This is a genomic window from Paraburkholderia gardini, from assembly GCF_907164545.1.
GTDB lineage: Bacteria > Pseudomonadota > Gammaproteobacteria > Burkholderiales > Burkholderiaceae > Paraburkholderia > Paraburkholderia gardini.
The window spans coordinates 1-57,340 of the sequence record NZ_CAJQZB010000038.1; the positions used below are offsets into that span (position 1 = coordinate 1).

The following is a 57,340-nucleotide window of genomic DNA, read 5'->3' on the forward strand; positions in this document are numbered from 1 at the left end:
CCGCGCCGCCGTCGCGCACCGTCTTGCGGCCGATCAGGTCGTTCGCCTGGATCGCGGTCGTGCCTTCGTAAATCGGCAGGATGCGCGCGTCGCGGTAATACTGCGCGGCGCCCGTCTCCTCGATGAAGCCCATGCCCCCGTGTACCTGCACCCCCAGGCTCGTCACGTCGATGGGGGGGCCGTAGCCGTAGCTGTAGCTGTAGCGCACAAGATTGCGCCCATTGAGGCAGGCCACCCCCGCGACCGGATCACCTCGCGGCTGACATCTTCTGCCATGCCCCGGGGCCGACGGAGCATGCGTCGCCGCTCAGGTCATCGTGCGGTACGTCTTCGGCGTGCTGCCGGTCCACTGCCGGAACGCCCGGTGAAACGCGGTCGTATTGCCGAAGCCGATGTCGTATGCAATCGACGCGATCGCGTCCGTCGATCCGGTCAGGCGTTGAATGGCGATATCGCGACGGACTTCGTCCTTGACCGCCTGGAACGTCGTGCCTTCCGCAACGAGCCGCCGGCACAGCGTGCGGACAGAAAAATGCAGATGTCGCGCGACGACTTCGATGGTGGGAATCGCCGGCAGACACGCTGCAAGGTATTGGCGCGTGCGGTTGCACACCAGTTGCTCGGCGAGCGAAACGAAGATCCAGTCCTCAGGCGCACGCGCGAGGAATTTTTTCAGATCGGGTTTGCGCTGTCTGATCGCCATATCGAGGTACGTCGCATCGAACGACATGAGTGTGCGCGCGCAACCATACTGGACAGGTCCAGGGAAGAGATAGAGGTAGTCGCCGGCACGCGCCGGGCGCGGGCAATCGAACGCCACGCTGGAGAGCGGAATCTTCTCGCCGATCAGCCACGATGCCACCCCGTGCGCGAGCTTCAGCATCAACTCGCGGCCGAGCGTGCCGAAGCCCGGACCTTCGGGATCCGGGACAAGCTCGATGTGACAGAGCGCGCCTTCGCGCCGCGATTCGAGCCTGAAGTCATCGACAATCAGATGGAAGAACTGGCCGAACCGGTGCATCGCGATTTCGAGCCGGGGCGCATCGAGCAGGCTCAGGCAGAGATACTTCAGCGTGCCGTTGCGAAGCGGCCGGCTGAAGATGCCAGGCATTTCGTCGTCGAGTTCGATCGCCAGCCGGCGATACAGCGTCGAAAACTGCTCCCGCGTCACGCGAGCCGCAGGTTCACGCAGCAGCTCGCACGGGATGCCGGATTGCCCGGCCATCCGCTCGATCGCGACCGGATCGGCGCCCGCCAGAAATCCGTTGACGAGCGATATGGGGACGGTGCCTGAGAACTGATTCAATTGGTGAACGCCGGATCAAAACGCATTGCCCTCTCCGGACGGCATCGTTTCTGCCGACGCCTTCCGCTTCCCGTGCCTGTCCCAGCCCGCCGGCCCTGTCGCCCGAACGGCTGGAACGCGACGTTGTCGCCGCCCTTGAACTGGAGCATCGCACACGCTTCGTCAGGCGTGGCAATCCGCAGGTTGAGCGCAAACGAAAATCATACCAGGGTATGGGCATGCCCGGTGCACGAGAACGCCTGAAGCGGACGGATCGCGGTGCCCCCGGCGTCCCGATTCATGGCAACCGTTGCCGCTTCAGCGGATGGACGACGGATGACGTGCGAGCGCAGTCACCTTCACGGTCATAAAAGGAAACAACGGCAGACCTGAAAGGATCGTATGCAATTCGTCGTGCGAGTCGACATCGAAAACGCTGTAGTTCGCATACTCACCGACAACGCGATGTAGCTGTTGCCACTTGCCCTGGCGCTGGAGCTCCTGTGAGTACGCCTTTTCTCTTGCCTTGATTTCGTCGGCCTGAGCCACCGGCATATCGTGGGGCAGGTGCACATCCATTCTTACGAGATAGAGCATGGGTTTCTCAACAGAAAAAGTGGAGATCTCTCAGATCCAGCTGAACAACAACCGGAACGGGCCCAAGTGGTTGCCGCCGGTTTGTCCGAGCGCTCAGCTACTTTTGTCGCGACGATAGAAAGCGAGCTTTTCTTCATCGATATGCAGGCCCAGACCCGGCCCTTCTGGCAGATGAAGATCGAAGTCCCGGTATTGCGGGCGCGCGGTGACGATGTCGTCTTTCAACAGGAGTGGCCCAAACAACTCAGTACCCCACGCAAGTTGCGGGAGAGCAGCGAACCCGTGTGCCGATGCAATCGACCCAATACTGCCCTCGAGCATCGTGCCGCCATACAGCGAAACGCCCGCTGCATCCGCAATGGCAGCGGTACGCATCATTCCATAGATGCCACCGGATTTCGCAATCTTCAAGGCAAAGACATCCGCACATGCTCCGCGCACGAGTTCAAGGGCATCCTCCGGGCCTGTCACTGCTTCGTCGGCCATGATGGGCACGATGAAACGCGCGGCAAGTCTGGCGAGTGCTCCGCGCTGTTCTCTCGGAGTGGGTTGCTCGATGAGGTCAATACCGGCCGCTTCGAGCGCTTCGATCCCGAGCGCTGCGTCAGCCTCGTTCCAGGCCTGATTCACGTCTACGGTCACTCTGGCGCGGTCGCCGAGCGCGGCCTTGATTTTCGATACGTGCGCTACGTCATCACGAACGCTGCGACGGCCGATCTTCAGCTTGAAAGTGTTGTGGCGACGTTCCGCAAGCAGCATTTCTGCTTCATCGATGTCGCGCTGGGTATCGCCGCTTGCGAGCGTCCAGAGGACCGGAAGGGTCTTGCGGACCACGCCGCCAAGCAGCGTTGAAACTGGAACGCCCAGGCGCTTGCCCTGAGCGTCTAGCAGAGCGGTTTCCATTGCGCACTTGGCAAACCGGTTTCCCCGGGCAACCTTGTTCAGCCGGAGCATTGCGTCGTTGATGTTGGTCGCATCCTGCCCAACGATTGCAGGCGCAAGATAAGTGTCGATGGTCAGCTTGATGCCTTCGGGACTCTCGTCACCGTAAGACAGACCGCCAATCGTGGTGGCTTCGCCAATACCCTCGATGCCATCGCTTGAGCGCAGACGGACGATGACGAGGGTCTGTTGCTGCATCGTCGCCATTGCGAGCTGGTGCGCGCGAATGGTTGGGAGATCAACCAGAATCGCTTCGACGGATGTGATTTGGACGTTCATACCTGGAATGTTGGAGTTGGTGAGTGACTGAAGTATTGCGCGCCCAATAATCGACTGTCCAACACCATCGACGTCTGGTATCATACCCCCGAGGTATGGCGACCATCACCGCCCGAATTCGTTGCGAGGCGCATGGGGTGTCCGTTCCTCTTCATATAGCCGATAGATAAGTTCAAGCAGCTCCCGAATGTCCCGCGACTCGTCGAGCATGCGCATGCTCATGATGACGGGTGATACCAGAGTGGGATCGTCGAGTGCCTTGTAGCTCACATCATCTCGCTTCAGGCCGTATACGCTACTCGGAACGACAGAAATTCCTTCCCCCGCTGCGACGAGCCCTAGCGCAATCTGCAACTCTCGTACTTCATATATCCGGCGCGGCTTGAGCGCACGGTCTTCGAATGCCGAAAGCACCTGGTCTGCATAACTGGGACGCGGCGCCTTCGGGAAGATGATCAGCGTCTCGTTGACCAGGTCGCCAAGAGCGAGAACGGCCTTGACGAGTGAGAGCGGATGACCCTCCGGGAGAGCAACAATCATCTTCTCCTCGCGAAGAATCACCCGGCGGATGTGCGCGTCCTCAAGTCGGATACGGCCAAACCCGACATCAATCTGCCCGTCCTTCAGCGCCCGGATCTGGTCCATCGTCGACATCTCGTGGAGGCTGAGTTCGACGGTAGGGTTTTCGTCGCGGAAGCGCCGGATGATCTTGGGCAGCATTCCGTACAACGTGGAACCCACGAAACCGACCGAGAGACTGCGCTCGATATTACCCACGCGCCTCGTCATCGATTCGAGTTCGGATGTCTGAGCCAGCAACTGGACGGCGTGTGCGTAGAAGAACTTACCCGTTTCCGTCAACTTCAGCGGGCGCGAGTCGCGCTGAAAAAGCTGCACCTCAAGAATCTCTTCGAGTTGCTGAATCTGACGGCTCAAGGGCGGTTGAGCCATGTGCAGTCGCTGTGCCGCGCGCGTGAAATTGCGTTCCTCGGCTACCGCGACGAAATAGCGAAGATGCCGCAGCTCCATCTCAATACCTCGTGGATATAGACCGATACTAAATCAGTGTTGGACGAGGCATTCTGGCGTCCATTATTCTGCTTTCACACTCTGTTTCAGCACTCGATTATACCTCTCAAGCATATTTAAACGGGCGCTAAACCAAGGGTTAACCCCACGAGAAAATAGAGATTCAGGAGCAGACATGAGCGTAAAAGTGTTCGATTCGAAGGAAGCGCAGGACCTGCTGAAGGCCGCTGCCAATCTCGGAAGCCAGGATGGCGATGCTCGCGCAAAGCAGATCGTCCATCGCCTGCTGGGCGACCTGTTTAAGGCCATTGACGACCTCGACATGACGCCCGACGAAATCTGGGCCGGCGTTCGCTACTTCAACAAGCTCGGTCAGGACGGCGAAGCCGCGCTGCTTGCCGCTGGTCTCGGTCTGGAGAAATATCTCGACATTCGCATGGACGCAGAGGACAAGGCGGCCGACATCACCGGCGGCACGCCGCGCACAATCGAAGGTCCGCTGTATGTCGCCGGTGCACCCGTGCGTGATGGCGTATCGAAGATTGACATCAATCCGGACCAGGATGCAGGTCCGCTGGTCATCCGCGGCACGGTAACCGGCCCCGACGGCAAGCCTGTCGCAGGCGCGGTAGTCGAATGCTGGCACGCCAACTCAAAAGGCTTCTATTCGCACTTCGACCCGACCGGCGCGCAGAACGAGTTCAACCTGCGCGGTGCGGTCAGCACGGGTGTCGACGGCAAGTACGAATTCCATACGTTGATGCCGGTCGGCTACGGCTGTCCGCCGCATGGCGCCACCCAGCAGCTGTTGAACGTGCTTGCCCGTCATGGCAACCGTCCCGCGCATGTGCACTTCTTCGCCACCACCGACAAGTACCGCAAGCTGACGACGCAAATCAACATCGAGGGCGACCCGTTGATCTGGGACGACTTCGCCTACGCCACGCGTGAAGACCTGATTCCCCACGTGGTCGAAAAGACCGGCGGCGTCGCGCTGGGCATGAAGGCCGACGCGTACAGGGAAATCGAATTCAACATCGAGTTGACCCCGCTGGTTCAGGGCAAGGATAACCAGGTGGTCCATCGCCTGCGTGCATCAGCCACGGCGTAACCGCCCGACGCGGCGGCCACGTCGTACCCCTGCTGCCGCTCAATTCTCCGCAAGATTCCTTCGACACCGATGCGCGTGTTCCACAACCTGGAGCACGCGTGGGGAGAACACCCATGTCCGCCATTATCGACAAAGCCAGGCAGCTGGATGAACTGCTGCACACCGCCGTTCAGGACGACAGGCAAAACGGCGTATTCCGTTGCCGCCGTGACATCTTCACGAACGCCGATCTGTTCGAGCTCGAGATGAAACATATCTTCGAGAGCAACTGGGTATATCTCGCCCATGAAAGCCAGATTCCGGACAACAACGACTACTACACCACCTGGATTGGCCGCCAGCCCGTGGTTGTTACGCGCGACAGGAACGGTGAACTGCACGCGGTCATTAACGCCTGTGCGCACAAGGGCGCGATGCTGTGCCGGAAAAAGCATGGCAACAAGGGCACCTTCACCTGCCCGTTCCACGGCTGGAGCTTCGCCAACACCGGCAAGCTGCTGAAAGTGAAGGATGTGAAGACCACTGAATACCCGGTGCAATTCAATACCAGCGGCTCGCACGACCTGAAGAAAGTGGCTCGCTTCCAGAGCTATCGCGGTTTCCTGTTCGGCAGCCTCAATGCAGACGCGCAGCCGCTGGAAGACTACCTCGGCGAGACCAGGGTCATCATCGACCAGATCGTCGACCAGGCTGCAAACGGGCTGGAAGTGTTACGTGGCAACTCCTCGTACATCTACGACGGCAACTGGAAGATGCAGATGGAGAACGGTTGCGACGGCTACCACGTCAGCACCGTGCACTGGAACTATGCCGCGACAATGGATCGTCGCAAGGTCGACGGCACCAGGGCGGTGGACGCAAACAGCTGGAGCAGATCGGTGGCCGGCGTGTACGGATTCGATCATGGCCACATTCTCTTGTGGACCAGGACGATGAACCCGGAAGTGCGCCCGGTCTATCAATACCGCGACGAAATCAAGGCACGCGTGGGCGAAATCAAGGCGGACTTTATCGTCAACCAGACGCGAAACCTGTGCCTCTATCCGAACGTGTTTCTGATGGACCAGTTCAGCACCCAGATTCGTGTGGTGCGCCCAATCAGCGTGGACAAAACCGAAGTCAGCATCTTCTGCTTTGCCCCAAAGAGTGAGAGCACAACCGACCGCGCTAACCGCATCCGCCAATACGAGGATTTCTTCAACGTCTCGGGCATGGGCACCGCGGACGACCTTGAAGAGTTCCGCGCGTGCCAGGCAGGTTACGCCGGCACTACCGCGTTGTGGAACGACCTGTCGCGCGGGGCGCCGCTGTGGGTCGAAGGCGCCGATGCAAATGCGAAGAGCATGGGTCTCAAGCCGCGCATTTCAGGCGAGCGCAGCGAAGACGAAGGACTGTTTGTTTGCCAGCATGAATATTGGGTCGACGTGATGCGCGATGCACTGCAAAAGGAACACGGGGAGCCACTGGCATGAGCTTCGACTACCAGACAATCTGCGCTGCTCTGTTCCGCGAAGCGCGCCTGCTCGATGATCGTCAATGGGACGACTGGCTTGCCTGCTATACCGCGGACGTCATTTACTGGATGCCGGCATGGGACGACGACGACCAGCTCACCGACGACCACGAGAGCCAGATTTCGCTGATGTATTACCCGGACCGTGGCGGCCTGGAAGACCGGGTATTCCGCATCAAGACCGAACGCAGCGGCGCTTCGATGCCTGAACCGCGTACCAGTCACAACGTCACCAATGTGGAAGTGCTGGACGGGCGCGAGAACGAAGTGGATGTGCGCTACAACTTCAACACGCTCAGCCACCGCTACAAAACCACCGATCAATTTTTCGGCACGATGTTCGTCACGCTGCGAAAGGTCAACGATCAACTGTTGATCTCGTACAAGCGAATTGTGCTGAAGGACGACTACATCCGCCAGGTGCTCGACGTTTATCACGTTTGATGTCGCGCATCGGAGGACATGAGCAGTACAGGAGGCAAGATGTCCAGCTATAACATTGCACTGAATTTCGAGGATGGCGTAACCCGCTTCGTGACATGCAAGGCGGGCGAAAAGGTGCTTGATGCCGCCTTTCGCGCAAGGATCAACCTGCCGATGGATTGCTCCGATGGCGTGTGCGGCACCTGCAAGTGCCGCGCCGAAAGCGGACGCTACGACCTGGGCGACGATTACATCGACGATGCACTAAACGAGGATGAAAAGGAAAGTGGCCTCGTACTGACTTGCCAGATGGTGCCGGAAAGCGACTGTGTGATTGCAGTGCCGGCATCTTCCACTGCGTGCAAAACCGGGCAGGACAAGTTTGCCGCGACGGTATCGAAGGTCGAACCGCACAACGATGCGGCTGTCGTGCTCGAACTGAATGTGGATGCGACCGCGCCGGCATTCCTGCCGGGTCAGTATGTGAACATTGATGTGCCTGGCAGCGGTCAGCACCGTTCGTATTCTTTTTCGTCGGCACCGGGTGAAGCGAAAGTCAGCTTTCTGATCAAGAGAATCACCGGGGGCGTGATGAGCACCTGGCTCGATTCCGCGCAGCCCGGCGACAAGCTGGAGCTGACAGGACCGCTCGGCAGTTTCTATCTGCGCGCGGTGGAGCGTCCCTTGCTGTTCCTTGCTGGCGGTACAGGCCTCGCTCCGTTCCTGTCGATGCTCGAAGTGCTGGCGCGCACCCATTCGCAACAGAAGGTCCACCTCATTTACGGCGTGACCCGGGATCTCGATCTGGTACAGGTCGGTGAGATCGAAGGCTACGTGGCGAAGTTGCCGAATTTCACCTATAGCACGGTCGTGGCCGACACGGAGTCGGCCCATCCACGCAAGGGCTGGGTGACGCAGCACATGCCGGCCGAGGCCGTCAACGATGGTGATGTCGACGTTTACCTTTGCGGGCCGCCCCCGATGGTCGACGCGGTGCGTAAGCATTTCGACGACAACGGGGTGAAGCCCAACAGCTTCCACTACGAGAAGTTCACTCCCAACGCAGCAGCGAGGACCGCATGAACAGGCAACGATTTGCTGGCAAGGTCATGGTCGTCACCGGCGCTGCACAGGGGATTGGTCGCGGCGTAGCGCTCCGCGCAGCCGCCGAAGGCGGCAAGGTGCTCTTCGTCGACCGCGCCGGCTTCGTCTCCGAAGTTGCCGCTGAAGCAGGTGGCGCGGACACGGCCGGCTTCGTCGCCGATCTCGAGACATATGAAGGCGCGGCATCGGCGATGGCTTTTGCAGTGCGCCAGTTTGGCGGCATCGACATACTGGTCAATGGTGTCGGTGGCGCGATTCGCATGCGTCCCTTCGCTGAGTTCGAACCTGGGCAGATCGACGCGGAAATTCGCCGCTCACTCATGCCCACGCTGTACGCCTGCCATGCTGTGCTGCCCCATCTGCTTGAGCGCGGCGGCGGGACCATCGTCAATATTTCCTCGAATGCCACGCGCGGTATCCGTCGCGTACCGTATTCGGCGGCCAAGGGCGGAGTCAACGCGATGACGCAGTCACTGGCGATGGAATACGCAGAGCACAACATTCGTGTGGTCGCCACGGCGCCGGGCGGAACCGATGCGCCTCCGAGACGCGTCCAGCGCAATACCGCTGGCGACAGCGAGCAGGAAAAAGTCTGGATGGGCGATGCGGTAAAGCAGGTTACCGAATCAACTTTTTTCAAGCGCTACGGCAGCATCGACGAACAGGTCGCACCGATTCTGTTCCTCGCCTCGGACGAAGCGAGCTATATCACTGGTACCGTGTTGCCAGTAGCCGGCGGTGATACCGGCTGACCCAGAAATGCCGTGAGCCAACCCGGCAGACGCTCCAGACTGCCCGCTATCCGGTTCCAGGAACACAACCGGTCCGTGCCCATGCCCGTGACGCTCACTTGCATGCTCAATCGTCTCAATCTGGATCGATGCACGTGCGACACATTGATGCTGCATTTCAGGTACGCTCACAGAAGTTTAGCTTCACAGGTCTCCCATGCCGCTTCATGTTCAAACACCACTCCTGACATCCCAGCCTCTTGGCCTTGCTGCCGGCGCCACTGTTCTTCTCAAGCTCGACGCAATGCAGCCACCCGGATCGTTCAAGATTCGCGGAATCGGTTACGCGTGCGAAGAGCACGCACGCCTCGGCAAGCAACGCTTCATTTCTTCTTCGGGCGGTAACGCGGGCATCGCGGTCGCGTACGCCGCGCGGCAGCTTGGCCTGCCTGCCATTGTGGTCGTTCCGCAAACCACCACCCAGCGTGCCAGAGACCTGATCGCGATGGAAGGCGCGGAGGTGATCGTGCACGGCGCGACGTGGCAGGAAGCGAACGGCATGGCACTTTCGCTGGTCGGCGCAACGGACGCCTTCATCCATCCGTTCGACGACCCGCTGCTATGGACCGGTCACGCAACGATCATCGACGAAGTCGCCGCCGCAGGCGAACAGCCCGACGCGGTTGTGCTGTCGGTGGGCGGTGGCGGTTTGCTCTGCGGCGTCCACGAAGGTCTGCGCCGCAACGGGCTCGGGCACGTGCCCATCATCGCGGTAGAGACGGAAGGTGCCGATTCGTTCGCCCAATCGGTCAAGGCAGGCAAGCGGATCGAACTCGACGCCATTCGCAGCATTGCGACTTCGCTGGGCGCGAAACAGGTTTCGGAGCAGGCGTTCAATCTCGCACAAAGCGCGGACATCCGGCCCGTCACCGTGACCGACGCGGCTGCCGTCACGGCCTGCAGGCGCTTTCTGGACGATCACCGCGTGCTCGTCGAACCCGCGTGCGGCGCAAGCCTCGCACCGGTGTACGACCACGCGGGCGTGCTCGAAGGATTCAGCAAGATTCTCGTTATTGTTTGCGGCGGAGCCGGCGTGACGGTCGGGCAACTCGAACAGTATCTCGTCGCTACCTGAACCGCTCTGCCCTGCCCGACACGCGTCACGCTACGCAGGCCCTGATGGTCTGCGCAGCAACATGCGTTCAGTAAAGGCCAAGGGTTTGTGCATGCAGCCGCGCGAGGCCGAGCAGCGCATTCGTAAACGGCGTCGGTACGTCGGCAAGTTTTCCGAGTTCGCACACTGCGCCCACGAGCGCATCGAGTTCAACCGGCTTGCGCGCCTCGACGTCCTGCAGCATCGATGTCTTCATCGCGCCGAGCCGCAACGTGGTTGCGTGCCGGTCTTCCGGTTCCTGCCCGATTGGAATGCCAAGGCGCGTGCCGATCTCCTTCGCTTCGATCATCACCTGCGTCGCGAAGCCCCGCGTCAGCTCGTCACGAAGAATCCTGTCTGTCGTCGCACCGGTGATCGCGCTAATCGGATTCATCGTCAGATTGCCCCATAGCTTGTACCAGACGTCGCGCTGAATCCTGGGTGACGCGGACGCATCGAAGCCCGCGTGGCGCAACAGCGTGACCAGTTCGTCCACGCGTGCCCCCGATTCGCTTGCGGCTTCCCCAACGATCAACCCGGCGCCCATGTTGTGCCGGATCACGCCCGGCGCTTCGATACGGCAGCTCGCGTGGACCACGCAGCCGAGCGTCTGTCGCACGGGAATCGCGGCGGCAATCCGGCCGCCCGGATCGACCGACTCGAGCGGCGTGTTCGCAAACGCACCCGTCAGACCCGCGCAAAACCACCAGGGCACACCGTTCATCGCGGTCATGATCAGTGTCTGTGGACCGACGAGCGGCCCGAGTTGCGCGGCGACCGACTGCATGGCCGGCGCCTTGACCGCAACGACAACGAGATCCTGCACACCGGATTCGGCGGGCACGTCGCTGGCCTTGACGGTAACGGATTGCGTGCCGTTGGCGTCGACAAGACTCAGCCCGTTCTGCCTGATCGCGGCCAGCGCCGCGCCGCGCGCCACGACGCTCACCTCGCATCCGGCCTGCGCGAGCTTCACGCCGATCCAGCCGCCGATTGCACCGGCACCGTATATGCAGACTTTCATCATGACTCCCGTAAGCGCATCCGTGCGCTATCGATCTGCTGGACACACGTCCCGGTTATTTCGCTACGCTGGCCTTACTTACCGGCGACCGATGCGATCGCAGAGGCGACATAGTCGACGTTCTGCTGGTTGAGGCCCGCTACGCACATCCGCCCTGAGCGCAGCAGATAGATTGCATGTTCATCGCGCAGCCGGTCCACCTGCTGCGCGCTCAATCCGGTGTAAGTGAACATGCCAACCTGCGCGACATAGCGCGCACGCATCACATCGTCGACGCGCCCGGCGAGCCCGTCGTGTATCTTGCCACGCATCAATTTGATGCGCTGTCGCATGTCCGCCAGCTCGTTTTCCCACGCTGTATGAAGCGATGCATTCGAAAGAACGCCGGCGACGAGCTTCGCGCCATGCGTGGGAGGATTGCTGTAGTTCGAGCGGACCGAAAAGGTTAGTTGCCCAAGCACGCGCTGCGCCTCTTCAGCGCTGCGGCAGACGACGCTCAACGCGCCGCATCGCTCGCCGTACAGCGAGAAATTCTTCGAGAACGAACTGGCGACGATAAGCGGCACGCCTGCATCCGCGAGTCTGCGCACGCACGCAGCGTCTTCTTCGAGACCGTCGCCAAAACCCTGGTATGCCATGTCGACGAATGCAATCAGGTTTCGGCGCTGCAGCACGGGGATCAGTTCGACCCATTGCGCCGGGTTGAGATCGACACCCGTCGGGTTATGACAGCACGCATGCAGCAGGACGACGCTTCGCTCCGGCAACGCATCGATCGCATCGCGCATGGCGTCGAAGCGCAGGCCGCCGGTCGCGGCGTCGTAGTACGGATAGGTGTTGACGGTGAGTCCGGCGCCTTCGAACACGACGCGATGATTTTCCCAGCTCGGATCGCTGATCCATACCTGGGCAGCCGGTATATGCCGGCGAAGAAAATCGGCGGCCACCTTGAGCGCGCCAGAACCACCGAGCGTCTGGAGCGTGGCGATGCGGCCTGCGCGACGCGCATCATGGTTTTCGCCGAACACCAGCGCCTGTGCGGCATCACGGTAGCCCGCATGCCCTGCCATCGGCAGATAACCGCGCGGCGCCGCGGTTTCGAGCAGTGAGGCTTCCACCGTCTGTACAGCACGCATCACGGGCAGTCGGCCCACATCGTCGAAATAGACACCAATGCTCAGGTTGACCTTGTGATCGCGTGGATCACGCTGAAAGTCCTCGTTCAGCGAAAGAATCGGATCGCCAGCGTAGGCAGGCACGTTTTCGAACATGGCTATTTCCTCGATGTATAACTGCGGGCGCAGGAATGACAGAATACCCGCAGTCACGAGCTTGTTCGAGGAAGTGAAAAACCCCCATGCCAGCGGGGCGCAAATCCATGCTCAATCGTCTCGATCGTCTCAATCGCCGGCGAGGCGAGCGGCGGGGCCGGGACGCCTTGCGCTAACGGTTTCCCGCGCCCGCGTCACCGCACCTTGTAGCCGTCGTCCAGCGTTTTCATGAACGCGATGATGTCGTCGATTTCCGCGTCGGTCATGGCGGGCTGGTCGCCGGCCTTGCGGTCGAACGGTGCATCGGCCACGTCGATATTCGCCACGTATTTCGCGGGGATATCGTCGTATTTCATGACCTTGCCCGACGCGTCGCGCGGATAGATTTTCTCCGGACTCGTGTTGCGCAGATTGTAGAAGTTCATCACCTGCTTCAGGTCGTGATAGACGCCATTGTGGAAAAACACGTGACGTTCAGCGGCATTACGCAACGTCGGCGTGAGGAACATGCCGCAATACTGCGTCTGCGTCGCGATGTCATGGCGAAACGGCCCGCACACACCCATGTCGTAGAAGTCCGGATTCTTGTTGACCGGCAGTGTGTTGTTGCGCGGCACACCCAGCGCTTCGTACTGCTGGTCGGTGAAGAGCGGCGGCAGGCCGTCGCGGCTCACCTGGCTCACGTGACAGCCCGCGCAGTTCGCCTTGTCGTTGAAAAGTCGCAGGCCGCGCAGCTCCGCCTGCGTCAGGTGCGCGCGCCCTTCCAGCCAGTAATCGTACTTGCTGCTGAATTCGTGGAACGACTGATCTTCAACCTGAAAGCGCCCGATCGCGAACATCGCCTCCGAAGCCAGCAGATCCGGGTGATCGAAAACACCCGGGCCAAAGAGCTTGCTGAACGTGGCGCGATACCTGCCCGTCGACAATTTGCGGACCACTTCATTGACATCCTTGTTCGCCATCTCGACCGGATTCAGCATCGGCCCGATCGCCTGGCGTTGCAGTGAATCGGCACGGCCGTCCCAGAACAGACCGCCCTGCGGCACCATCGCCGGCGCGGCGGGCGCGGCACCCGCGGTCTTGACCGCGCGTTGCACACCGCGCGCGGCGCTGGCGGCCTGATCGAGATTCACGACGACGTCGGCATCGCCCGCGTCCGGTCCGATGCTGAACGGCGCCTGGCGATACAGGTACGTCAGGGAAGGCGGAGGACGGTAGCCGGCGTCCGTCATATGCGGGCCGCCCAGTTGCACCGACAGGTCGTTCGGCGGGCCGTACGCGTGCTGCGCGCTATGGCACGACGCGCACGACTGTTTGCCCGATGCCGACAGCGACGGATCGTTGAACAGTTCGCGTCCAAGCAACGCAACGGAACTGAGCGGCGCCGTGTCGGGCCGCATGAGATGCACCGGATGCGGGTTCGCGCCGGTCAGGTCCTCGACGAACTGGCCGACAGCCTCCGGCATGCGTTCGGGGTACGCGAGCGCATAGCCCGCCACGGCGGCGAGCGCGATCACGACACCGGGTATGACCCGGAAAAGCGCGCGCATGACGACGCGACGTGCCGCGCGGGGATCGGGTTTTTTGCCGGCCGGCATCGGCGGCGGAAAGGCGACATTTGTACGAAGGGTCATGGCGATGGCAATGAAAAACGCGGAACACGAACAAACGAGTCGAGCCAGCACGAAGCTGGCTCGACTCGCATCACGGGTGCAACGAACCGGTCAGATCGGCGGTGCGGCAGAGAGCTTCGTCCCCTCGTTCTCGTCGAGGTACAGCGTCGGCGTGCTGCCGCCGTTCGTGAAGTCGAAGAGGTTCACGATGCTGCCCGCAGCCGCATCGTCCGAGCCGCCGCCGATGCGCTGACCGCCAAGCCAGTTGTCTTCGATGAAGCGCACGACCGACGCCTGCGTGAGGCGTGTGTCATCCACGAAGTTGACCTTCGCATACGGCGATACGACGATGAACGGAATCCGCGTGCCCGGGCCGCAGCGGCCGTTGATCGCGAGACCCGCGGGGCTCAGACCTTGCGGCGTCGTGCCCGATGTGCCGCACGTCGCGGCGCCGTTCAGCATGTCGGACGCGTCGAACGATGCCGTCGTCGGTGGCGCATAACGATGGTCGTACCAGCCGTCCGAATCGTCGTACGTCAGGATCACAGCCGTGTTCTTCCAGTCAGGCTGCTGCTGAAGGAAATTGATGACCTTCGTGTAGAACGCCTGTTCGTCGAGCGGATCCGAATTGCCCGGGTGACCGTCCTGCACGGCCGGTGCCTTCAGATAGCTCACCGACGGATAGTTGCCCGACTTCACCGCCGCGAAGAAGTCGTTGACGTCGTACTCGTGATGAACCGGCGTCGCGGTGCTGTCGAGCGGATCGGTGAAGCCCACCGTCGCGAGCGAGGTCGGACGCGTGTGCGCCAGGTTGGCGGTCGTCGGGTAATACTGGAACCAGTTGTGATGCGGGCTGTAGTCCTTCGGCGACGATGCGAGCACCGACGAGTACGTCGTGCGGGCACAGCCTGTCGTGCCGTTCGGATTGGTCGCGCTCAGATCGAAGCCGCCCATGAAGCCGCCCCACGTCAGTCCCTTCGCGTTCAGCAGATCGCCGATATTCCTGTTTAACGCCGACATCTGGCCGGACGTCGTACCCGAACAGATATCGCCCGTCGGATCCGGATCGCCTGTGATCGTGAAGCCGCCCTGGCCGTCGGAGATCATGGTGCCTGCCACCGCGACGCCGCCGTTCGGAATCACGCCGTTCGTCTGGCCGGAGATCACGTGAATCGCGCCAGGCGTAGACGGGCCGTACGTATCCGTATACGTATTGCTGTTCATCGCGAAGTTCTGGGCGTAATTCCACAGCGCCGTGACGGTGTTGCCGTCGTAGTAGCCCATCACGAGACCCGGCGTGCCGAACACGCCCGTGCTGCTGACCGTGTTGTTACCCGTGAACTCGGGGAACAGGTCCATCTGGCCGTTGTCGTAGGCCTGCTGCTCGGCCGTGTAGGCGTGATTCTGGCCTTCGGTGTTCGCCTGCGTGCGGTCGAGACGGAACGGGTTCGCGGCGTTCGCGCCATTACCGGCCGCGCTCTTGTTCGGGTTCGCCGTCAGCAACGCCGGCGTCAGTCCGTTGACCGAGGTCGGCGTATTCGACGCTGCGAGGAACTGCGGCTCGCCTGCCGGATTCACCGCCGCCGGGTATGTGGCGAAGTAGTGATCGAACGAACGGTTCTCGCCGAAGATCACCACGAGATGCTTGATCGGCGTAGCGGTCGCAGCGGCGTCCTGCACCGACACGGCAGCGACCGGCGGTGGCGATGCGGCGGACTTGTTGTCGTTACTGCTACCGCACGCGGCCAGCGCAAGCGCGGCGAACGGGATGGGCAAAAGGGCTCTACGAAACATTTCCTGGGGCTCCAGATTCGCTGTTCAGCGCTCCCGCCAGTTACCCGGACAGGACGGCGCTGGCGCTGTTGTTAGAGATGTAGCGGTTGCGACATACCGTTGAAACAGCGCGCATTGCACCACCCCGGTGTTATGGTTTAAGGGCGCATTACTTTCTAAAAGCCTGTGGTTTTATTCGTTTTGCTTTCGTTATGCTCGTCGCAAGCGGTCCGGGCCGCGCATGAAGTACGCGTCAGCCGCACGCACGCTGGGCTGTCGGCGCGTGCAGCGCCGGCCGGAATTTGCCCGGGGCGCTTCGCGCTATCATGTTGTTCCGCACACATTCAGCTGGACGAAAGCCGGACATGGCCAAAGAAGACAAGACGGGAACGGGGCGCACTGGCAACGGTGCACGCGGCGAATCGCTGTCCGCCAGCGACAGATCCGCCACGACCGCTCAACCCGAGGACGCTGCCGACACTGCCGACGCGTCTGATGGCGACAGCGCCGCGTCGTCCACCTATCTCGTGCCGGGTCTCGAACGCGGTCTGCGCATCCTTGCCGAGTTCTCGGCGCGGGAGCCGGTACTCGGCGCGCCCGAGTTGTCGAAGCGCATCGGCATTCCCCGAACCACGACGTTCCGTCTGCTGCAAACCCTCGAAGCACTCGGCTTTCTCGAACGCGCGCACGGCGACCGGCATTTCCGGCTGGGCGTCGCGGTGCTGCGGCTCGGCTTTGAATATCTGAGCTCGCTTGAACTGACCGACTTCGGCACGCCGGTACTCGAACAGTTGCGCGATACGACGCGCCTCAGCACGCATCTGCTGATCCGCGATGGACGCGACGTCGTCTTCGTCGCGAAGGCGCAGACGCACGAACCGATGTTCAGTTCGGTGAAGGTGCACGTCGGCACGCGTTTGCCCGCGCATGCCACGGTGCATGGCCAGGTGCTGATGGGCGACCTGACGCCAGGCGAGCTGCGCGCGCTTTATCCCGAGCCGCAACTCGAACGCTTCACCGAACGCACGCCGGCTACCGTCGATGAACTCTACGAACGCGTGCGCGAAAGCGCCGCGCTCGGCTATGCGCTGAGCGAGGCGTCGTTTGAACGTGGAATTTCGGTGGTCACCGCGCCGGTCCGCGACCAGGCGGGCAAGATCGTCGCGGCGATCACCGCGACGGTGCCGCGTTCGGACATCGGCGGCCCCGGCGAGCGCGAGCCGCTGATCGCCGCGGTGTGCGGCGCGGCAGTCGATCTGTCGACGCGCCTCAACTATCGTCCCAACGCGGACGACCCGACCGCCGCGCACGCACGCGGCAAACCGGTCGCGGCAGGCTGAACGCCGCCACGACCGTCATTTCATCGCTGAAAACGCGTCGATACGTCAGAACGAGTGGTGGATGCCGGTCAGGAAGATCGCCTGGTTCCGGCCGCTCGACACGCCGGCCGTGAAGAACGCGGCCGATGCATTCGAGTTCGCACGCTCGTACAGCGCGTTCACATACACCTGCGTCATCTTGGAGAGCGCGTAGACATCGCCGATCTCGAACTGCGTCCAGCGACGACCCGATAAGGTCGTCGTCGCGGCCCCGCCGGCCACGCTGTTAGCTGGCGTGAACTGGTAGTTCGCGCCGGCGTCGAAACTCTGATACGTGTCCGAGAATCCGTTCGACTCCAGCTTCACGTGCGTGTACAGACCGTGCACGAGCAGTTTGCCGAACTGGTACGACAGGCCCGCACCGGTATTTTCGACCTTGTCGGCCATGTAGTTCGCAGCGGCGACACCCTGGAAATTCGTGATCCCCGTCGTCACGATCGACGGCGTGCGGTTGTGCTCGTTCGACCACGACGCGCCCGCCTTGAACGGCCCATTCACGTAGCTCGCCGCGAAGCTCATCGTGCGGCCAGTCGAGAAGTTCGTCGTGTTGCCGAGACCCATCATCGCGCCGAACGAAAAGCCGTACCACGTGGGCGACCGATACTTCGCCGAATTGTCGTAGGGCACGACGCCGGTGTCGGCGAGTTCGTCGATATTGCCTGGGTGGAACGCATACCAGCTCGCCGCGAGGTAAGCCGTCGCGAACGGACCGAGCACATCGAAGGCGAACGGCGTCTGATGGCCGAGCGTCAGCGTGCCGAACCGGTCCGAACTGAGCCCCACGTACGCCTGGCGGTTGAACAGCGTGTTGGCTTTCGCGAACGCACCCGTGGTCGTATAGAAGCCGTTTTCCAGCTGGAAGATCGCCTTCGTGCCGCCACCCAGATCCTCGACGCCCTTCAGACCCCAGCGGTCCGGCTGCATGTTGCCCTGCTCCTCGATCCATTTGGCGTGACCGCCGACATTGCTGATGTACGCGACGCCGGCGTCGAGACTGCCGTAGAGCGTGACACTGCTTTGTGCCCATGCGCCCGACGCGGCGCAGATCCCGGTGAGTCCCGCAGCGATGATGTGCTTCACCTATGTACTCCTGAACGTGTGATGAGTAACCGGAGCCTCGCTCCGGGTCCCCTGGCCTTTATTGAACTGGCGGCGACCCCGGTCTTCTGCATCGGGTTAGCCCCTTCTTTTTGTTTCACCTATGGACATATGTATCGCCTATGGAAAGTATAGTGATTCTGCATGCCGATCAAAATACTTTTAGAGACAGTGAAAACCCTCATCCGCACCCTTTTCCAGACTGTTGAAATTCGTGTAAAGCCTTACCGGGCGGGCATTTCTATATGCGAAGCGTCGATTCCTCGTACCACATCCCTACAAAATCCCCGGCACACACTCGGTGTTTTCCCTGGAAGCGGCAGATTTTTATTTTGTCGTTCGAAATCGACTCCTATAATGCCCATACACGAACTGACGTTCCTTATATGGAACACAAGAGCTTCAGGAAAAGGTGCGAAATGGCTGAAGAATGGCGTTGCGCCGGACATACCGGCGATCTGTCTGACGACGCGCCGCTCGAGTACAAGCTCGACGGCACGGAGATCGGCATCTACAAGGTGGGCGACGCGCTGTATGCGCTCGAAAACGTCTGCCCCCATGCATACGCGTTGCTGACGCAGGGCTTTGTCGACGGCGACACCGTCGAATGTCCGCTGCACGAAGCCGTGTTCCATATCCCGACCGGCAAGTGTCTGAAAGAACCCGGTGGCCGCGATCTGAAGATGTACGCGGTGCGCCTTGCCGGTGAAGAAATCCAGATCAAGGTGGAATGACATGAAAGAAGTGACCGTGAACTTCAATCCGCATCTGAAGCCGTGGCTCGCGCCGCAGCCGAACAACGTCGCGGGCAAGGGCGTTATCGAGAAACCGGGTGAGAACGAAAACTTCATCTGGCAGACCCGCAAGGCCGAGCCGACGCAATACGAGAACGACTTCGGCGATGCGCTCGAAACCGTGTTCGAAGCCGGCGCGGTGGAACTCGATGAAGTCGTCGAAGGCTTGAACCGCATCGGTTTCCGCACGCCGGAAGGCAGCCCGTGGAACGCCGAACGCCTGACTGCCGAATTCCGTCTGCTCGCCGAATAAGCGGCCCGCGCGACCCCGCCTCAAGAACACGTATCCCGGAGTGTTTCCATGACGTCCCCCACGACAAGCAACACCGCGACCGACGACATCCAGTCATATCTGGATCGCGGCCTGCGCAATTACTGGTATCCCGTCGCGCCGAGCTGGCAGGTCGGCAACGCGCCGGTCGGCATCACGCGGCTGGGTGACCAGATCGTGCTGTGGCGCGATCAGGAAGGCCACGTTCACGCACTCGAAGACCGCTGCCCGCATCGCGGCGCGCGCCTGTCGCTCGGCTGGAATCTCGGTGGCAGCGTCGCGTGCTGGTATCACGGCATCGAGATCGACGGTGGCGGTACCGTGCAGAAAGTGCCGGCGGTGTCGGGCTGTCCGCTCGAAGGAACACAGTGCGTGAAGTCGTATCCCGTCGAGGAACACGCGGGCGCGATCTTCCTGTGGTTCGGCGACGACGCGCACAAGGAACCGGCGCCGCTCGTGCTGCCGGAAGAGCTGACCGGCGACGAATACGCGAGCTTCCTGTGCATGTCGCACTGGAAGTGCAACTATCAGTACGCGATCGACAACGTGATGGACCCGATGCACGGCGCGTACCTGCACGCGACGTCGCACTCGATGGCCGAAGGCGACAAGCAGGCCGACATGCGCGTGCGCAAGACCGAGACCGGCCTGATGTTCGAAAAGGTCGGCCAGCGCGATGTGAATTTCGACTGGGTCGAACTCGGCGAGACCGGCTGCCTGTGGATGCGCCTCGCGATTCCGTACAGGAAGAAGTTCGGCCCCGGCGGCAACTTCGGGATCATCGGCTTCGCGGTTCCCGTCGATGCGGACCACTGCCAGGTTTACTTCTGGCGCACCCGCAAGGTGTCGGGCTGGCAGCGCGACGCGTGGCGCTTCATGTATCGCAACCGCCTTGAAGGCCTGCATTGGGCCGTGCTCGAACAGGACCGCTATGTGCTCGAAAGCATGGCGCCGAACGCACGCGATCACGAATTTCTCTATCAGCACGACGTCGGCATGACCCGTGTGCGCCGGATGTTGCGCCAGCGCGCCCAGCAGCATTTCGCCGACCTCGAAGCGCATCGGGCCCACGCCGCGAGCGCCGCGGCGGAAGTCAGCCACGCGGGCCACAGCCATGCATAACGCCACCGCGGCCACCTTGACCGGCCGGCGCGTGCTCGTCACGGGCGGCGCGCGCGGACTCGGCGCGGCGTTCGTCGGCGCGCTGGCGCAGGCAGGCGCGAGCGTCGTGTTCGGCGACCTGCTGCACGACGAAGGCCTGGCACTCGCCGCATCGCTTGGCAAAGCGGGCCACGCGGTGTCGTACCTGCCGCTCGATCTCGCGCAGCCGGACAGCATCGCGCGCTTCGTCGACGATGCCGCGAAGCGCCTTGGCGGTATCGACGGCCTCATCAACAACGCGGCGATCACGAATTCCGGCGGCAAGCTCGCCACCGAACTGACCAAAGAAACGTGGGACGCGGTGATGAACGTGAACGTGCGCGGCACGTGGCTCGCCAGTACGGCGGCACTGCCGCATCTGCGCGACTCGGGCCGCGGCGCGATCGTCAACATCGCATCCGATACCGCGCTGTGGGGCGCGCCGAAGCTGCTCGCCTACGTGGCCAGCAAAGGCGCGGTGATCTCGATGACGCATTCGCTCGCGCGTGAATTCGGCGTGGACGGCGTCACCGTCAACGCCATCGCGCCAGGTCTGACCGAAGTCGAGGCAACGGCGTATGTACCTGCCGCGCGTCACGCGTATTACCGCGAGGGTCGCGCGCTGACCCGGCCGCAGGTTCCTGAAGATGTGACAGGCCCGGTCCTGTTTTTGTTATCCGACGCCGCGCGCTTCGTGACCGGGCAGTTGCTGCCGGTCAACGGCGGCTTCGTGATGAATTGACCATGTCGAACAGAAAGGAGAAATCGATGGCTGATGCAGATATCGAACGCAAATCGTGGGATCAACCCGCGGATGCGAGCTTCGCGCAGTGGATGGAAAGCCGCGTCGCGCGGCTCGAGACGCGCCGCTATGACTGGGACGCGCTGAAGTTCCAGGCCGACTACGACCCGAAGTACCGCCGCGCGCAGATGCGCTACGTGGGCACGGGCGGCACGGGCGTCGCGAAAGACATGAACACGGTTCCGGCCGGCGGCTTCACGTTTTCGACGATGGTGATTCCGGCCGGCAACATCGGTCCGAGCCACATTCATATGGATGTCGAGGAAATCTTCTTCGTGCTGCGCGGAAAAATGAAGGTGATCTGCGAGAAGGACGGCGAAACGTGGGAATCGGTGATCGGCGAACGCGATCTGATCTCGGTGCCGCCGGGCGTGTACCGCACCGAAGTGAACATCGGTGAAGAAGACGCGCTGATGTGCGTGATGCTCGGTGCGGCGAAGCCCGTCACGCCGACGTATCCGCCCGATTCGCCGCTCGCGAAGCTCAAGCGCTAAGCCTTTACCTCTGTCCGCGATCGAAGCCATGTCACACGCCACTGCCCTCACCGCTCACGCTGCCTTGCCGCTCGAAACGCGCCTCGCGCGCTTTCCCGCGCAGCAGGTCGCCGTCGCGCAACAGCACGTCGTGAGTTATCGCGAAGCCGGCGATGCACGCGGTGTAGCATTGCCGCTCGTGCTGCTGCATGGCATCGGTTCGGGTGCGGCGTCATGGGTGCAGCAGTTCGAAGCGCTGGGGACGACACGTCGCGTGCTCGCGTGGGATGCGCCAGGCTATGGCGAGTCCACGCCGGTTGCGGCCGGCTCGCCGTTCGCTTCGGACTACGCGAACGTATTGAAGGCATGGCTCGACGCGCTCGGCATCGCGCGCTGCGTGCTGGTCGGGCATTCGCTCGGCGCCATCGTCGCGGGTGCATTTGCCGCTGCGAATCCGGCGCGCGTCGCCGGTCTGCTGCTGGTTTCTCCGGCTGGTGGATACGGCACGGCGGCTCCCGAAGTGCGAGCCTCGAAGCGCGATGCGCGTCTCGCGATGCTCGCCGACCTCGGTCCGGCCGGGCTCGCCGAAACGCGCGGCGCGAACATGCTCTCCCCGCACGCCGATGAAACCGCGCGCGACTGGGTGCGCTGGAACATGTCGCGCATCGTGCCGCACGGCTACGCGCAGGCGACGCATCTGCTCGCCAATGCCGATCTTGCCGCCGATCTCGCCGCATTCACCGGACGCGTTGCGGTTGTTGCGGGTGCGCAAGACAGCATCACGCTGCCCACCGCATGCGCGCGCCTCGCGCGGATCGCGCGGGCGCCGTTCCAGACCGTGCCGCGCGCCGGACACGCCGGCTATATCGAAGCGCCCGCGGCATACAACACGATCCTCGACACGTTCTGCCGCGCGAGCGATGCATCCGCTGGCAACCGGAGCTTTTGAATGACCCCCGACATGTCCGATCCGGGCCGCGCAACAGACGAAGACCGCGGCGATATGAACTATCGCGTGCCGGGTCTCGAACGCGGCCTGCGGATCCTCGCTGAATTTTCACCGCGCGAGCCGGTGCTCGGAGCGCCCGAACTGTCGAAGCGGCTCGGCATTCCGCGCACCACGGTATTCCGTCTGTTGCAGACACTCGAATCGCTCGGCTTTCTCGAACGCGCCGATCGCGACCGTAACTATCGCCTGGGCGTGGCCGTGCTGCGCCTCGGCTTCGAATATCTGAGCTCGCTCGAACTGACCGACCTCGGCCTGCCGGTCATCGAAGCGCTGCGCAGCGCGACCGGTCTCACGAGCCACATCGTGATTCGCGACGGGCGCGATGTCGTGTTCGTCGCGAAGGCGCAAAGCCACGCGCCGATTTTCAGCTCGGTGAGCGTGAACGTCGGCACGCGTCTGCCGGCGCATGCGACGACGCACGGCCAGGTCCTGATGGGCGACCTCACGCTCGACGATCTGCGCGCGCTGTATCCCGAGCCGCGACTCGAACGCTATACGCCGCAAACGCCAGAAACCGTCGAAGCGCTCTACGAACGCATCCGCGACGATGCGAATCGCGGTTTCGCGATCAGCGAATCGTCGTTCGAGCGTGGCATTTCCGTGGTGTCCGCGCCGGTGCGCAACGACACCGGCCGCATCGTCGCGGTGATCACGACGACGATTCCGCGTCACGAGATCGACGCAGCACTGCTCGATAGCGGCCTCATCGACAAGGTCCGCCACGCGGCGGACGACCTCTCCGAGCGGCTCAACTACCGGCCGCCCGCACGAAGCCAGTACATGAAGGCATTGGGGATCTGATGATTCAAATCGATTTGACCGGTCAGGTCGCGGTGGTGACGGGCGGTTCGTCCGGCATCGGCCTCGCGACTGCCGAACTCTTCCTGAAAGCGGGCGCGTCGGTCGCGATCTGCGGGCGCGACAGCGAACGTCTCGCCCATGCCGAAGCCGCGCTGCGCGAACGCTATCCACAGGCACCGCTGCTCGCGGCACGCTGCGACGTGCTGGACGCCGTCGACGTCGACGCGTTCGCGCTGCAGGTGCAAACGCGGTTCGGCCGCACGGACATGCTGGTCAACAACGCAGGCCAGGGCCGCGTATCGACCTTCGCCGACACCACCGATGAAGCGTGGCGCGAGGAGCTCGACCTGAAGTACTTCAGCATCATCCGCCCGACGCGTGCGTTCCTGCCGATGCTGCGCGATGCGGCCGGTGCAGGCAATGCGTCGATCGTCTGCGTGAATTCGCTGCTCGCGTTGCAGCCGGAGCCGCACATGGTCGCGACCTCGTCGGCGCGTGCCGGCGTGCAGAACCTGATCCGCTCGCTCGCCGTTGAACTCGCGCCGCAACGCATCCGCGTGAACTCGATCCTGATCGGCATCGTCGAGTCCGGGCAATGGCGCCGCCGTTTCGACACGCAGGCGCAGCCGGGCCAAAGCTGGGAAGACTGGACCGGCGAGCTCGCGCGCAAGAAAAACATTCCGCTTGGCCGCTTCGGACGTCCCGAGGAAGCGGCGCAGGCACTCTTTTATCTGGCCACGAACCTGTCGTCCTACACGACCGGCAGTCATATCGATGTTTCTGGAGGCAATGCACGACATGTCTAACACCACCACCGTCGGCGAGCTGATTGCCGCCTTTCTCGAACAATGCGGCGTGCGTACGGCGTTCGGCGTGATCTCGATTCACAACATGCCGATCCTCGACGCGATCGGCCGGCGCGGTAATATCCGCTACGTCGGCGCGCGCGGCGAAGCGGGCTCGGTGAACATGGCCGACGGCCTCGCCCGCGTGTCGGGCGGCCTCGGCGTCGCGTTCACCAGCACCGGGACGGCAGCGGGCAACGCCGCCGGCGCCATGGTCGAAGCATTGACCGCCGGCACCGCGCTCCTGCACATCACCGGCCAGATCGAAACCGAATACCTCGATCAGGATCTCGCCTACATCCACGAAGCGCCGGACCAGCTGGCCATGCTGTCATCGATCTCGAAGGCGGCGTTCCGTGTGCGCTCCGCCGACACCGCGCTGCCGACCATCCGCGAAGCGGTGCGCGTCGCGCAGACGGCGCCGAGCGGCCCGGTCAGCGTCGAAATTCCGATCGACATCCAGGCGGCCGAAATCGAATGGCCGACGGATCTGGCCGGCCCACACATCACGACGCTCACGCACGACGAAGCGCGCGTCGAGAAGCTCGCCGAAGCGCTCGCGAGCGCAAAGCGTCCGCTGCTGTGGCTCGGCGGCGGCACGCGTCACGCCCGCGCCGCCGTAGAGCGTCTCGTCGCGCTCGGCTTTGGCGTGGTGACGAGCGTGCAGGGTCGCGGCGTGCTGCCGGAAGATCATCCGGCGACGCTCGGCGCGTATAACGTGCATCCCTCCGTCGAAAGTTTCTACAAGACGTGTGACGCGCTGGTCGTGGTCGGCTCGCGCCTGCGCGGCAACGAGACGCTGAAGTACAAGCTGGCGCTGCCGCAGCCGCTGTACCGCATCGACGCCGACGCGCTGGCCGACAACCGCGGCTATCGCAACGAACTCTTCATCCACGGCGACGCCGCTGCGGTACTCGACGCACTCGCCACGCGCCTCGAAGGCAAGCTGAAGATCGACCCCACGTTCGCCATCGATCTGGCCGCCGCACGCGAGACCGCAGTCGCGGAAACGGCGAAGGGTCTCGGGCCGTACCGCAAGCTCGTCGAATCGCTGCAACGCTTCGTGGGGCGCGACTACAACTGGGTCCGCGACGTGACGATTTCGAACAGCACGTGGGGCAACCGCATGCTGAAAATCTTCACGCCGCGCGCGGGCGTCCATGCACTGGGCGGCGGCATCGGCCAGGGCATGCAGATGGCGATTGGCGCGGCGCTCGCCGGATCCGCATCGAAGACGGTATGTCTCGTCGGCGACGGTGGTTTGATGGTCAACGTCGGCGAGCTCGCGACGGCCGTGCAGGAAAACGCCAACGTGATGATCGTGCTGATGAACGACCAGTGCTATGGCGTGATCCGCAACATCCAGGACGCGCAGTACGGCGGTCGCCGCTACTACGTCGACCTGCATCAGCCGGATTTCTCGCAGTTCTGCGCGAGCCTCGGTCTCACGCACTATCGCCTGTCGTCGCTGGATCAGGCCGACGACATCATCCGCGAAGGTCTCGCGAAGGTCGGTCCTGTGCTCGTCGAAGTGGACATGCAGGCCGTCGGCAGTTTCGCGACCGCGTTTGCCGGGCCGCCCGTCAAGAAAGAGGAGCCGGAACATGCGTGACGGATTCCATGCGCCCATCGACGTCGCGATGATCGGCTTCGGCGCGATCGGGCAGACGGTGTATCGCGCGGTCGCCGCCGATCCGCTGGTTCACGTCTCGCATGTGATCGTGCCCGAGCGTTACGCGGCGTCGGTGCGCGAGGCGGTGGGCGCGTCAGTCGACGTGGTCTCGTCAGTCGCTGCGCTGTCGAGCCGTCCGCACTTCGCGCTCGAATGCGCCGGTCACGAAGCGCTCGTCGACCATGTCGTGCCGCTGCTGAAGGCCGGCACCGACTGCGCGGTGGCCTCGATCGGCGCGCTGTCCGACGTCATGCTGCTCGAACTGCTGTCGGCCGCGGCCGATCAGGGCGATGCGACGATGACGCTGCTGTCGGGTGCGATCGGCGGCATCGATGCGCTCGCGGCGGCGAAGCTCGGCGGCCTCGACGAAGTGCTGTACACGGGCCGCAAGCCGCCGGGCGGCTGGCTCGGCACGCCCGCCGAAGCGCTGTGCGATCTGGGCACGCTCAGTGAAGAACGCGTGATCTTCGAAGGCAGCGCGCGCGAAGCAGCGCGGCTCTATCCGAAGAACGCGAACGTCGCGGCGACGATCGCGCTCGCGGGCCTCGGCCTCGATCAGACCACCGTGCGCCTGATCGCCGATCCGGCGGTGACGCGCAACGTGCATCGCATCGTCGCGCGCGGCGCGTTCGGCGAGATGTCGCTGGAAATGTGCGGCAAGCCGTTGCCCGACAACCCCAAGACTTCGGCGCTCACCGCCTACAGCGCGATCCGCGCGTTGCGCAACCGCGCCGCGCGTTGCGTGATTTAAGTACCCGAGCTTCTGTAAAGACGGACTTCCGACATGACTCCTTTCGACACCCGCCTCATTCCCTCTGGCGACATCTTCATCGGCGGCGAATGGCGACGCGGCCGTGCGGCGACCTTCGCGAGCATTTACCCGGCGGACCAGTCGGTGAACATGGAAATTTCAACGGCCAGCGCAGAAGACGCGAAGGAAGCCGTCGAAGCCGCCGACATCGCATGGCGCAAGCCGGACTGGGCCGGGCTCAAGCCACATCAACGTGCGCTGATCCTGTATCGCATCGCCGATCTGATCACGCAGCGCCACGAAGCGCTCGCGCAACTGCAACGCCGCGACAACGGCAAGCCCATTGCCGAAACGCGCGTGCTGGTAGCGAGCGCGGCGGCCACGTTCCGCTATTTCGCGGCGTGCCTCGAAACGCTCGACGACGAACTCACACCGTCGCGCGGCGATTACATGACGATGAGCGTGCATGAGCCGATCGGCGTCATCGCGGCGATCACACCGTGGAATTCGCCGATCGCGTCCGACGCGCAGAAGCTCGCCCCTGCCCTCGCCGCGGGCAATGCGGTCGTGCTGAAGCCCGCCGAAGTGACGCCGCTGGTATCGCTGGCGCTCGCGCGCATCTGCGAGGAAGCCGGCGTGCCCAAAGGCGTGCTGAGCGTGCTGCCGGGCAAGGGCTCGGTGATCGGCGATGTACTGGTGCGCCATCCGCTCGTCAGGAAGGTGTCGTTCACCGGCGGCACGGACGTGGGCCGCGGCATCGCACGCATCGCGGCGGACAAGCTGATGCCTGTTTCGCTCGAACTGGGCGGCAAGTCGCCGACCATCGTCTTCGACGATGCCGACCTCGATCATGCGGTCAACGGCGTGCTGTACGGCATCTTCAGCTCGTCGGGCGAAGCGTGCATCGCGGGCTCGCGGCTCTTCGTGCAGCGTCCGGTGTACGCCGAATTCATGAAGCGGCTCGCCGAAGGCGCACGCAGGTTGCGCGTCGGCGATCCGTCGAGCACGGAAACGCAGATGGGACCGCTCATCAGCGCGAAGCATCGGGAATCGGTGGAACGCTATGTCGCGCTCGGCCTGGAAGAAGGCGGTCGCCTGCTGTGCGGCGGCGAGCGTCCGGTCGGAGAAGGTCGCGAAAAAGGCTTCTTCTATCAACCGACGATTCTCGAAGGGCTGCCGAACAGCGCGCGCATCTGCCAGGAAGAGATCTTCGGACCGGTACTCGTCGCGATGCCGTTCGACGACGAAGCAGCGTTGATCCGGCAAGCGAACGACAGCGTGTTCGGCCTTGCCGCCGGCATCTGGACTCGCGACTACAAGCGCGCGTGGCGCGTGGCGCGCGCGCTCGAAGCCGGCACCGTATGGATCAACACATACAAGCTGTTTTCGATTTCGACGCCGTTCAGCGGCTGGAAAGACAGCGGCATGGGTCGCGAGAAAGGCAGGCTCGGCATCCGCGAATACATGCAGCAAAAGAGCCTGTACTGGGGCTTGAACGACGCGCCGCTGCCGTGGGCAAACTGAACGCGGCACACTGAAGAGGTAAGCAATGAGCATTCTCGGCATCGAACAGATTACTTACGGCGTGACGGATCTCGCCACCTGCCGGCAGTTTTTCGCCGACTGGGGCCTGAAGGAAACCGCGCACGACGAAACCCGCGCGCGCTTCGAAACGCTGAACGGCTGCACCATTCTCGTCGTCGACGCGAACGACCCGTCGCTGCCCGCCGCGTTCGAAGCAGGTCCGACGCTGCGTGAAGTGACGTGGGGCGTCGCAACGCGTGCCGAACTCGACGCACTGCGCGGCCGCTTCGCGGGCCGGCCGGGCCACTTCGAAACGGACGACGCCGTCGGCTGCTTCGACCCGGCCGGCATGGCGATCCGCGTCGAAGTCACGCGCAGGCGCGCCATCGACGTGCACGGTTCGCCGTCGAACGTGTGGGGCCAGACGCTGCGCGTCGATCAGCCGTCGCCGGTGTACGAACGCGCGGAACCGGTCGAAGTCGGACACGTCGTGTTCTTCACGAACTGCCTTGCGGAGCAGGAGAAGTTCTACCAGGAACTGCTCGGCTTCGAAATGTCGGATCGCTATCCAGGTCGTGGCGCGTTCATGCGCTGCGCGCCGCACGGCGGCCACCACGACATTTTCCTGCTCGCACTGCCGAACGGACAACGCGGCCTGAATCACGTCGCGTTCACCGTGCGCGATATCCATGAAGTGTTCGGCGGCGGCATGCACATCAGCCGTTGCGGCTGGGACACGCAGCTCGGGCCGGGACGTCATCCGGTGTCGTCCGCGTACTTCTGGTACTTCAGGAATCCGGCCGGCGGCCTGATCGAGTACTACGCCGACGAAGACATGCTGACGCCCGAATGGCAGCCGCGCGATTTCGAACCCGGCCCGACCGTGTTCGCCGAATGGGCCATCGACGGCGGCATCGACGGCAACACGCGCCGCCAGAAAAACGCGGACGCGCCGCAAGGCAAGTTCATGACGGAGCAAAAAAAATGACCCTCGATGCAACCCAGGAAACCGGCGACGCACCGCAAACGATCGTCGTGATCGGCGGCGGCCAGGCCGCTGGCTGGATCGTGAAGACGTTGCGCAAGGAAGGCTTCGAAGGCCGCCTCGTGATGATCGCCGACGAGATCCATCCGCCGTACGAGCGCCCGCCGCTGTCGAAAGCCGTGCTCGCCGGTGAAGCCGATATCGACACCGTGCGCATCGTGAAGCCCGACGATTTTGCCGCGCTGAACGTCGAGACGTGGCAGCCGGATTGCGCGACGTCGATCGATCGTGAAGCACGCGTGGTACGTACGCGTTCGAGCCGCGAGATCACGTATGACCGGCTCGTGATCGCGACCGGCGGTGCAGCGCGCCGCCTGCCCGATGCGCTCGTCAAGACCTCGCACATCACGTATCTGCGCACGCTCGATGAAGCAGTCGCGCTCGGCGAACGGTTGCGCCAAAGCCAGCGCGTGCTGGTGATCGGCGGCGGCTGGATCGGACTCGAGGTGGCCGCGACCGCGCGCAAGCTCGGCGTCGAAGCCGCGGTGGTGGAAGGCGCGCCGCGCCTGTGCGTCCGTTCATTGCCGCCTGCCGTATCGGATTTCCTGCTTGAACTGCATCGCGCGAATGGCGTCGATGTGCGGTTGAGCGCGGCTCTGGTTTCGCTCGACGATCACCCCGACGACGCGAACCGCGTGCGCGCCACACTCGCCGACGGCTCGACGCTCGACGCGGATTTCGCCGTCGCCGGCATCGGTCTCGCGCCGCACACGGCGATTGCCGAAGCGGCGGGATTGCCGGTTGTCGACGGCATCGTCGTGGATGAATTTGGCGCGACGGCCGACCCGCGCATCTTCGCGTGCGGCGACGTCGCCAATCATCCGAATGCGTGGCTCAAACGCCGCGTGCGGCTGGAATCGTGGGCGAATGCGCAGAACCAGGCGATCGCCGCCGCGAAAGCAGTGCTCGGTGTCAAGGAAGCCTACGCCGACATCCCGTGGTTCTGGTCGGACCAGTACGACGTGAACCTGCAGATTCTCGGCGACATCCCGGTGGATGCGGAACTCGCCGTGCGCGGCAGCGTGCAGCAGAAAAGCGCGACGCTGTTCTATCTGCAGGACGGCAACCTGCGCGGCGCGATCGCGATCAACACGCCGCGTGATCTGAAGATCGCGCGGAAATGGATGAACCAGGGGCGTGCGGTCGATCTCGCGACGCTGACCGACGCCGGCAAGGCGCTCGCCTAATTCCAGTTATGGACAGGACACCAGGCATGAGAACCATCGACAACACCATTGAATATCGAGGCGGCGCCGGTGTCTCCGGTCCCGTCACCCGCGGCTCGATCATCGCGCGGCTCGAACGGCTGCCGGGCAACGCGATGCAGGTGCGCGCGCGTATCCTGATCGGCCTCGCCACGTTTTTCGACGGCTTCGACGTCATCGCGATCGCCGCGACGCTGCCGATCCTGATCCAGAAATGGCATCTGACGCCCTGGGAAATCGGCTTTCTGATTGCATCGGGTTCTGTCGGCCAGCTGTTCGGCGCGTTCCTGTTCCCGTGGCTCGCCGAGCGGAACGGACGCGTTCGCGCGATCGCGTGGAGTTCGGGGATCATCGGCGTGACGAGTATCGCGTGCGGTTTTGCGCCGACGTTCGCCATGTTTGTCGCGCTACGCGTGATTCAGGGCTTCGGGCTTGGCGGCGAACTACCCGTCGCCGCGACCTACATCAATGAGATCAGCCGGGCCCACGGGCGCGGGCGCTTCGTCCTGCTGTACGAAATCGTGTTTCCGATCGGGCTGCTCGCGTCGAACGCACTGGGCGCGTGGATCGTGCCGCGTTTCGGCTGGGAAGCCATGTATTTCATCGGCGGTATGCCGCTGATCCTGTTCTTCGTGCTGCGCAGGCTCGTGCCGGAATCGCCGCGCTGGCTCGCCGAACGCGAACGGATGGCCGAAGCCGATACCGCTGTGCGCGCATTCGAACGCGCCACGAAGGGGCCGCTCGCGCCGGTGACACACGCCGCCGAATTCGAGGCGCTCGCCGCTCGCCATCCGAAGCGCCGCATGAAGGACCTGTTTGGTCCCGCGTATCTGAAGCGCACGATGGCGGTCGCGATGCTGTGGATCACGTGCGGCTTCATTCAGTACGGTCTGTCGACCTGGCTGCCGACGATCTATCGCAATGTCTATCACGCGCCGTTGCAGCTCGCGTTGAACCTCGCCGTGGCGGCCTCGGTGCTCGGCGTGCTCGGCTCATTGACCTGCGCGCTGCTGGTCGACAAGGTGGGGCGCAAGCCGATCATCAATGTGTCGTTCCTGCTGTGCGCGCTTTCACTCGCGCTGGCAGGCGTGTTCCATGCTTCGTCGGTGTATGTGGTCGCGACGTTCTGCGCACTCTCGCTGGGTTTTCTGGCTTGCGGCTTTATCACCGCTTATGTCTATACGCCTGAGCTGTATCCGACCAGCATCCGCGCGTTCGGCTGCGGCGTGGGTGGTGCGTGGCTGAAGATCGCGGCGATTTTCGCGCCGGCCATCGTGTCGAAGACGATGATCGGCGGCAACCTCGATGTCGCGTTCTATATTCTCGCCGCCGTGCCGTTCCTCGCGGCGATCGCCGTGCATTTCCTCGGGATCGAGACCAAGGGGAAAGTGCTGGAGCAACTGGAAGCCTGATTTCAGGCCGCGGCGTTGTCGATGTGACAGCGCCGCGCGCGAACTTCAGGCTGGCTCCCGATCAGAATCCCGGCGCCGGATTCTCCGGAATCTGGTTGCGCAGGCTCAGGTTGATCGCGTTCCAGCCACGTATCGCGGCGATGGTGTACGACAGTTCCGCGATCTGGGTCTCGTTGAAATGCTCGCGCAACTCGCGATAAGCGTCGTCCGTGGTGTCCTGATGAGGCAACGCGTTGACGGCTTCGGCCCAACCCAGCGCCGCGCGCTCGCGGGCATCGAAGAACGGCGCCTCGCGCCAGCCGGCAATCGCGTTAAGGTGGCGCGGATCGGCGCCCTGTTTGATCAGATCTCGCCAGTGCATGTCGATGCAGACGCCGCAGCCGTTGACCTGCGAGACCCGCAAATTCACCATTTCCACGATCCTCGGGCCAAGCGAGCTTTGCTTGGTAGAGCCCGAAAGATTGATCATCGCCTTCAGGTTAGCCGGAGCGAGTTGAAAGAAGTTGATGCGTGCTGCCGTCATGATTTTCATCCTCTGATTGTGCTTGCGCCCTTCGCGCGTTGCATATCTACCAGACGTGCGGGACGGTCCGTTTGTGACAGGTACGGGTATCTTCCTCGCCGCCATCATCGGACGACGGGTAGCAAGGGAATCGCGCTGGCGATTACATCTGACGCGCCGGGCGCGGCGGCGTGCATCACGCGTCTGCTGTCGGGCCAGCGATCACGCCATGCCGGTTTCATGGTCGCCTGGCATGACATCCAGGGCTAAAGAATGTCCGCTGCCTGCCGTTAACGCATACGAGAACCCGTGTTGTGCGGAGTTCAGAAGGAAGTTCCGCGCAGGAACGCTGGCACATGACAGCGCCGTCTGATGCCATCAAAGCCCTGTTCTTGCGCCTTACAATACGCGCCCACCACCCGATATGCTCAGTCCCGTCAGCTTTCTCGTTGTCGCGATTATGTCCTGCGCGGTGAGCATGGCGGTTTTCAGTTCGCTATTACGCGCTGACATACCGGGATTGCCGCGCTGGATTGGCGCAAACGCCCTGCTGGCTGTCGCGCTCGGCCTTCTTGCTCTGCAAGCCCCCATGCCGGCGCGTATGGTCATCCTCATCGGGAGCGCGTTGCTCGCGGCTGCGGCGCTTCTGATGCTGCAAGGCTGCCGGCAGTTCTTTGGACTGCGCCCATCACATTCGTTCGAGTATGTCGCGTACGGCGCCCTGATGCTCGCGATAGTCTATTGGCAATATGTGTCGCCCAACGTCAATGCCCGCGCTGCGCTGATGTCGGCGTTTCTCGCATACATTCGCATTGTCATCGGCTGGATTACATATAAGTTGCGCCCGCCGGACAGGCCGAAGTACGGCTACTACTTTATGTCCGTTGTGGCATTTCTCGGAGCGGCTATCCATCTGTCGCGCAGTCTCGTCTGCATGCTGGGGTGGGAGCATCAAACCAGCTTTCTTGCGCCCACGCCGATGAACATTGCGTTTCTCGGCCTCGGCATATTGACGCTGCCGGCGCTCTCGGCAGGCGTCGTCATGCTCGCTCACGACCGCATGGCAGAGCGTATGGAGCGGCTTGCAAACGTCGACGGACTGACTGGCGCGCTGGTACGCCGTGCTTTCCTTGTTCGCGCAGAGGCATTGCTGAGTGACGCGAAACGTTCCCGGTTGCCGTTGTCCATCGCAATCCTGGACCTCGACAAGTTCAAGGCCATCAACGACGAACATGGGCACGCGGTCGGCGACCGGACGCTTGCGCATTTTGCTTCGACGGTATCGGGCGGCTTGCGAAGCGGCGATATCTTTGCACGCCTGGGGGGCGAAGAATTTGCCATATTGTGTCCATCTACCGGGCAAGCCGACACCATTCGCCTGATGGACCGGTTCCGTGCCCAGGTCGCTTCATCACGTTGGACGATCTCATCTGGCGCCGTACCGTGCACGTTCAGCGCCGGTGTCGACGAGTATCGTGAGGGCGACACATTCGCAGACATGATGGCACGCGCCGATGCCGCGTTATATGCAGCGAAAGCCTTAGGCCGGGATTGCGTTGTCGGTACATCATTGGCTGCCGGTCAACGGGTCCGGTCGGTTCAAGGCGAGAGCACGAGCGCCTGAGGCTATCCTGGCGTCGTCCTGCCGCACATGACTTTGCAGAAGTTGCACGGCGACTTCCTTCAAGCGCCCTTCGTATCTGTCAATAACGCACTTTCAACATATGCGGCGAACCTCGCTGGCAGGATGCCGTCCATCCGGCGCCCTGCCGTTCAAGGCTGGAAGACCATAACCGCGTGCGCGTCGTGGTGCTGTGCAAAGAGGGACGACGAACCCCGGACAGGTTGATCTGGCTGCCGTTTGCCGCAGTCACGCGACGATAACCGGGCGACGCCGACAGTGATGCCCGCAACGTACTCCAGTGCCCCCAGACTGACAATGTACCAGGCGTTGCCTCAGGCAGGCATGCTCACAAGGAATCACGAAGACTTCGCGTCTGTGGCATTACGCGAGGCGCACAAACGCCATGCGGCCTTCGGCGCGGCGATGGTCTCGACGGTGTGGCGCCACCAGCGTTCACCGCGATGCGGCGCGCCCAGATCCAGCCGCTCGCCCATGCGGGGCGTCGACAGCGCGACACCGCGCGCGAGGGCCAGCCCCGTTACCCTTTCGAACGGCTCCTGCCAGCGGTGCATCGCGAGATCGAAGGTGCCATTGTGAATCGGCACGAGCCAGCGGCCGCGCAGATCGATGTGCGCCTGCACGGTCTCTTCTGGCTGCATGTGAACGTATGGCCACTGCGCGTCGTACGCGCCCGTCTCGACCAGCGTGACGTCGAATGGCCCAAGGCGCTCGCCGATCGCCCGGAAGCCGTCGAAGTAGCCGGTGTCGCCGCTGAAGAACACGCGCAGATCATTGTCGACGATCACCCACGACGCCCATAACGTACTGTTGCCGTCGAGCAGACTACGGCCGGAAAAATGCTGCGCGGGCGTAGCGGTGAACTGCACGCCGTCCACCTCGGTGCCTTGCCACCAGTCGAACTGCCGCACCTTCGAAGCGTCGATGCCCCATTCGATCAGCCGGTCGCCGACGCCGAGCGGTGTCAGAAACACGCCGGTGCTCTGCGCAAGCGCGAGCACGGTTTCGCGGTCCAGGTGGTCATAGTGGTCGTGCGACAGGATCACGCCTCGCAGCGGCGGCAAATCGGCCAGCGCAACTGGCGGCGCATGAAAGCGCTTCGGACCGAAATGGCGAAACGGTGAGGCACGCTCGGCGAACACGGGATCGGTCAGCCAGAACTGGCCGCGCAGCTTCAGCAGCATCGTCGAATGACCGAGCCGGTAGAGGCTGCGGTCGGGCGCCGCATCGAGCTGCGCACGCGTCAGCGCATCGATGGGCAACGCGTCTGTCGGCGCGGTGCCGCGCGGCTTGTTGAGCAATATGTTCCACACAATGCCGAGCGTCTTGCGCAAACTTTCGGCAGGACGTGGCTTGACGTTGTGAAAGCGTTCGCCATCATGCTGCGGCGAGGTGCTGGACAACGCGCGGCTGCGTTGTGCGGCTCTAAAGCCGAGCGCGCGGCTGACAAATGCGGGAAGCGACGTCATGAGGTAGGCCATCCAGATGGAAATGTACACCTGGCAGTGTAGTTTATTTTTGAGAAAAGTAAACTGCCTGGTGTAAAATTCAGCCATGGATCCAGGTGCCACCCATCAACGTCTGACTGACCGCAAGCGTGTTGCTATCGTCGACGCCGCGATCGAGGAATTCCTCGCGGCCGGCTACGACGCGACCAGCATGGACCGTATCGCCGCCCGCGCGCACGTCTCGAAACGTACGGTCTATAACCATTTCCCAGGCAAGGAAGCCCTTTTCGCCGCGATTCTCCATCAACTGTGGGACGCGAGCCAGCGGGGCCATGCGCTCACCTACCGCGCCGACAAACCGTTGCGCGCGCAGTTGCTCGACCTTCTGGGCCGCAAGCTCCGGCTGCTGAACGACGAGTCCTTTCTGTCGCTTGCGCGTGTGGCGATCGCGGCCGGAATCCATTCGCCGGAGCGGGCGCGGGACATGGTCGCCCGTCTCGGCGAGCGCGAGGAAGACCTGACCGTGTGGGTCCGGGCGGCCGTCGCAGACGGCCGTCTGAAGATCGACGATCCGCTCTTCGCGGCGCTGCAGTTGCAGGCATTGGTGAAGGCTTTTGCGTTCTGGCCGCAGGTGACGATGGGCCAGGCGCCGCTCGGCGAACGGGAGCAAAGGAAGGTCGCGGAGTCGGCCGCGGACATGTTTCTCGCACGCTATGCATGAGCCGTCTTCTGGGGGCTTGCGTTTCGATCTTCATGCCCACCGGACCGATAGTTCGCCGCTTTGTCCGTGCAAGGCCTCAGGCTGCTGACTTTCTTGATCCCGAAACCAGGGTGCGTGCCTCGCCCGGTTTCGGCTGGCAAAGTACGGACACGTCTAACCTGATCACACGATCCGCCCGCACTGATGGGGCGTTTCGGTGTTGTTGCATAAATCCTGACGGCAAATGTGAAGATCCACTTGGGCGCTATACCGCTGCTGGTTGTCTGGTGCCGAATACCTGCTTATGCCCGTCTCTACATCCGGATGACATCAACGACCATCTTCTTCTTGTCCCTGAACTGGTAAATCGTGATTGCCGCGTCTTTCAGATCGCCGTGCGAATCGAATGCGATTCTTCCAATCACACCGTCGTATTGCGTGCCGGATCTTCTCAAGCGCATCAGGGAGGACTATCCGAATCTCGTGATCGAACTGACCAGCGACACCTCGTCCAGTCTTGCGACGCAACTTGTAAGCGGCCACATCGACGTTTCATTTCAGACGACGGGCGTCAGCGGCTCGGACATGGCAAATGTGCCGCCAGGCAGTCTGCCGATGCGCTGGATGGCGAGCCCGGCGCTCAATCTGTCAGCTCAGGCATTGACGGAGGCAGAACTGGCTGCCTACCCGGTTATCAGTTTCGCGCGTCATTCGCCGCCACACGAGTTTCTGACGGGATTGTTCGCCGCTAGCGGCGATGTTCAAGTGCAGATCAACTGTCTGTCGTCGGTGGCAGCCATCATCCGGCTCGTAGTGGACGGGTTCGGCATTGCCGTGCTGCCTCCCGCATTTGTCATGCGCGAGCTCGAAGCCGGTCAACTGCAACTGCTGCAAGTGACGCATCGGGTGCCCGCGTTGCCGCTCGTCGCCGCGTTTCGGCGCACGCCCGATAGCCTGCTTTCCGAGTCGATCACACGACTTGCACTGAACGTGGTGCTCGAATTCAGCCTGAAACATGGCCCCGATTTCGCGCAGTTCCCACCCACGGACGAAACAATTTCGCGCGCCTGAACGCTCCCATCATCAACACGAGTATTCCGACATGCTGACCACCCTCGCCATTTCGATTGAACCGCTCGATGCGATCCGTTGTGAGCCTTATGGCTGGATGCTCGGCAAGCCCGTTCGCGCCGACAGCGACGCGCCGTCGTACATCAGCCCCGCATCGGATTTCTGGCGTGAGCATCTGTTTGACACTGACTCGCCGGGTGAAACGGAAATCCTGTGGGTGATCTACCGGAACCGCGATGACAAGGTAACGTCTCTCGAACTGCATCGTCTGACCCAGCAGGCCATCGTGCCACTGACGGCGCCAGTCATCCATATCGTCGCGACCTCACTGGACGACGGTACCCCGAACCTGAATTCCTTGCGTGCGTTCGACATTCCGGTCGGTAAGGGCCTGTGCATGCGGCCCAATATATGGCACGCGACCCGGGTTCACGAACGCGAAGCGACGTGCCTCATGCTCACCCGCCCATCGACGACCTACGACCTCGTGGTTCATCTCAAAACACATGCGCCAGCATGCGAAAGTGTCATGCGAAGTATCGAGATGCACCGGCTCGAAAGATAGCAGCCGTCGCGATTCGGTAAGCAGGAAACCCGTTGCAGCCGCGTTCAAGTCGTTGCTGTACGTCTGGCCGACCGGCTTGCGAACGCGCCTGTCCATGAAGTTTCACCCCAAAAAGTGTCTGTTCACCGCTACGGAAATCCGTGTAGGATACTGTACATCCATACAGGTATTTTCGAAATCCAGTGACTGTCCCGTCCCCCATTCCGGAAGCAATACATCCATCGCTCTGGCGGGCGTCGCAGCTTGCGCGTGGCCGCGGCCGTACGGTCGAGACTGGATATGCGGCGCTGTCGGCAGAATTGCCTGGCGGTGGCTGGCCCGTCGGCACGCTCGTCGATCTGCTGGTCCAGCAGGCCGGCGTGGGTGAGATGCGGCTGCTGCGCCCTGCGCTCAGCGAACTGGGTAAGCGACCGGTTGCGATGGTGCAGCCGCCGCACATTCCCAACGGACCTGGCCTTGAGTACATCGGGCTCTCGCCAGGGCAACTGATGCAGATTCGGGCCTCGAAGACAGCGGACGCATTGTGGGCAGCAGAGCAGATTCTGCGCGCAGGCAGTTGCGGCGCACTGCTGTTCTGGGCGCAATACGTTCAGACCTCGTCGCTGCGGCGACTGCATCTCGCAGCACAGTCTTCGGAAACGTTGTTCTTCATGGTCCGCCCGCTGGCGGCAGCACAGGACGCCTCTCCCGCGGTTTTAAGACTGGTCCTCCGGCCAGAACGCGACGGTCTGACCGTCGACATTACGAAGCGACGAGGTCCAGCACGCGCAGAACCTCTGTCCGTCCCACTTCAACCAACACCTGTCCTGTTTTCCCACCATGCGCGTATTTCTCGCCGTCCACTTGCCCCGGTTGCAACTCGAGGTCTTCCAGCCGAAGTGGCGGCCTGAGCCCGCACACGGCTGCGTGGTCCTGGACAGGGACAAGGTGCTCGCCGCAGACGGGGTAGCCAGGTCTGCGGGCGTGCGGGTTGGCATGCAGCGCGGCGGTGTGTTGACGCTCGCGCCAGAGGTAGAAATGTACGAGCGCGACCCCGGCCGTGAACATGTCGCGCAGCGCGAAGTGGCAGTGGCGCTCATGCAGTTCTCGCCCGATGTCGCGGTGCTCGAAGAGGCTGTCGTCGTGGTCGACGTCGGCGCAAGCCTTCGGCTTTTTGGTGGACTACTTGCTGTATGCCGGCAGGCGAAAGCGATACTCGAAGCCATTGGACTGACCGCGCGGATAAGTGCCGCGCCCACAGGGCAAGGCGCATGGCTGCTGGCAAGGCACCGGAGTCGGCGCGTACTCAAGATTGACTCGCTTGAACGGCAACTGTCCGCGTTGCCGCTGCTGTCGGTGCCGGAAGTGCGACCGTTCACCGACTGGTTTACCGGGCTTGGCTGCGAGACCATAGCAGATGTCCGGCGGCTGCCGCGCGCGGGGCTGCAGCGCCGTTGCGGCGAGCACCTGCTTGATTCACTCGACCGTGCTTTCGGCACGACGCCAGAGCTGTTTGACTGGCTTGAATTGCCTCCAACGTTCTCTGCGCGCATTGAAATGCCCGACCGCATCGAGCATGCGGAAGCAGCACTTTTCGGCGCTCATCGCCTTGTCGTGCAGCTTTGTGGCTGGCTTTGCGCGAAGCATCTGGCGCTCACAGGCGCGACGCTTTTGCTCGAACATGAACGCGGCAGACAGGCGATAGACCCTACGCCCATCGAGATTGCGCTGGGTGAGCCCACATGGCGAGAGGACCATCTTGTCCGGCTCATCAAGGAACGGCTTGCCCGTGTTGAACTGACCGCGCCGGTCATCGCACTGCGACTTGATGCGTTGGACGTGCAACCGGCGGTACCGGTGTCCAGCACGCTCTTTCCAGAACCCGGTGGCTCCGCGGAGGAGCATGCCCGCCTCGTCGAACTGCTGGTCGCAAGGCTTGGCGAAGACAACGTGCTCAAACCTTCGCCAACGGCAGACTACCGGCCGGAAATCGCGAATCGATGGGTACCAGTCGGCAACACGTCGAAAAGCACCATGCTTCCAGAGGGACTTCCACGACCAACATGGCTGCTTGAGAAGCCGGTACGTCTGCTCATGCGCAAGCACCGACCGTTTTATGGTTCACCGCTGCGGATGGTGTCGCCGGGTGAGCGCATTGAGGCTGGATGGTTCGATGGCGAGTTGATGACGCGCGACTATTTCGTCGCACAGACTGAAGACCAGACCTGCTTCTGGATATACCGCGAGCGCGTCAGCAGTCGCGACGCGGAAGAAGACCAGCGGTGGTTTCTCCACGGCCTCTTCGGATGACAGGCCATGGATTCCACCTTTTCCACACTGCCGGCGTACGCCGAGCTGTTCTGCTTTTCGAATTTTTCATTCCTGCATGGCGCTTCGCATGCAGAGGAACTGGTCGGGCGCGCAGCGCAACTCGGCTACTCGGGTCTGGCAATAACAGACGAATGCTCGCTTGCGGGTATCGTACGGGCGCACGTTGCGGCCAAGGAAGCGAAGCTTCCGCTCGTCATCGGGTCGTACTTCCGGCTCGTCAATGCCGACGGTTCAACGGCGTTCGGTCTCATCCTCCTCGCCCAGAACCGCGAGGGATACGGGAACCTCTCAGAGCTGATCACGCTTGCCCGCACACGCGCGCCGAAAGGCCAGTATCGGCTGAGGCCGCAGGACCTGTCGCGGCCCGACCGGGAAAACAGCCATCTGCGCGGCATGCCCGATTGCCTCGCGATACTGGTGCCCGACTTTCCCACGAAAGAGGATGTTCTGGATGCACAGCTTGAGTGGTTCGACCAGACATTTCCAGGGCGTGCGTGGTGTGGGCTCGTGCTTCATCAACGGGCGATGGATGACATCCATCGCGGTGCCGTTGAATACGTTGCCAACAGGCATCGCATACCCGTCGTCGCGCTCGGCCAGGTGGTGATGCATGTGCGCTCGCGCAAGCCGTTGCAGGATACGTTGACGGCTATCCGTGTGGGCAGGCCGGTGCACGAATGCGGATATGACCTGGCACCCAACGCCGAGCAGCATCTGCGTTCCCGGCTGCGACTCGCAAACCTCTATCCGGAGTACGCGCTCGGCGAGACGACCAACATCCTCGCACATTGCACTTTCTCACTCGACGAGCTTCGGTACGAGTACCCCGACGAACTGGTGCCACCCGGATTCACGCCTGCGACCTATCTGCGGCAGGAGACGTATACCGGTGCACAGCGACGTTTTCCTTCAGGCATTCCACACAACGTTCAGGGGCAGATTGAACACGAACTTGAGCTGATTGCGGACCTGCAATATGAACCCTATTTCCTGACGGTATATGACATCGTGCGGTTTGCACGGAGTCAACACATTCTGTGTCAGGGACGTGGCTCTGCCGCCAATTCGGCGATCTGCTATTGCCTCGGTATTACTGAAGTTGACCCTGCACGTGGCAATATGCTTTTCGAGCGCTTTATCTCAAAGGAGCGTGGCGAACCGCCGGACATCGATGTCGATTTCGAGCATCAACGGCGCGAAGAGGTAATCCAGTACATTTACAAAAAATACGGTCGCGACCGGGCGGCAATTGCTGCCGCCGTTTCGACGTATCGATCCCGCGGCGCCTTGAGGGAGACCGGCAAGGCACTAGGCGTCGACCCGCAGATTGTCGATGCCGTGGCCAGGGGGCATCAATGGTTTGATGGCAAACAGGACCTCCTCAAACGTTTTACGGAGTCCGGCCTGAACGCGGAGACTCCGCTGATTCAGGCCTGGGCGTCTCTCGCGTCGCAGTTGCCTGGCTTTCCCAGACACCTGTCCCAGCACTCCGGTGGATTTGTTATCAGCCGGGGCAAACTTACGCGCCTCGTGCCGGTTGAAAATGCTGCAATGGTGGACCGGTCGGTCATCGAGTGGGACAAGGACGACCTCGAATCACTGGGCCTGCTGAAGATTGACGTACTGGCACTCGGGATGCTGTCGGCAATCCGCCGCGCACTTGACCTGATAACAGACCAGCGAGGCGAACGGTTCGAGATGCAGGACATACCTGCAGAAGACCCGCAAACCTACGACATGATTTCGCATGCGGATACCGTTGGCGTATTTCAAATCGAGTCGCGTGCGCAAATGAGCATGCTGCCACGACTGAAGCCCCGCACGTTCTATGACCTGGTTATCGAAGTTGCCATCGTTCGCCCGGGACCGATTCAGGGTGGCGCCGTTCATCCGTATCTGCAGCGTCGCCAGGGATTCGAGCCGGTGACTTACCCCAGCAAAGCGCTTGAGACTGCCCTGGGCCGCACGCTGGGCGTTCCGATTTTCCAGGAACAGGTGATGCAGGTGGCCATTCTTGCCGCAGGGTTCACTGCTGGAGAAGCGGACCAGTTGCGAAGGGCGATGGCAGCCTGGAAGCGCAAGGGTGGCCTGGATAAATACTACGACCGCATCGTCAATGGCATGCTCGAGCGCGGGTACGACAAGACATTCGCGGATGGCATCTTTCAGCAGATTCTCGGTTTCGGCGAGTACGGTTTCCCGGAAAGCCATGCCGCCAGCTTCGCACTGCTCGTGTACACAAGCAGCTGGCTGAAACGCCACGAACCGGAAGCCTTTCTTGCGGCGATGCTGAATAGCCAGCCAATGGGTTTCTATTCGCCGTCGCAACTGGTGCAGGATGCGACGCGACATGGAGTCCAGGTACTGCCGGTCGACGTCACGACAAGTGGTTGGGACTCGTCGCTTGAGCACGTGGACGGTGCTGAAAAGCCCGCCGTCAGGCTTGGTTTGTCGTTGCTCCGGGGCATGCGGGACGGCGCCGCGGAGCGCATTGAAAATGCGCGAGCCGTGAGGCGGTTCACGACAGTGAATGACCTCGCGCGACGCGCTCAGCTGGACCGTCACGACCTGCAGGTGCTTGCCGCGGCGAACGCACTGTCATCTCTTGCCGGCAATCGACGCGAAGCGCTATGGCAGTCGGTTGCCTCCGTGCCTGACAAAGACATGCTGTCGGTCGCGAAGGTTGAAGACGAAACACCAGAGCTGGGTGCACCTTCCGAAGCTCAAGACATCGCCGGCGATTATCGGTCCATGGGACTGACACTCGGACGCCATCCTCTTGAACTTCTGCGACCTCAGTTGCTTGCCAGCAAACTGATGCCGACCTCAACGCTGCAGACTTACCGGAGCGGCCGGCTGGCCCGCGCCTGTGGCATCGTCACCATGCGTCAACGGCCGGAGACCGCGAAGGGTGTCATCTTCATCACTATCGAAGACGAGACGGGCAATGTGAACGTCATCATATGGCCCAAGGTGTTTGAGCAGCAGCGCAAGGAAGTCCTCGGCGCATCGTTACTCGGAGTGCTTGGCGTATGGCAGTGTGAAGGCGAGGTACGACATCTCGTCGCGCAACGTCTCATCGACATGTCGCATCTACTTGGCGGTCTGACTGCGCCAAGCAGAAATTTTTGCTGACCAGACATGGTGTCAGGAACCTCTGTTTCCTTCTCCAGCAAGCATTTTTGACGGGCGAACGTGTCTCAGGCGCGCTGTTCGACAAATGCTAACAAGACGACCCTCACGGAACGTAAGCAACAGGCGCAAAAGCCAGTCGACGGTCGGCTCCCTGGTGTTTCGCTAAGTCTGGGTGAGACCGCCGTGTCGCCGGGTCGGCTCGCGCATCGTGACGTATTCTTCCGCGGCTGTCGGATGCACAGCCAGCGTCGCGTCCAGATCTGCTTTGCGAGCGTCCGCCTGCATGGCGACGGCGACAAGCTGGATCATCTCAGCCGCTTCGGGCCCCATCATGTGGGCGCCCAGCAAACGGCCCGTCGGTCGATGTACAACCAGCTTCATCAGCATTTTTCCGTCCCGACCCGACAGCGTCGCCTTCATGGGCCGAAAGCGGGAGATGTAGATGTCGATTTCGTCCGGCGCGCTGATCAGCGCAGCTTCCTCGGAAAGTCCGACGACGCCGACTTCCGGAGTCGTAAACACAGCGGTTGGCACGCAGGCAAATGAGCTCAATGCCTCTTTGCCGCCAAAAACCCGATCCGCAAACGCGTGACCTTCCCTGATCGCGATCGGAGTCAACGCCACGGCGTTGCTCACGTCGCCGACCGCGTAGATGCCGTCGACGTTTGTGCACGAATGCGCGGTAACCACCACGGCACCGCGTTCGCCGAGCTGAACGCCGGCGTTGCCCAGGCCAAGAAACGCAGTGTTGGGGCGACGCCCCGTGGCACCGAGAACGGCATCGATTTCGAACTGCATGCCATTGGAAAGACGCACACTCAGCGCGCCCTCTTTCTCACGACGCTCGATGCTCGCAAGCCTCGCCTCCGGGACGATCCGTACACCCGATTCGATCAAGGCGGACTGAAGGTGAGAACGAACGTCCTCGTCGAATCCTCGCAGGATCTTCGCCCCGCGCATGACCACGGTCACTTCCGATCCAAGCCGTTGCAGGATGCACGCGAATTCGAGCGCGATGTAGCCTGCGCCCTGCACGAGAACCCGGCGAGGCTGTGTGTCCCATTCGAATAGCTGGTTGGAATTCGCGACCCACTGGGAACCGGGATAGTTATCCGGTTCAGCCGGGACCGCGCCGGTAGCGACAAGAATGTGCTGCGCCTGCAACTGCCGCCCGCTGCCCACGAGGCGAACAGTGCGTGGCCCCTCGAAGACAGCGCGGTCCTGAATTATCTCGACACCGGCCTGTTTCAGCGTGCTCTCGTAGACTTTTTCCAGTCGATGAACCTCCTGGTCGATGGCACGCTTGAGCCGTCCCCAATCGAACGTGTGCCCGTCCAGTTTCCACCCATAGCCCGCTGCATCCTCGAACTCGGCTCTAAAGCGGGACGCCAGCACCATCAGCTTTTTCGGCACACAGCCACGGATCACACAGGTTCCCCCCAGTCTGTGTTCTTCCACGAGGACAACCCGCGCGCCGTGACTGGCCGCGATCCGTGCTGCGCGCACACCGGCGGACCCGCCGCCGATCACGAGCAGATCAAACTTCATTTCCGGCATGATCGCACCCGGGACGGACAAGCCGGTGTCGCAAGGCGGTGACGACGCCCATCGCAAGAGTTTGCGAACTGCACGGCACTCATACAGCACCCGCCAGTCGACCACCGGTCTTGCTGGCGAGCCCCACCTCTTCATATCCGCCTCCGGATTCGTCGGGCCACGAGGTGGCAACCCGGAAAGATGGGCGCGCCGCCAGAGCCGTGTACCAGGCGTGGATGTTCGGACGCTTCGTAGCTGACCAGAACTGCTCCTCGCCCAGCGCCGACAGCCGGAACATGAAGGGCGCAATACAGATGTCCGCTAGCGAGAACTCGCCAACGATCCAGGGCCCGGGGACAACTGCCGTTTCGACGTGATCCAGCAGCACTTCAATTCTGGCAGTTGCTTCTGCAAGCTCCTTTTCGCCGATCTCGCCGCGCACGCCACGCGAATGCATATCCTGAAGGAATTTTGTCGGACGGCGGGCCGCCTGTTCACGCAAAGCTTCGTCGCCCCAGCGATTGCGCAATTTCGGAATGATGTACCTGACCATCGTCAGCTTGACGATCGCTTCGAATCCCTCTTCGCACGCCCGCACAAAACCACGCATACGTGCAGCTTTGAGCGCATCCGCGGGAATGAGCCGCACGCCGCCGAATGCTGCATCGATGTATTCGTTGATAACAGCCGAATCGCAGATGATTTCGCCGTCGTGAACAAGAGTTGGCACCACCCCCTCGGGATTGATCGCGAGGTATTCGGGACGCAATTGATCGAACTTGAAGAGATCGACGTATCGACTTGTCCACGGTACCTGCTTTTCTTCAAGCGCCATGCGAACGCGGACGGAACAGACCGAGCTCCAGAAGTGATATAGCTCTACCATCATTTACCTCTTTCAGATTGCGACGAGAAATAGCAAAAAAGCGGGACCGGTCAGAAACTGTGCTGCAGGCCGACCATCGCGCCCGTCTGGTTCATGCCCGCGCCCGGCGTGGCGCCGGGTCCGCCCGCGCTGACGTTGTATGCGGCGTGACGGCTGTTCATCAGATATGCGGTCTGCACATACACCGCCGTGCGCTTGGACAGCGAGTACGCACCGCGCAGCATCGCCATGGTGGCGCGCGTGTCATGCTGCGGGTTGATCATGCGAAAGCCTTCGCCCTCCACCCGGAACGCAGGCGTAACCAGATACGACACGCCCGCGAAATACAGATCGGAACGCACCGAGGCGGGGCCGCCGTCGCCCGGTTCCACGCGCCGGCCCAGCCAGCCCGCGTCGAACTTCACCGGACCGAACTTCGCGTAGGCGTTGAGCTGGGTGCGGATGTCCTTGCCGTTGCGTCCGAGCGGCGCGGGCGCGAGCCCGTCGAAGAAACTGAAGCCCGCATTCTGGCCGCCGCGCTGTTCCTCGTAAGAGGCCGCTGCGCCGAAGTGCCCGGCGTCGTAGCGCAACAGCGCCGACAGATTCGTGCACTGCTGGAAGTCGCCCGCGACCTGCCCCGCGCATGTGCCCTGTCCCGGCGAGTTGCCGGTACCCGCCGAGTCGCGTCCGAACGAATACATCGCGCCGATCGTGAACGGACCGAAACGTCCTTTGTAAGCGACGCTGTTATCGGCGCGCGCGTTGGGCAAATAATTGTCGAACGAGCCGAGGCTGTACACCGCGGGCCCTGAGATTTCGTTGTCCGCAAGCGCGTAGGTGGTCATCGTGTATTGCCGGCCGAACGACAACGTGCCCCAGTTGCTGGATAGCCCGACCCATGACTGCCTGCCAAAGAGCCGCCCGCCCTGGCTGATGTCGCCGCCGCGCGTATTGAAGCCGTTTTCCAGCACGAAGACTACCTGCAGACCGCCGCCCAGGTTCTCGACGCCGCGCAGACCCCAGCGCGATGGAATCAGGCCGCTGTTGCCGGGCATGCGGGCGAGCGTCTGACCTTGCGCGCCAACGTGATTGACGAACTCGACACCCGTGTCGACCACGCCGTACAGTGTGACGCTCTGGGCGTATGTCGCACAACTAATCGATGAAAGGGCCAGTCCGAGGAAAAGTGAATGTTTCATGCCGTCTCCTGTTGTTTATTGTGCCGGCCCCGGGTGCCGACTGAATGCGGCTTTCCGGGTACGGCATTCTTGTACCCCGCGCCGCAACAGGCGACACAGGAATTCTGATTCTTTATGGCGGTTGCTTAAGCTATCATTCAGTTTCGACTTTGCAGCATCAGAAGCCACTCATGCCCAAATCCGTATCCCCTTCGCGCGCCCCCCGCGTGCGCGCCGCCGCCAGTCAGGCCGCGCCGGTTTCGAGGAATCAGCCGTTGCCGGCCGAGCGCCCCGACCACGATCTGGATCACTCGGTCGGCTATCTGCTCAACCGGGCTGCCAGCATCATCGCGGCCCGCTTCAGCGACGACCTGAAGGCTTACAACATCAACCTGCAGACGTGGCGCGTGCTCGCGGCGTTGCGTCACGAAGATCACCAGACGCTGTCCGACCTCGCCAGTCATACCGGCTCCGAGCTGTCCTATCTGTCGCGCGCGGTTAGCGCGCTGGAAACCAAGGGCTACATCCAGCGCAGCGAATCGCCGGCCGACCGCCGCAACATTCATCTTTCGATCACCCCCGCAGGCGCGGCGATCGTCGCCGAACTTGCTCCGCGCGCGTGGGAGATCGAGCGCATGTCCATGAAAGGCGTCACGGCCAGTGAGCTCGCCATCACGCTCAAGACATTGCGGGCGGTCTTTTCCAACCTCGTCGACAGCTGCGAAGACGCCTCCGTCGTCAATCGCAAGCTGACTGTCGCGCGCCGCGTGCGCCGCCGCGAAGCACGCGACGAAGCGTCCCGGTGAGCGCGCCGGCGACCTGCGTCATCAATGCGCATGGGGCACGAAGTCCTGCGTGATCTGCTTGTATTCGAGAAAATCCTCCACTGAAGCGAGGCCGCCGAGGCGCCCGGAGCCGCTCGCCTTGAATCCACCCTCCTCGAACTCGACCGCGAGATTCGCCCAGCTATTGATGGAAACGAGGCCGGCATGCAAGCGCCGCGCAACGCGCACCGGGCGATCGACATCGCGGCTCCAGACGCACGCGCTGAGTCCATAGTCGCTGTCGTTGGCCATCTCGATGGCTTCTTCTTCGGTATCGAAAATCTGCAACGTCTGCACCGGCCCGAACGTCTCTTCGCGGACAATCGGCAGGCCCGGATCGCTGATCTCGAGCAGCGTGGGCAGATAGAACGCGCCGCCCGCGAGCGCCGGATCTTCCGGTGGACCGCCACGCACGACAGCGCGCGCGCCAGCGGCAATCGCTGCCTCGACGGCCGCGTTCACCCGCGCCACCGCCGCGTTGTCGATCAGCGGGCCCATCTGGCTGGACGGGTCGCGCGCCGGGCCGGCGCGCACGGCGCGCAAGCGTTCGGCAAGCCCTTCCGTGACCGCTTGCGCAACCTTGCGGTGAACGAGAATGCGGCTACCGGTCATGCAGAATTGCCCTGCGAAGACCGTGCAGGATTTTTCGAGCACGGGCAGCGCGGCGTTCAGATCGGCGTCTTCGAAAATCAGATGCGGGGTCTTGCCGCCGAGTTCGAGCCCGACGCGCTTGAGGCGATCCGCCGCTGCACGAGCGATGGCGCGCCCGGTCGAGGTGCTGCCCGTGAAGCTGATGACGGGCACCTGCTGCGAGTCGACGAGCCGCCGCGCTCCATCGGCACCGGACTCGATGACGATGTTCACGACACCCGGCGGAATATCGCTCACGGATTCGATGATGCGGCCGAGCAGCGCCGCCGTTTGCGCCGCCTGATGCGGCATCTTGATGACGGCGCTGCAGCCCGCGGCCAGCGCCGGCGCCAGCGCGCGGATGCACAGGTACGCCGGCGAATTCCACGGGATGATGAGACCGGCGACACCGGCCGGCTCGCGGATCGACATCGCCTGCTGGCCCGGCCGGCTTTCCAGCACGCGCCCGAAGTTGTGCATCGAAAGGCCGACGGCAAAGCGCAGCGCGCGCGGAATCAGCGACGCCTCGAAGGTCGCCTCGGGCCGGATCTTGCCGTTCTCCATGCAAAGCGTGTCGATGACTTCATCGAGCCGGGCCTCGAACGCGTCGGCGAGATGGCTCAAGGCTGTGGAGCGCAGATGGGCGTCGCTTCGCCATGGACTGCGCAGAAATGCGTCGGCGGCGGCGTCGATCGCCGCCTGCATGGTCTGCTCCGGCGCGTCGTGAAAATAGCCGATCACGTCTCCCGTCGCCGGATCGATACTCGCGCGGCGCGGGCCATCGCTGCGCCACGCGCCTGCGATCCAGTGCTGCGCATCAGGTACTGCTGACATGGCAGGCTCTCCTGTTTCAACAAAGGTCGATTGTTCGAGCGAGCCTGGTCAGGCCGCGGCCGTGCGGGCACCGTCACGGGCGACGCGATCGAGCAGGCGCGCGGCGTTGCCCCCTTCGACCGCGCGCAGTTCCGTGTCGCTGAAACCGACATCGCGCAGGCCTGCCAGGGTTGCCTCCATGCCGTGCTCAGGGACGAACGGAAAATCCGTGCCCAGCAGCACGTTGGCGGGCGTGACCAGCTTGAGCAGCGCGGCCATCGACATGGGGTTCGCGGAAATCGCCGTGTCGTAGTAGAGACGGCGCAGGATCGGCATCACGCCGCCCGGTACGTGCGGGGCCAGGCCCTTGTCGATCGAGCCGAGCATCGCCATGCGGGTTGCGAGATACGGCACGGTTCCACCGGCATGCGAGAAGATGAAACGGATGTCTGGACACCGCGTGAACGTTCCCGAAAACAGCAGGCTCGCGACCGTACGCGTGGTGTCGTGCGGAAACTCGATCAGCGAATCCGGTTCGTCGGGCAACAGGCTGCGGCTGCAACTGCAGGAGGTCGGGTGTACATAGACCACTGCCTTGCGGCGGTTGAGTTCGTCGAATACCGGCGCGAAGTCCGCATGGCCCAGATAGCGATCGGCGTAGTTCGTCATCAGACCGATGCCGTCCGCCTTCAGGACGTCGAATGCATGGTCGATCTCCTTGAGTGCCGCGGAGACGTCCGGCAGCGGCAATGCGGCGAACGTGCCGAAACGGGTGGGATGATCAGCCACCATCTGTGCCGAGAATTCGTTGCACGCGCGCGTGAGCGTTCGCGTTTTCGCCATGTCGGGCATCCATAGCGGCGGTGCCGACACCACCGCTGTCGTGATGCCGTGACGGTCCATCACGGCGAGCGAATCGGCTACCCGCCACTGCGGTGCGACACGATTCGGCGCGGGTGCGCCGATGGCCGCCTCGCCCATTGTTTCGCGAAACACCGGCGGCAGAAAGTGATGATGCACGTCGATGCGCTGGAGGGCGGCGGACGCGACCACCGCATTTCCCGTGGTTCCCTTTTCCGTTTGAGCCATGCCGGGCACGACCTTGCTCGCGAGCAGGCCCGCCATCATCATTCCCAGCTTGCGGCGTGCGGGCCTTGCAGCACGGCCGGTCTCCAGATTGCGTTCGTTGTTTTCCTGATGCATGGCTCTTCCTGAGTTGAATGCATTGATGCCCATCGCGGCGACTCCCCCGTTACCCCCGAGACCCGGCATGCGCGTCGACGGGCGCGGGTATCAGACAGGCTCGGCGACGACGCGATTCTCGATCGTCCCGATGCCGTCGATATCAGCGCGCATGACGTCGCCGACGCGCAGGTACTTCGCCGGACTCATCGCGACGCCCACGCCTGAAGGCGTCCCGGTCGCCAGCAGATCGCCCGGTTCGAGCGTAAAGGCTGTCGAGAGGTGGGCGACCTGCGCGTAGACGTCGTGGATCATCGAGCCGGTCTCGTCGTCCTGACGCAGCTCGCCGTTCACCCACATCCGCAAACGCAGCGCATGCGGATCGCCGATCTCATCGGGCGTGACGATCCACGGCCCCGTGGGACCACAGGTGTCGAATGACTTGCCGATCGTCATGGTCTGCGTGGCGAGTTGCCAGTCGCGCACCGATACGTCGTTGCACACCATGTAGCCGGCGATGAACGTGGCGGCCTCCTCGCGCTTCACGTGCCTGCAACGCTGACCGATCACCGCGCACAACTCGACCTCGTAGTCGAGCTTGTCCGATACGGCCGGCAGATGCACGTCGCCGAACGGACCGTTGATGCAGGAAACCTGCTTGTTGAACCAGACCTGCGTCGGTGGCGTCGCCACACCGACTCTCGCCGCCTCCTCCACGTGCTTGCGATAGTTCATGCCGATCGCGAGGAACTTCGACGGATTGGGCAGCGGCGCGAGCAGTTCGACTTGCGCGAGCGGCACCGCATGGTCGCCGCGCACGGCGCGGGCGCGCGTGATTGCATCGGATCCGGCCTGCAGCAGCCCCAGCATGGTGTCGGGCAACGCGGCATCGTTGCGCGGCAGATCGATCACCTGATCGCCGTCCACCTTGCCGATCGAGATCCTGCCGTTATGCCTGTAGGTAACGAGTTTCATGAGTGATTGAAGAAGAAAGGGTTATGCGAGGCTCGCGGGAGACGGGTCTTCGTTGACCTGCTCCTCGCGGTGAGCCATGACGGGAAACGGATAGCGGCGCGGCAGCCGCAGCAGCAGCCACGCAGCGCACGCCAGCACGGCGACGAAGGCGATCAGCGCGGGACGGTAGGAGCCGGTGGCATCGTAGGCGGCGCCCATCGCGAACGGCCCAAGGCCGCTGCCGATGGTGAATACCGCGAACAGGTAGCCGTAAATCTGTCCGAACGCGCGCAGACCGAAGTAGCGGCTCTGCAGATACGCGATCAGGTCGACCTCCGCGCCCATGCCGAGACCGATGAGCACGGCGCCGAGCGTCGTGAGCAGAGGGTCTCGGCTCGCGAGCAGCGTCACGACGCCTAGCGCCGGAAGCACGACAAACGCGATCGCGACGTGAGGACCGAAGAACCGGTCGAGCAGGAAACCGCACAGCAGACGCCCGACGATCAGCGACGCCCCGATGGCGGAGAACACAACCACCGCCCGGCTGGCGGGAATACCGCGGTCGGTCAGCAGGGGCACGAGGTGCACGATCGTTCCGTTGGCGACGATCGGTATGCAGAAGAACGCCACGGCGAGCATCCAGAAATGCGGGCTGCGCAAGGCCGTGCGCGCGTCGATGCCGGGTAAGCCGCGAACGTGCGCCTGGGCCGCCGCGGTGCGAGGCAAACCGTCCGCGTCGCCGACAAACAGCCCGACGGCGACAAAAGCGATCACGAACACCGTCATGCCGACCGCGACATAGGCGCCGCGCCATCCGAACCGGTCGAGATACAACTGCGTCAGGCGGGGCACGAGCGCGGCGCCCAGTCCCACGCCGGTCATCGCGATGCCCATTGCGATACCGCGCCGCCGGTCGAATGCCGCGGCAATCGCCTTGGCGTACGGCAGCGGCGCCTGCCCCGCGCTGAAGAGCCCGACCACCGAGAACATCGCGAGAAACACCACCGGGATGCCCGGCACCAGCGACATAGCCGCGATGGCGAGCGCAAACAGCGTGATGGCGGCGAGCGTGACCCGCTTGATGCCGTGGCGGTCCATCAGCTTGCCGGCGATGGGCGTGCCGACCGCAGCGAAGACCGAGCCGAGCAGCACGGCGGCAGACACCATGCTGCGATTCCAGCCGAGTTCCGCCATGATGGGCTTCATCAATACGGAAGCCGAAAACTGCAGCACCGTCACGTTGCCGACGATCAGTCCGAGGACCGAGCCGAACACGATCCACCATCGATTTCTAAACATACCTCGCACGATTGTCTCCAGTTGCTTTTGTTATCCGGTTCTGCGGCGCCACTGCGGGCGGATTCCGCCGCGTTGTCATGCGGCGGTGCTGTGCTCGATGAAGCGTCCAGCATGGAACAGCAGCGGCGATTCGCTGCCGTAAGAAAAGCGCTCGACGTGACCGAGAATCATCACGTGATCGCCGTACGTTTCGATGGCGGCTCGCCGGCATTCGAAGCGGGCCAGCGTGTCGCCGATCACTGGCACGTCGCCGAGGCCGGTTTCGATGCGTTCGCTGAAGGAGGCGAACTTGTCTTCCGAGGGTCGCGCGAAGTGACTCGCGAGATGCTGCTGGTCGGCGGCAAGGACGTGCACCGCAAAGTAGTCCGACGCCCTGAACACCGGCAGGCTCGGGGCGCGGTCGTTCAGGTACCACGCGACGAGCGGCGGATCGAGCGAAACGGAACAGAACGAATTGACGGTCAATGCGGCCTTGCGGCCGTCCGCGGTGCGGGTCGTGACGATGCACACGCCAGTGGCGAAGCGCCCTAGCGCGTTGCGCAACTCGCGGCTATCGACAGATGGCGTGCTCATGCTTTTTCCCCGGTTTTTTCCGCGATGAAATCAGGCGCGGCATTGGCGCCCGCGCCCGTGAAGCAGCGTGGATCGCGCGTGGAGCCCCAGTAGTCCAACGAAAGCGGCGATGGCTCGATGCGCCGCGGCGCGCGTGGGAACGCTTCGGGGAACGCCTCCATGCCGAAGCTGTATTCCATCGTCAGGCCGTCTGGATCGAGGAAGTACAGAAACACGCTGTCGGAGGCAGGATGCCGGCCCGGACCGAACACCACGTCCGAGCTGGCGGCCTTCAGGCGCGACAATGCCCGGCCGACGTCATCGATCTCCGTCACCATGTAGTTGACGTGATGCAGACAGTGGCGCTCGAACTTCGCGATGCCGATGCCGTGGTGCCAGGGGTTCGGCCAGCAGCGCATGAACGTGATGAACTCGCCGACCGCATCCGACTCCCGGAAATTCAGCACGTCGCGCCAGAATTCGACGGCGCGCGCCGCATCGGGCGTGTTGAACACGACGTGCCCAAGCCGCTGGATGCGCGCAACCGTCGGCTGAAACGGACGCGCGGAATCGGGCGACGGCACATAGAACTCCACTGTCGCGCCAACGAGCGGTTCGAATACCCGCACAGCCCTGAGTTGCGCGCGCGAGCAGCAGGTGTCGGGATCGATTTCGTGCACGAAAAGACCCGCGCGGGTGAGACGCTCAATCAGCGGCTCGAACTGCGCGACGTCCTCCAGCATGAAGCCGACGCAGCGCAATCCCGCTTCACGCGCTTCGTAAAGCACGACACCATGATGTTCCTGATCGCAGCGCAGCCGTATTCCGCCATCGGCGCCGGTGTCGACGTATTGCAGCCCCACCACCTCCTCGTAGAAACGGCGGGCTTTTTCCAGCTGGGTCACGTTGAGCTCGACGCGCCCCAGTTTCCGGTATCGGACCATCGTCCTGTCTCCTTCAATACTGGCCGCGCGGCGGCAAGCCGAGGCGCATCTGTCCGTACATCGTGGACACCGCCTGCCAGTTGACGCTGATATGATGGGCCAGCGCATTGATGTCGCGCCAGGCGCGCTGGATGCCGTTGTCCAGCTGGATGCCGGTACCGCCCACGACGTCGTAGAGCGCGTTGATCGCCTCGACGCACAGGCGCACCGACCAGGCATGGCCGCGCCGCAAGGTGATACGTTGCTCGACGCTCAGTTTCTCGCCGGCGTTGACCAGATCGGTGACCAGCTGCAGATCGCGCTGCAGGATCAGTTGCGCGGCATCGACCGCCGCTTCCGCCTGTGCCACCGCCGACTGAACGTGGCTGAACTGGGAAATCGAAGCACCGCCGCCGGTGAAAGCGCCGCGCGTGGCGCGCGCGGCAATGCTCGCGACGAATTCGTCGATCGCGCCCCGCAGCGCCGCCGCCGCGGGGTTGGCCAGCAGCGGCGGAAAGCCGCTCAGGAAAGGCACGCGGTACAGCGTCGACGCGTGAATATCCGCGCCCGGCGCTTCCTGTTCGAGGACACTCGAAAACGACACCGTGCGATGCGCCGGGACGAACACCTCGGCTTCGATCGCGATGTCCTTGCTGCCGGTGCCCGCGAGACCAACCGTGTGCCACGTATCGATGATCCGGTATTCGCCCTGCGGCACGAGAAGAAAAATCGGCTGCGGCGGGACGCCTTCCGGCTGCTCGACCATTGCGCCGAGCGCGAGCCATTGCGCGTTGTCGCTGTTGCTGCCGAAGCTCCAGCGGCCCTTCAACCGGTAACCGCCGTCGACCGGCACTGCCTTGCCGGTCGGTGCGATGCAGGAGGCGAGTAGCGCGTCGGGCGAGTTGCCCCACACGTCGTGCTGCGCTTCCTCCGGGAACATGCCGAGCACCCACGACGCCGCCGCGCTCAGGCCATAACACCAGCCGGTCGATGTGCATCCGCGCCCAATTTCAAAAGAAAGACGGCGCAATGCCTCGAGGCCCAGTTCGTAACCGCCGAAACGGCGCGGCTGCACGACCCGGTAGAGACCCGACTCCTTGAGCAGTTGCGTGACGTCGGCCGAAACGCGGCGGTCCTGTTCGGTCTGGCGGGCGCGCGCTGCAACGACGGCGCGCAGTTCAACGGCGGCATCGAGCAAGCGCGCAAACGGGTCGTGATCGGCGCGAACAATGATGGGCGATAAGGCCGAACGTTCCCCGACGCCTGGGGTAGATGTCATTCTGTAGTCTCCTAAACTATTGCAAAAGCAACCAATCCGTGCTCGAATTAAAACCTGGAATGGTTGGTTTTGCAACCTTTATGCGCCGCTTCCGAGATCAGGAGATACCCGAATGAACACACGTCTTCAGCCGTCACATTGCGGCTGCATCGACATCCATACCCATGTCGTCCCGCACGATTTCCCGGCCTGTATCGGCAGCCGCCCGGATGCGCCGTGGCCGTCGATGCGCGAGGCGCAACTGTGTCACCGGCATGTGGTCATTTCGGGCAATGTGTATCGAACAGTGTCGAGTCAGGCGTGGGATGTCGACGTCCGGCGCGCCGATATGGACCGGCTCGGCGTCGGGCGGCAGGTGCTGTCCCCCATGCCGGAGCTGCTGTCGTACTGGCTGGATGCGCAAGACGGCGCGATGCTGTCGCGCTATCTGAACGAGACGCTAGCGAATATGGTGGCGCGGGAACCCGGGCGGTTCAGCGCGCTCGGCGCCGCGCCCTTGCAGGACATCGATTGCGCGATCCGTGAACTCGAATTTGCCGTCGGCCCGCTGGGACTGGCCGGTATCGAGGTGGGCAGCAATATGGGCGGCGTGCCGATCGGCGATCCGCGTTTCTGGCCTTTCTTCGAGGCCGCCGAGGCCTGCGGCGCAGCGATCTTCGTCCATCCGCTGCGGCCCACGGGTATGGATCGACTGGTGGGACCGGCGTCGCTCGAACAGATCGTCGCGTTTCCTGGGGAGATCGGTCTTGCCGCGGCTTCGATCATCACCGGCGGCCTGCTGGCGAAGTTTCCGCGCCTGCGCATCGCGCTCAGCCATGGCGGCGGTGCGATCCAGACGCTGCTACCGCGCATGCAGTTCGCGTGGGAGTGTCAGCGCGGGTTGCGCGAAGCCATCCCGGTCGCGCCGATGGAAGCCGCACGTGGGCTCTACTATGACGACCTGCTGTACAGCGCCACGGCGATTCGCGCGCTTGTCGATACAGTGGGTGACGACCGTCTGATGATCGGCACCGACTATCCGTTTGCGATCATGGACGCCGATCCGGCGGGACGTGTGGCATCGCTGGGACTAAGCGACGCGGTGCAGGAAGCGTTGCGGTGGCGCAATGCCGCGAGGTGGCTGGGGCTCGTTTAAGCGTATAGGTGATTCGTCATGCGCGGATGCGCTGGCTTTCGACGTCCCCGTAACGCAAAAGCCGGCTACCAGCGCCGGCTTTTTTTCTGCGTCCATTCGCATGCACGATTCGAACAGACTTTTCCTGTGCCGTTAAGCGTATTTAGTCCGCCCGGCCTTAAACCATTCCCGGCCGCCGATCAACCGTGCCCGAGATACGCCGCCTGAATTTCCGGTGACGACAACAGTTCCTGCGACGATCCTTCCTGCCGCAGCCGGCCCACTTCCAGCACATAGCCGCGATCGGCCAGCTTGAGCGCCATGCGTGCATTCTGCTCGACGATCAGGATCGTCACGCCCGTATCGCGCACGGCTCGCAGCACCTGGAAGATGTTCTTCACGATCAGCGGCGCCAGACCCAGACTCGGTTCGTCGAGCAGCAACAGGCGAGGTTTGGTGACCAGCGCGCGGCCGATTGCCAGCATCTGCTGCTCGCCACCGGACAAGGTTCCGGCCAGCTGCGTGCGCCGTTCGTAAAGCCGTGGAAAGACCTCATACACGTATTCACAGCTTTTGGCGATTTCCGCAGGCGGCCGCGTGAAGCCTCCCAGCCGCAGGTTCTCGACGACGGACAGCGTGCCGAACACGCGCCGCCCTTCCGGCGATTGCCCAATACCGAGCCGCACGATCCGGTCGGCGCCGAGGCGCGTCGTTTCCTGACCGGCAAACGTAACCTTGCCGGCCTTTGG

The 57,340-nt window shown here is 62.9% G+C and carries 52 protein-coding genes and 2 pseudogenes (1 of these 54 cut by a window edge); 30 read left to right on the forward strand and 24 right to left on the reverse strand.

Features of this window, described 5'->3' with window-relative positions:
• The 5 genes and pseudogenes from LPA37_RS22310 to LPA37_RS22330 all read right to left on the reverse strand — a co-directional run.
• Positions 1-166 (reverse strand): annotated as a pseudogene (locus LPA37_RS22310) (acyl-CoA dehydrogenase family protein); the annotation flags it as partial.
• Positions 167-307: 141 nt separating this feature from the next.
• Positions 308-1,306 (reverse strand): AraC family transcriptional regulator, encoded by a 999-nt coding sequence (locus tag LPA37_RS22315; RefSeq protein WP_228978098.1) that lies wholly within the window; start codon positions 1,304-1,306, stop codon positions 308-310.
• 297 nt (positions 1,307-1,603) lie between these two features.
• Positions 1,604-1,882, reverse strand: a complete 279-nt coding sequence (catC, locus tag LPA37_RS22320) for a muconolactone Delta-isomerase (RefSeq protein ID WP_228978096.1) — start codon at positions 1,880-1,882, stop codon at positions 1,604-1,606.
• Positions 1,883-1,975: 93 nt separating this feature from the next.
• Positions 1,976-3,103 (reverse strand): muconate/chloromuconate family cycloisomerase, encoded by a 1,128-nt coding sequence (locus LPA37_RS22325; protein WP_228978202.1) that lies wholly within the window; start codon positions 3,101-3,103, stop codon positions 1,976-1,978.
• Positions 3,104-3,208: 105 nt separating this feature from the next.
• Positions 3,209-4,132, reverse strand: coding sequence for a LysR family transcriptional regulator (locus tag LPA37_RS22330; RefSeq protein ID WP_229013737.1), 924 nt, complete (start codon positions 4,130-4,132; stop codon positions 3,209-3,211).
• 175 nt (positions 4,133-4,307) lie between these two features.
• Here LPA37_RS22330 and catA point away from each other — a divergent pair, with 175 nt between their 5' ends.
• The 6 genes from catA (at position 4,308) to LPA37_RS22360 (ending at position 10,149) form a co-directional block, all read left to right on the forward strand.
• Entirely contained in the window at positions 4,308-5,243 is a 936-nt protein-coding gene (gene catA / locus LPA37_RS22335) for a catechol 1,2-dioxygenase (protein ID WP_229013738.1), read from the forward strand.
• Positions 5,244-5,356: 113 nt separating this feature from the next.
• Positions 5,357-6,715, forward strand: coding sequence for a Rieske 2Fe-2S domain-containing protein (locus LPA37_RS22340; protein ID WP_229013739.1), 1,359 nt, complete (start codon positions 5,357-5,359; stop codon positions 6,713-6,715).
• Entirely contained in the window at positions 6,712-7,200 is a 489-nt protein-coding gene (gene benB / locus LPA37_RS22345) for a benzoate 1,2-dioxygenase small subunit (protein WP_229013740.1), read from the forward strand. The genes LPA37_RS22340 and benB overlap by 4 nt, the downstream gene beginning before the upstream one ends.
• A 39-nt stretch (positions 7,201-7,239) precedes the next feature.
• Positions 7,240-8,262 (forward strand): benzoate 1,2-dioxygenase electron transfer component BenC, encoded by a 1,023-nt coding sequence (gene benC, locus LPA37_RS22350; protein WP_229013741.1) that lies wholly within the window; start codon positions 7,240-7,242, stop codon positions 8,260-8,262.
• A complete protein-coding gene (gene benD / locus LPA37_RS22355) occupies positions 8,259-9,035 on the forward strand; it encodes a benzoate diol dehydrogenase BenD (RefSeq protein ID WP_228978085.1) in 777 nt (258 codons plus the stop codon). Before benC ends, benD begins: the two co-directional genes overlap by 4 nt.
• Positions 9,036-9,231: 196 nt before the next feature.
• The gene (locus LPA37_RS22360) at positions 9,232-10,149 is read left to right on the forward strand and encodes a pyridoxal-phosphate dependent enzyme (protein WP_228978083.1); all 918 of its coding nucleotides are present in this window, start codon (positions 9,232-9,234) and stop codon (positions 10,147-10,149) included.
• Between the two features lie 67 nt (positions 10,150-10,216).
• Here LPA37_RS22360 and LPA37_RS22365 read toward each other — a convergent pair whose 3' ends face one another.
• The 4 genes from LPA37_RS22365 to LPA37_RS22380 all read right to left on the reverse strand — a co-directional run bounded on the left by LPA37_RS22365 (position 10,217) and on the right by LPA37_RS22380 (position 15,869).
• The gene (locus tag LPA37_RS22365) at positions 10,217-11,191 is read right to left on the reverse strand and encodes a 2-dehydropantoate 2-reductase (RefSeq protein WP_229013742.1); all 975 of its coding nucleotides are present in this window, start codon (positions 11,189-11,191) and stop codon (positions 10,217-10,219) included.
• A gap of 74 nt (positions 11,192-11,265) precedes the next feature.
• Complete coding sequence (locus tag LPA37_RS22370) at positions 11,266-12,462, reverse strand: amino acid aminotransferase (protein ID WP_229013743.1); 1,197 nt, start codon at positions 12,460-12,462, stop codon at positions 11,266-11,268.
• 194 nt (positions 12,463-12,656) lie between these two features.
• The gene (locus tag LPA37_RS22375; RefSeq protein WP_229013744.1) at positions 12,657-14,096 is read right to left on the reverse strand and encodes a cytochrome-c peroxidase; all 1,440 of its coding nucleotides are present in this window, start codon (positions 14,094-14,096) and stop codon (positions 12,657-12,659) included.
• Between the two features lie 90 nt (positions 14,097-14,186).
• Positions 14,187-15,869, reverse strand: a complete 1,683-nt coding sequence (locus LPA37_RS22380) for a phospholipase C (RefSeq protein WP_228978077.1) — start codon at positions 15,867-15,869, stop codon at positions 14,187-14,189.
• Between the two features lie 344 nt (positions 15,870-16,213).
• On the opposite strand from LPA37_RS22380, the gene LPA37_RS22385 reads away from it, so the two are divergent.
• Positions 16,214-17,188 (forward strand): IclR family transcriptional regulator, encoded by a 975-nt coding sequence (locus LPA37_RS22385; RefSeq protein WP_229013745.1) that lies wholly within the window; start codon positions 16,214-16,216, stop codon positions 17,186-17,188.
• Between the two features lie 45 nt (positions 17,189-17,233).
• Here the strand turns inward: LPA37_RS22385 and LPA37_RS22390 are convergent, their stop codons facing one another.
• Positions 17,234-18,307 carry a porin gene (locus LPA37_RS22390; RefSeq protein WP_228978074.1) on the reverse strand — a complete coding sequence of 358 codons (1,074 nt, stop codon included), beginning with the start codon at positions 18,305-18,307 and terminating at the stop codon, positions 17,234-17,236.
• Positions 18,308-18,744: 437 nt separating this feature from the next.
• On the opposite strand from LPA37_RS22390, the gene LPA37_RS22395 reads away from it, so the two are divergent.
• Genes LPA37_RS22395 through LPA37_RS22460 form a run of 14 tightly spaced genes read left to right on the forward strand, consistent with a single transcriptional unit; the run spans position 18,745 to position 32,069 of the window.
• Entirely contained in the window at positions 18,745-19,059 is a 315-nt protein-coding gene (locus tag LPA37_RS22395) for a non-heme iron oxygenase ferredoxin subunit (RefSeq protein WP_228978072.1), read from the forward strand.
• Between the two features lies 1 nt (position 19,060).
• The gene (locus tag LPA37_RS22400; protein WP_228978071.1) at positions 19,061-19,372 is read left to right on the forward strand and encodes a recombinase-like helix-turn-helix domain-containing protein; all 312 of its coding nucleotides are present in this window, start codon (positions 19,061-19,063) and stop codon (positions 19,370-19,372) included.
• Between the two features lie 48 nt (positions 19,373-19,420).
• Positions 19,421-20,512: an aromatic ring-hydroxylating dioxygenase subunit alpha gene (locus LPA37_RS22405; RefSeq protein ID WP_229013746.1), complete on the forward strand. Its 1,092-nt coding sequence runs from the start codon at positions 19,421-19,423 to the stop codon at positions 20,510-20,512.
• Complete coding sequence (locus LPA37_RS22410; protein WP_229013747.1) at positions 20,505-21,272, forward strand: SDR family oxidoreductase; 768 nt, start codon at positions 20,505-20,507, stop codon at positions 21,270-21,272. The genes LPA37_RS22405 and LPA37_RS22410 overlap by 8 nt, the downstream gene beginning before the upstream one ends.
• Before the next feature lie 26 nt (positions 21,273-21,298).
• A complete protein-coding gene (locus LPA37_RS22415) occupies positions 21,299-21,826 on the forward strand; it encodes a cupin domain-containing protein (protein ID WP_228978065.1) in 528 nt (175 codons plus the stop codon).
• Between the two features lie 28 nt (positions 21,827-21,854).
• Positions 21,855-22,754: an alpha/beta fold hydrolase gene (locus LPA37_RS22420; protein WP_229013748.1), complete on the forward strand. Its 900-nt coding sequence runs from the start codon at positions 21,855-21,857 to the stop codon at positions 22,752-22,754.
• 12 nt (positions 22,755-22,766) lie between these two features.
• Entirely contained in the window at positions 22,767-23,615 is an 849-nt protein-coding gene (locus LPA37_RS22425) for an IclR family transcriptional regulator (protein WP_407672601.1), read from the forward strand.
• Positions 23,615-24,421, forward strand: a complete 807-nt coding sequence (locus LPA37_RS22430) for an SDR family oxidoreductase (RefSeq protein ID WP_228978053.1) — start codon at positions 23,615-23,617, stop codon at positions 24,419-24,421. The genes LPA37_RS22425 and LPA37_RS22430 overlap by 1 nt, the downstream gene beginning before the upstream one ends.
• Positions 24,414-26,072, forward strand: a complete 1,659-nt coding sequence (locus tag LPA37_RS22435) for a thiamine pyrophosphate-binding protein (protein WP_229013750.1) — start codon at positions 24,414-24,416, stop codon at positions 26,070-26,072. Before LPA37_RS22430 ends, LPA37_RS22435 begins: the two co-directional genes overlap by 8 nt.
• Positions 26,065-26,883 (forward strand): aspartate dehydrogenase, encoded by an 819-nt coding sequence (locus LPA37_RS22440; RefSeq protein WP_229013751.1) that lies wholly within the window; start codon positions 26,065-26,067, stop codon positions 26,881-26,883. The genes LPA37_RS22435 and LPA37_RS22440 overlap by 8 nt, the downstream gene beginning before the upstream one ends.
• Before the next feature lie 33 nt (positions 26,884-26,916).
• The gene (locus LPA37_RS22445; RefSeq protein ID WP_228978047.1) at positions 26,917-28,407 is read left to right on the forward strand and encodes an aldehyde dehydrogenase; all 1,491 of its coding nucleotides are present in this window, start codon (positions 26,917-26,919) and stop codon (positions 28,405-28,407) included.
• Between the two features lie 25 nt (positions 28,408-28,432).
• On the forward strand, positions 28,433-29,395 hold the full coding sequence (locus LPA37_RS22450; RefSeq protein ID WP_229013752.1) for a VOC family protein: 963 nt from the start codon (positions 28,433-28,435) through the stop codon (positions 29,393-29,395).
• On the forward strand, positions 29,392-30,639 hold the full coding sequence (locus tag LPA37_RS22455; RefSeq protein WP_229013753.1) for an NAD(P)/FAD-dependent oxidoreductase: 1,248 nt from the start codon (positions 29,392-29,394) through the stop codon (positions 30,637-30,639). The genes LPA37_RS22450 and LPA37_RS22455 overlap by 4 nt, the downstream gene beginning before the upstream one ends.
• Before the next feature lie 26 nt (positions 30,640-30,665).
• Positions 30,666-32,069, forward strand: coding sequence for an MFS transporter (locus LPA37_RS22460; RefSeq protein WP_229013754.1), 1,404 nt, complete (start codon positions 30,666-30,668; stop codon positions 32,067-32,069).
• Between the two features lie 61 nt (positions 32,070-32,130).
• Here the strand turns inward: LPA37_RS22460 and LPA37_RS22465 are convergent, their stop codons facing one another.
• On the reverse strand, positions 32,131-32,592 hold the full coding sequence (locus LPA37_RS22465) for a carboxymuconolactone decarboxylase family protein (protein WP_228978037.1): 462 nt from the start codon (positions 32,590-32,592) through the stop codon (positions 32,131-32,133).
• 403 nt (positions 32,593-32,995) lie between these two features.
• Between LPA37_RS22465 and LPA37_RS22470 the strand changes: the two genes are divergently transcribed.
• A complete protein-coding gene (locus tag LPA37_RS22470) occupies positions 32,996-34,195 on the forward strand; it encodes a GGDEF domain-containing protein (protein WP_228978035.1) in 1,200 nt (399 codons plus the stop codon).
• A gap of 356 nt (positions 34,196-34,551) precedes the next feature.
• Here the strand turns inward: LPA37_RS22470 and LPA37_RS22475 are convergent, their stop codons facing one another.
• Positions 34,552-35,682, reverse strand: a complete 1,131-nt coding sequence (locus LPA37_RS22475) for an MBL fold metallo-hydrolase (RefSeq protein WP_229013755.1) — start codon at positions 35,680-35,682, stop codon at positions 34,552-34,554.
• Between the two features lie 85 nt (positions 35,683-35,767).
• On the opposite strand from LPA37_RS22475, the gene LPA37_RS22480 reads away from it, so the two are divergent.
• A complete protein-coding gene (locus LPA37_RS22480) occupies positions 35,768-36,382 on the forward strand; it encodes a TetR/AcrR family transcriptional regulator (protein WP_228978032.1) in 615 nt (204 codons plus the stop codon).
• A gap of 293 nt (positions 36,383-36,675) precedes the next feature.
• Here LPA37_RS22480 and LPA37_RS22485 read toward each other — a convergent pair.
• Positions 36,676-36,801 (reverse strand): annotated as a pseudogene (locus LPA37_RS22485) (branched-chain amino acid ABC transporter substrate-binding protein); the annotation flags it as partial.
• Between LPA37_RS22485 and LPA37_RS22490 the strand changes: the two are divergent.
• The 5 genes from LPA37_RS22490 (at position 36,800) to LPA37_RS22510 (ending at position 43,442) form a co-directional block, all read left to right on the forward strand.
• Positions 36,800-37,432 (forward strand): substrate-binding domain-containing protein, encoded by a 633-nt coding sequence (locus LPA37_RS22490; protein ID WP_228978031.1) that lies wholly within the window; start codon positions 36,800-36,802, stop codon positions 37,430-37,432. The pseudogene LPA37_RS22485 and the gene LPA37_RS22490 sit on opposite strands and share 2 nt — an antisense overlap.
• Positions 37,433-37,463: 31 nt before the next feature.
• Complete coding sequence (locus LPA37_RS22495; RefSeq protein ID WP_229013756.1) at positions 37,464-37,997, forward strand: ureidoglycolate lyase; 534 nt, start codon at positions 37,464-37,466, stop codon at positions 37,995-37,997.
• A gap of 182 nt (positions 37,998-38,179) precedes the next feature.
• Positions 38,180-38,887: a translesion DNA synthesis-associated protein ImuA gene (imuA, locus tag LPA37_RS22500; protein WP_229013757.1), complete on the forward strand. Its 708-nt coding sequence runs from the start codon at positions 38,180-38,182 to the stop codon at positions 38,885-38,887.
• Positions 38,817-40,286 carry a Y-family DNA polymerase gene (locus tag LPA37_RS22505; protein ID WP_228978027.1) on the forward strand — a complete coding sequence of 490 codons (1,470 nt, stop codon included), beginning with the start codon at positions 38,817-38,819 and terminating at the stop codon, positions 40,284-40,286. The genes imuA and LPA37_RS22505 overlap by 71 nt, the downstream gene beginning before the upstream one ends.
• Before the next feature lie 6 nt (positions 40,287-40,292).
• Positions 40,293-43,442, forward strand: a complete 3,150-nt coding sequence (locus LPA37_RS22510) for an error-prone DNA polymerase (RefSeq protein ID WP_228978026.1) — start codon at positions 40,293-40,295, stop codon at positions 43,440-43,442.
• A 162-nt stretch (positions 43,443-43,604) separates the two neighbouring features.
• Here LPA37_RS22510 and gorA read toward each other — a convergent pair whose 3' ends face one another.
• The 3 genes from gorA to LPA37_RS22525 form a co-directional block, all read right to left on the reverse strand.
• Positions 43,605-44,999, reverse strand: coding sequence for a glutathione-disulfide reductase (gene gorA / locus LPA37_RS22515; RefSeq protein WP_229013758.1), 1,395 nt, complete (start codon positions 44,997-44,999; stop codon positions 43,605-43,607).
• A 79-nt stretch (positions 45,000-45,078) separates the two neighbouring features.
• Positions 45,079-45,867 (reverse strand): glutathione S-transferase family protein, encoded by a 789-nt coding sequence (locus tag LPA37_RS22520; RefSeq protein ID WP_324251902.1) that lies wholly within the window; start codon positions 45,865-45,867, stop codon positions 45,079-45,081.
• Positions 45,868-45,914: 47 nt separating this feature from the next.
• Positions 45,915-47,042, reverse strand: a complete 1,128-nt coding sequence (locus tag LPA37_RS22525; RefSeq protein WP_229013760.1) for a porin — start codon at positions 47,040-47,042, stop codon at positions 45,915-45,917.
• 170 nt (positions 47,043-47,212) lie between these two features.
• On the opposite strand from LPA37_RS22525, the gene LPA37_RS22530 reads away from it, so the two are divergent.
• Complete coding sequence (locus tag LPA37_RS22530; RefSeq protein ID WP_229013761.1) at positions 47,213-47,827, forward strand: MarR family winged helix-turn-helix transcriptional regulator; 615 nt, start codon at positions 47,213-47,215, stop codon at positions 47,825-47,827.
• Between the two features lie 21 nt (positions 47,828-47,848).
• Here LPA37_RS22530 and LPA37_RS22535 read toward each other — a convergent pair whose 3' ends face one another.
• The 7 genes from LPA37_RS22535 to LPA37_RS22565 all read right to left on the reverse strand — a co-directional run bounded on the left by LPA37_RS22535 (position 47,849) and on the right by LPA37_RS22565 (position 55,477).
• On the reverse strand, positions 47,849-49,309 hold the full coding sequence (locus LPA37_RS22535) for an aldehyde dehydrogenase family protein (RefSeq protein ID WP_229013762.1): 1,461 nt from the start codon (positions 49,307-49,309) through the stop codon (positions 47,849-47,851).
• Positions 49,310-49,357: 48 nt separating this feature from the next.
• Positions 49,358-50,491, reverse strand: a complete 1,134-nt coding sequence (locus tag LPA37_RS22540) for an amidohydrolase family protein (RefSeq protein ID WP_229013763.1) — start codon at positions 50,489-50,491, stop codon at positions 49,358-49,360.
• 90 nt (positions 50,492-50,581) lie between these two features.
• A complete protein-coding gene (locus tag LPA37_RS22545; RefSeq protein WP_229013764.1) occupies positions 50,582-51,445 on the reverse strand; it encodes a fumarylacetoacetate hydrolase family protein in 864 nt (287 codons plus the stop codon).
• A gap of 21 nt (positions 51,446-51,466) precedes the next feature.
• Positions 51,467-52,723, reverse strand: a complete 1,257-nt coding sequence (locus LPA37_RS22550; protein WP_229013765.1) for an MFS transporter — start codon at positions 52,721-52,723, stop codon at positions 51,467-51,469.
• A gap of 75 nt (positions 52,724-52,798) precedes the next feature.
• Complete coding sequence (locus LPA37_RS22555) at positions 52,799-53,296, reverse strand: flavin reductase family protein (RefSeq protein ID WP_229013766.1); 498 nt, start codon at positions 53,294-53,296, stop codon at positions 52,799-52,801.
• A complete protein-coding gene (locus LPA37_RS22560; protein WP_229013767.1) occupies positions 53,293-54,219 on the reverse strand; it encodes a VOC family protein in 927 nt (308 codons plus the stop codon). Before LPA37_RS22560 ends, LPA37_RS22555 begins: the two co-directional genes overlap by 4 nt.
• 13 nt (positions 54,220-54,232) lie before the next feature.
• On the reverse strand, positions 54,233-55,477 hold the full coding sequence (locus LPA37_RS22565; protein ID WP_229013768.1) for an acyl-CoA dehydrogenase family protein: 1,245 nt from the start codon (positions 55,475-55,477) through the stop codon (positions 54,233-54,235).
• Between the two features lie 112 nt (positions 55,478-55,589).
• On the opposite strand from LPA37_RS22565, the gene LPA37_RS22570 reads away from it, so the two are divergent.
• On the forward strand, positions 55,590-56,612 hold the full coding sequence (locus LPA37_RS22570; protein WP_229013769.1) for an amidohydrolase family protein: 1,023 nt from the start codon (positions 55,590-55,592) through the stop codon (positions 56,610-56,612).
• A gap of 179 nt (positions 56,613-56,791) precedes the next feature.
• Here LPA37_RS22570 and LPA37_RS22575 read toward each other — a convergent pair whose 3' ends face one another.
• Positions 56,792-57,340, reverse strand: the 3' portion of a protein-coding gene (locus LPA37_RS22575; RefSeq protein ID WP_229013770.1) for an ABC transporter ATP-binding protein. 165 nt of this gene lie beyond the right edge of the window; 549 of the gene's 714 nt are visible here — the last part of the coding sequence; the start codon falls outside the window, past its right edge; its stop codon occupies positions 56,792-56,794.

Bases quoted from the DNA above. Each gene is read 5' to 3' on its own strand.
- LPA37_RS22475 (WP_229013755.1), bottom strand. From the start codon at position 35,682: ATGACGTCGCTTCCCGCATTTGTCAGCCGCGCGCTCGGCTTTAGAGCC.
- LPA37_RS22505 (WP_228978027.1), top strand. From the start codon at position 38,817: ATGCGCGTATTTCTCGCCGTCCACTTGCCCCGGTTGCAACTCGAGGTC.
- LPA37_RS22510 (WP_228978026.1), top strand. From the start codon at position 40,293: ATGGATTCCACCTTTTCCACACTGCCGGCGTACGCCGAGCTGTTCTGC.
- LPA37_RS22430 (WP_228978053.1), top strand. From the start codon at position 23,615: ATGATTCAAATCGATTTGACCGGTCAGGTCGCGGTGGTGACGGGCGGT.
- LPA37_RS22415 (WP_228978065.1), top strand. From the start codon at position 21,299: ATGGCTGATGCAGATATCGAACGCAAATCGTGGGATCAACCCGCGGAT.
- LPA37_RS22450 (WP_229013752.1), top strand. From the start codon at position 28,433: ATGAGCATTCTCGGCATCGAACAGATTACTTACGGCGTGACGGATCTC.
- LPA37_RS22495 (WP_229013756.1), top strand. From the start codon at position 37,464: ATGCTGACCACCCTCGCCATTTCGATTGAACCGCTCGATGCGATCCGT.
- LPA37_RS22555 (WP_229013766.1), bottom strand. From the start codon at position 53,296: ATGAGCACGCCATCTGTCGATAGCCGCGAGTTGCGCAACGCGCTAGGG.
- benB (WP_229013740.1), top strand. From the start codon at position 6,712: ATGAGCTTCGACTACCAGACAATCTGCGCTGCTCTGTTCCGCGAAGCG.
- catA (WP_229013738.1), top strand. From the start codon at position 4,308: ATGAGCGTAAAAGTGTTCGATTCGAAGGAAGCGCAGGACCTGCTGAAG.
- LPA37_RS22360 (WP_228978083.1), top strand. From the start codon at position 9,232: ATGCCGCTTCATGTTCAAACACCACTCCTGACATCCCAGCCTCTTGGC.
- LPA37_RS22410 (WP_229013747.1), top strand. From the start codon at position 20,505: ATGCATAACGCCACCGCGGCCACCTTGACCGGCCGGCGCGTGCTCGTC.
- LPA37_RS22550 (WP_229013765.1), bottom strand. From the start codon at position 52,723: ATGTTTAGAAATCGATGGTGGATCGTGTTCGGCTCGGTCCTCGGACTG.
- LPA37_RS22370 (WP_229013743.1), bottom strand. From the start codon at position 12,462: ATGTTCGAAAACGTGCCTGCCTACGCTGGCGATCCGATTCTTTCGCTG.
- LPA37_RS22470 (WP_228978035.1), top strand. From the start codon at position 32,996: ATGCTCAGTCCCGTCAGCTTTCTCGTTGTCGCGATTATGTCCTGCGCG.
- LPA37_RS22455 (WP_229013753.1), top strand. From the start codon at position 29,392: ATGACCCTCGATGCAACCCAGGAAACCGGCGACGCACCGCAAACGATC.
- LPA37_RS22440 (WP_229013751.1), top strand. From the start codon at position 26,065: ATGCGTGACGGATTCCATGCGCCCATCGACGTCGCGATGATCGGCTTC.
- benD (WP_228978085.1), top strand. From the start codon at position 8,259: ATGAACAGGCAACGATTTGCTGGCAAGGTCATGGTCGTCACCGGCGCT.
- LPA37_RS22365 (WP_229013742.1), bottom strand. From the start codon at position 11,191: ATGAAAGTCTGCATATACGGTGCCGGTGCAATCGGCGGCTGGATCGGC.
- LPA37_RS22565 (WP_229013768.1), bottom strand. From the start codon at position 55,477: ATGACATCTACCCCAGGCGTCGGGGAACGTTCGGCCTTATCGCCCATC.
- LPA37_RS22535 (WP_229013762.1), bottom strand. From the start codon at position 49,309: ATGTCAGCAGTACCTGATGCGCAGCACTGGATCGCAGGCGCGTGGCGC.
- LPA37_RS22545 (WP_229013764.1), bottom strand. From the start codon at position 51,445: ATGAAACTCGTTACCTACAGGCATAACGGCAGGATCTCGATCGGCAAG.
- LPA37_RS22375 (WP_229013744.1), bottom strand. From the start codon at position 14,096: ATGACCCTTCGTACAAATGTCGCCTTTCCGCCGCCGATGCCGGCCGGC.
- LPA37_RS22520 (WP_324251902.1), bottom strand. From the start codon at position 45,867: ATGATGGTAGAGCTATATCACTTCTGGAGCTCGGTCTGTTCCGTCCGC.
- LPA37_RS22465 (WP_228978037.1), bottom strand. From the start codon at position 32,592: ATGACGGCAGCACGCATCAACTTCTTTCAACTCGCTCCGGCTAACCTG.
- benC (WP_229013741.1), top strand. From the start codon at position 7,240: ATGTCCAGCTATAACATTGCACTGAATTTCGAGGATGGCGTAACCCGC.
- LPA37_RS22540 (WP_229013763.1), bottom strand. From the start codon at position 50,491: ATGCATCAGGAAAACAACGAACGCAATCTGGAGACCGGCCGTGCTGCA.
- LPA37_RS22395 (WP_228978072.1), top strand. From the start codon at position 18,745: ATGGCTGAAGAATGGCGTTGCGCCGGACATACCGGCGATCTGTCTGAC.
- LPA37_RS22480 (WP_228978032.1), top strand. From the start codon at position 35,768: ATGGATCCAGGTGCCACCCATCAACGTCTGACTGACCGCAAGCGTGTT.
- gorA (WP_229013758.1), bottom strand. From the start codon at position 44,999: ATGCCGGAAATGAAGTTTGATCTGCTCGTGATCGGCGGCGGGTCCGCC.
- LPA37_RS22560 (WP_229013767.1), bottom strand. From the start codon at position 54,219: ATGGTCCGATACCGGAAACTGGGGCGCGTCGAGCTCAACGTGACCCAG.
- LPA37_RS22425 (WP_407672601.1), top strand. From the start codon at position 22,767: ATGTCCGATCCGGGCCGCGCAACAGACGAAGACCGCGGCGATATGAAC.
- LPA37_RS22435 (WP_229013750.1), top strand. From the start codon at position 24,414: ATGTCTAACACCACCACCGTCGGCGAGCTGATTGCCGCCTTTCTCGAA.
- LPA37_RS22525 (WP_229013760.1), bottom strand. From the start codon at position 47,042: ATGAAACATTCACTTTTCCTCGGACTGGCCCTTTCATCGATTAGTTGT.
- LPA37_RS22400 (WP_228978071.1), top strand. From the start codon at position 19,061: ATGAAAGAAGTGACCGTGAACTTCAATCCGCATCTGAAGCCGTGGCTC.
- LPA37_RS22380 (WP_228978077.1), bottom strand. From the start codon at position 15,869: ATGTTTCGTAGAGCCCTTTTGCCCATCCCGTTCGCCGCGCTTGCGCTG.
- LPA37_RS22330 (WP_229013737.1), bottom strand. From the start codon at position 4,132: ATGGAGCTGCGGCATCTTCGCTATTTCGTCGCGGTAGCCGAGGAACGC.
- LPA37_RS22325 (WP_228978202.1), bottom strand. From the start codon at position 3,103: ATGAACGTCCAAATCACATCCGTCGAAGCGATTCTGGTTGATCTCCCA.
- LPA37_RS22405 (WP_229013746.1), top strand. From the start codon at position 19,421: ATGACGTCCCCCACGACAAGCAACACCGCGACCGACGACATCCAGTCA.
- LPA37_RS22445 (WP_228978047.1), top strand. From the start codon at position 26,917: ATGACTCCTTTCGACACCCGCCTCATTCCCTCTGGCGACATCTTCATC.
- LPA37_RS22420 (WP_229013748.1), top strand. From the start codon at position 21,855: ATGTCACACGCCACTGCCCTCACCGCTCACGCTGCCTTGCCGCTCGAA.
- LPA37_RS22570 (WP_229013769.1), top strand. From the start codon at position 55,590: ATGAACACACGTCTTCAGCCGTCACATTGCGGCTGCATCGACATCCAT.
- catC (WP_228978096.1), bottom strand. From the start codon at position 1,882: ATGCTCTATCTCGTAAGAATGGATGTGCACCTGCCCCACGATATGCCG.
- LPA37_RS22460 (WP_229013754.1), top strand. From the start codon at position 30,666: ATGAGAACCATCGACAACACCATTGAATATCGAGGCGGCGCCGGTGTC.
- LPA37_RS22385 (WP_229013745.1), top strand. From the start codon at position 16,214: ATGGCCAAAGAAGACAAGACGGGAACGGGGCGCACTGGCAACGGTGCA.
- LPA37_RS22530 (WP_229013761.1), top strand. From the start codon at position 47,213: ATGCCCAAATCCGTATCCCCTTCGCGCGCCCCCCGCGTGCGCGCCGCC.
- LPA37_RS22340 (WP_229013739.1), top strand. From the start codon at position 5,357: ATGTCCGCCATTATCGACAAAGCCAGGCAGCTGGATGAACTGCTGCAC.